This is a genomic window from Paenibacillus macquariensis, assembly GCF_900156375.1.
Classification (GTDB): Bacteria; Bacillota; Bacilli; order Paenibacillales; family Paenibacillaceae; genus Paenibacillus_AQ; species Paenibacillus_AQ macquariensis.
This window is the reverse complement of sequence record NZ_FTNK01000013.1, coordinates 115,343-159,270: the sequence shown is the minus strand read 5'-3', so window position 1 is coordinate 159,270 and position 43,928 is coordinate 115,343. Positions and strand designations below refer to the sequence as shown.

The window sequence follows — 43,928 nt, the reverse complement described above, 5'->3', positions numbered from 1 at the left end:
ACTAAGGAATGGTCGATATCCAATTCTTTACCTACACTCTTGTAGCTCATTCCCTTTTTGAGATAGAGATTGACTGCCTTTTTCTTAAATGTAACATCGTAAGTCTTCCTAATTTCGCCCATAAAAAAATCCCCTCCATAATAGACAGATTAATCGGCTTGCTTTTTTCTGTCTACTATAAGGGGAGCATATCACGGTATCCTGCTCTTTTTATTAAGCTAACGGGCAGGATAGTTTAGTTACTTCTCGAATACTTTTATAAATAAAGTATAAGGTGGTGCAGGATTGGACTTCATTCTCATAGTCTTTTCTTTAATCATTTCAACGATATTATCTATCTTTATAATGAGGAACAGAAAAAGCAAACGGCAAGGTATGTTATTAGTTTTTGTCATCAACGCGTTAATATTGGGATTAGCATATTGGTTTCTGTACAACTTAGACCAGGAATCAAGATTGTTTGGAATTGATTTTCATAGTCGTTATACATTAGTAGTGTCCATCCCAGTAATAACTTGGATTAACTTTATTATTCTCTCTTTTGATAGAAAAAGGGGAGTAAGAGCAAAAGTATAAAATGCTATTCCATTTTTGTTGTGTGCTGTGATTTATTAATCGAATTTGAACTAACTAACGTATTTGATGTACGGATACATTCATCAGTTTTGAAATTTCACTAATTGTGATATGCTCGTTCATTTGCGACACTCCAGTCGAATTGTTCATAGGTTTACAATAAACCTTAGGTCTGACCTAAGGTCAAGTGAAACATGGGATTTTATTATATTGTAGTAAATCTTATATGGTAGACGATAACCTTGTCAGCCAGATTGAAAAGCAGAATCAGTAGCCGTTGAAGTGGAATGCATGTAGGGTTGGGGCGAAAACACGAAAATGATCACATTAAACGAAGTAAAGAGAGGTTCGTACTTATGACAATGACGTTTAGGAAACTAAGTGAGCTATCGATCGAGGAAAATGTACGTATTTGGAATCTAGGATTCGAGGGCTATTTTATACAGATGATCATGACGATTGAGGCTTTTATGACTAGGAGTGTTAACGAAGGACTTTCCTTGGAGAATTCACTCGCTATTTATGTGGATGGTGAGCCTGCAGGGTTTGTAATGAATGGATTTCGTGACGTAGATGGAAAGAAACTGGCATGGAACGGTGGGACAGGTATTGCGCCTGCATTTAGAGGGCAGGGCATTGGCAGAGCGCTCATGTTAAGAAATCTAGAGTTGTACCGAGAACAAGGCGTGGAGCTTGCGATACTTGAAGCGCTCACCCAGAATGAGAGTGCGATTAAGCTATATCAGTATGTGGGGTATGAAATTACGGATCGATTAATGATTTTACAACATATGGGTACAATAGATCCCCAATTACTGGAGCGATCTGCTGTGCATCCCTTTTCTATCACCATAGGATTGCCCCGTGATGTATATGCGCTAGACTTCTATCGAGGCTTATCTGCTTGGCAGACACAATGGCCTAGCATGAAGGAGGGTGAATCTTTAATCATTAGACAAGATAGCGAGCCTGTATGCTATGCATTGTATAAGCGAACTTTTGATCAAGAGGGTAAATTGGTAACCATTACGCTCTATCAATGTGAGGCCCTTCCTGGGCGGGAAGATGCAGAGGAGATTTATAAGCTTGCTCTCGGTGAACTGTTCGCCCCGTTAGACTATGTTTGCAGACGAGCGACAGCTAACCTGCGTATATCCAATCAACCTCTGAACGACCTATTGTTAAAATTAAGTTTTACAACAAATGTTGAGCAAGTTCTCATGATGCGAAATATGGAAAGTGAATTGACCTAATCTAATTACAGCATTGTCGTCAAAATTGCCATAGCCGAGGACCTGCCTTGATATTCTAGTCTACACTGTGACATGAAACCAAATGAACCTAGGGAATGTAGAGGCTTGGTTTGGATCTTTGGGTTTACCTGGATTATTGGCTTATGGGGTGGCTACACTTGAACTCGGTGGAGGTATCATGCTGATTATTGGGCTCTTTACGAGGTATGTATCAGCTATATTTACATTCATTCTTATCGGAGCGATGGGACAACGAAACTTTCTGCAGGGTTACTCGGAAACGACCAGATGGCAGGATATGAGATGGACGTGTCTTTTATGTTAGTGACGATTTATTTGACTGCTGCTGTTAGCCATCCGATGGGAACTTATATTGATATTGGAGGTATTCACCTACAATCTGCATAAAAAGTTGATCTATTTATTTGTTAAAGATCAACTTTTTATTGTACTGAGATAAAGTGAGAAGAGACACATTGTAGGGAGATTAATGACATTAATGTGGGCACTTTATTGTCATTTGTAAGAGGACAAGAACATATACCTAATCAAATCCGCGCTTGACGCGGCTTTTGTGAATTTGAGGTGAAAAACAGCTATGAAAAATAGAAACGTAACAGGTATTGTATTGGCCGTAATTTATTGTATTGTCCTTTTTGAGATTTTAATTGATGCACCCCCTGGTGAAGCTCCAAATAATCCGCTATGGGCATACGCAATGATTCCACTTGGAGCTGTTGTAATTACCTCTCTCTTTGATTTTGTGATCAAGTTCGATTTGTTCGATTTCTTCAAAAAAAAGAAATAGTACTCGTATGACGAATGGGGTAATATTCGTTCTCAATCCGAGGGAGTCACTAATGCATTTAAGTATGCAGGAGAGATGTATGATTCAGAAACAGGTTTGTATTATCAGCGAGCCAGATATTATGATCCGAGCATTGGAAGGTTTATCAATAAAGATAGATTTGAAGGAGATATTACTAACCCGCTTACACTTAATCAATATGGGTATGTTCATAATAACCCATTAACCTTCATCGATCCTACGGGCCATTTTGTATGGTTTGCTACTGCTGCCATAGGAGCATTGGTTGGTAGGGGTATCTCTGGGGCGAGCAATGTTGTATCTCAATTAAAATCAAATGGTTGGAATGTGAAAAAGACAGTTCAAAAATTCAATAAAAAAGAACTTGCCATTAGCGTTGGATCAGGGATTGTTTCTGGAGTATTAGCTGGTTCAGGTATAGGCTTACTGGGAAGTATTGGTGCAAATGCAGTGATTTCTGCCACCTCATACGCAGCTACGCAAAAGGTGAATCATCAGAAGATAGGTTATGCAGACTTAGCGTTTAATGCAACCATTGGTGGCATAGCAGGTAAAATGGGAGGAGCAGGTGCGCTTACTAAACAAGTAAAAGCATATGCTTCTGGCGTGAAAGCTGCATTAACACAAAGTGGTCGAGCGGCCAATAAAATGATGGTTGAAAGTGCTGCTTATAAGTCACTGAAAACAAATATATCAAGAACTGGACTTACTTCTACATTTTCAACGGCTTCATCGATAGCATATTCGTATAAATCGTCTTTATCTAAATCACATAGTTCGCCAAGTAAACCAACAAGGTCAACTTCTAACAAACACAGTTACAGTTATTAAAGAAGTTAATTCAACAATGCCCACAAAAACTAAATAATACTGGTTTTTGTGGGTGGAATGGAGAAATTACAAAAAAATGGATTCCATAATAATGTTTATTTTTTCATTTTGGATTACTGGATTCTTTTTATCTACAAATAATGATGGGGCTTTTTCTATTATTGTTTCTAGATGGTTAAACTTAGTGTTGTTTTTTAGGAATAAGAGCTCTCGGGTTTTGCTTTCAGCAATTCTGTTACAACTACTTCTTTACATTACTATTATCGTATTAAGTGTATTATCCATGATTTACGAGCTTACAATTGAGAGGATTGAATTCATATCATCAAAAATTTTTAATATATTTATAATTATTTATGGGGTTATTATTTTTGGTGACTTAATCTTAGCCTTCTTGCGTAAAAGGAAATAAATCTTTTTAATTACCGAATTTGTTTCTTAATATAAGCAGGTTGAGTATATTTGCAAATGAAGAGGCTGTCCCGAAGTCATTGTTGAAATGGCTAGGGACAGCCTTTTTTTATTGAAGAAATATAAGTGGTGCGAGAGGAGGAGTCAACATCCAATCGTTTCTAACGGCGTAAGCTCGAAATAATACTATTTCACAAGCTCAATAAACTTGCTTGCTGCATTGGAAAGTGGCATGTTGCGCATAATCATGAATCCCACTTGGGAAGGGGGCATCTTGATGTCGAGTTGAATTTCAAAGAGGGAACCCTCTTCAAGTTCTTTGGAAATGAATTCTTTCGTGACGTAAGAGATTCCAAGGCCTTTGCTAGCTAACTCAATGAGAAGATCGACGCTTCCCACCTCAATTTCAGGTTTGATCTGATAACCGTAGCTTTGAAATAGTTCCGTGATCGCCATGCGTACCCGGCTATTACGCGAGAATAGAATGATAGGGTACTGAAGTAGTCGTTCCAGTGAGAGTACCTTGCCCTTAAGCTCTGCATATCGTGGCCCCGCAACAAAGCAATCCTGCAACTCAATGCCCTTCATCACTTCTATCTGGGAATCGACGATGGGCAGACGAACGACGCCTAAATCGATTTTTCCTTCTTTCAAGAATGCGATGGTTTCTGGTGTTGTCCCATGATTGAGATGCAATTTGATGCTGGGATGCTTCTGATGATAGCTTTCTAAGTAAGGAAGGATATAGTGCTTGAACAACGAATCGCTACCACCGATCCGTAGCTCGCCGCTATCTAGATTTTTAAGTGAGGCCATTTTTTCTTCTGCTAAAGAGATTAGGATCTGAGACTTCTCGATATAAGAATAGAGGGTTACGCCTTCCGGCGTTAAGGTAACACCTTTGGAATTTCGGTAAAACAAGGTGAGGCCGAAACTTTCCTCCAGTTGTTTGATGGCGTGGCTGACACTTGGCTGAGTGATGAACAATGATTTGGCGGCCATAGATAAGCTTCCTGTCTTTGCGGCCCAATAGAAAACTTTGTATAGTTCGTAATTGATCATAGACGTGGTCTATAGCTCCTGTAAAATATATTGATTACCTGTATAGGTCTTATTCGTATTATAGTGTATTAAAGAAATAGAAACCAGAGCTAACAAAGAAGCTCTGTTGGAAGGAGCAATACAAGTGGAGGCTACTACGTTTGTCTTATTTGGAGCGACAGGGGATTTAGCAAAAAGAAAAATTTACCCTGCTTTGTTTAATTTGTTCATTGATCAGAAATTACCTCAATTCTTCTCTGTCATTGGTCTTGGAAGAAGAGAGTTATCCAATAAAGCTTTTCAATCAAATGTCGAGCAATCTCTTCATATGTTCTCTAGACGGGAAGCGACAGATCCTATTATAGTAGAACAATTCTTAAGTGCATTCCGCTATAGTGTTCTCGATGTAGGACATAAGGAAGATTATCAGACACTGCTTCAATTGATTGAACAGCAGGAACAAGAGCTACAAGTTGCACCGAATCGCATGTTTTATTTGTCCGTAGGACCTGAATTTTTCGAGACGATTACTGCTAACATCCATGAAAGTGGACTTGGTTCTACGGATGGTTGGAGACGTCTGGTGATTGAGAAGCCTTTCGGCCATGATTTGCAGTCTGCTCGGGAATTGAATAAGAATCTAAGCAAAGCTTTTACAGAAGATGAGATATTTAGAATCGATCATTATCTCGGCAAGCCGATGGTACAGAAACTTGAAGTATTGCAGAAGAGCAATCCGGTTCTTAAGGCATTGTGGGACAATCGGTACATTGCTAACGTCCAAATCACAGCGAATGAAATCGTAGGTGTTGAAGAAAGAGCAGGCTATTATGATCATGTGGGTGCTGTAAGAGACATGTTCCAGAACCATATGCTGCAATTGCTCATGATGCTAACGATTCACCTTCCGAATAACAGCACTGTAGATAATGTTCGTTATAAGAAGAAGCTGGTGATGGATTCGCTAGAGGCGTTGAGGAAAGAGGATGTTGGATCGCACGTTATCCGCGGACAGTACGCGGCAGGAACGATTCAAGGAGAACCGGTGGTAGGTTATACATCGGAACCAAACATTGCTGCAACATCAAGAAACGACACATTTATCGCAGCCAAGCTGCAAATTGACGATTATTTCTGGCGGGGCGTTCCTTTTTACATCCGCACAGGCAAAAGAATGAAGGACAAATCGACACGAATCGTGATCGAGTTCAAAGAACCATTGAAGCAGTCCGGGGCAAACGATGATAATGCATTGCCTAATCTTCTCGTATTTGAAATCAGTCCTAATGAAGGCATTGTACTTCAATTGAATTCAAGAGATCCTCTACACAAAGGGGAGTTCAAGCCCTTGAATATCGATTTCCATGAGAGTCAAGGCAATGTGCCGGAAGCTTACGAAAATTTGATTTGCGACGCTTTACAAGGTGATTCTACGTTCTTCGCACATTGGGATGAAGTCGAGTTGTCTTGGCAATGGGTTCAACCTATCTTAGAGGCATACGAAGAGAACACAGTACCACTTCATCTTTATGAAGCTGGAACCTATGGTCCTTTAGAATCCGATGAGCTGTTGAAGCAGGACGGCTATCATTGGTGGTTCGACGAGAGTAAAGTGGCTGAAGTAAGAACAGAAGTCAGCGTATAGTAGGAATGTCTTTTCGAAGTTAGGTACGTGTATACAAGTAATATAAATGATAGCTATGGAAAACGGAGGTAATGACGATGAAATTTTTTATCGATACTGCAAACCTGGTAGATATCAAAAAGGCTTATAAAATCGGTGTATTATCCGGTGTTACGACAAACCCATCTTTGGTTGCTAAAGAAGGCGTGAAATTCGAAGATCGTATCGCTGAGATTTTACGTGAAGTACCAGAGGTGGAGTCAGTTTCAGCTGAAGTGACACCAGATGCAGAAACGGCTGAAGACATGATCGCGCAAGCGAATGAATTGATTAAAATCAATAACTATGACAAGAACATCACCATTAAGCTTCCGATGACGTTGGCAGGTTTAGAAGCATGCCGTTACCTAACGAAGAAGGGTGTGAAAACAAACGTAACGCTGATCTTCACCGTGAACCAAGCACTATTGGCTGCTCGCGCTGGCGCGACTTATGTTTCCCCGTTCCTTGGTCGTTTGGATGATATTTCGGAAGACGGTGTTCTGCTTGTCTCGAGAATCGCTGAATTGTTCCGTACGCATAAGTTGGATGCACAAATCATTGCAGCATCTGTCCGTCATCCCGATCATGTGACACGTGTAGCCATGGCTGGCGCGCATATCGCAACCATTCCTTTCTCAGTCATCGAACAAATCTCCAAACATCCTCTAACGGATCAAGGTATGGAGAAATTCGCTGCCGATTGGGCAAACAAATAGCGTAACTTTATATCACACTTTACTTTACTATATAGAAGCTTAAAGGAGAGTTATTCAAAATGAAGAAACAACAAATTGGCGTCGTTGGTTTGGCTGTTATGGGTAAAAACCTAGCCATGAATATTGAAAGTAAAGGGTTCTCGGTAGCCGTGTATAATCGTTCTGCTGAGAAAACAAATGAACTACTGGCAGAAGCGCAAGGGAAAGATTTCGTCGGCACATACAATATTGAGGAATTCGTTCAATCTTTAGAGATTCCACGTAAAATCCTCATCATGGTTAAAGCAGGTCAACCGACGGATGATACCATTAATCAGCTTGTACCTTTCCTAGATCAAGGGGATATTCTGATCGACGGCGGAAATGCTTATTTCCCTGATACGCAACGTAGAAATAAAGATCTTCAGGCGCAAGGATTCCGCTTCATCGGCGCGGGTGTTTCTGGTGGTGAAGAGGGGGCATTGAAGGGCCCAGCAATTATGCCAGGTGGGCAAAAAGACGCGTATGAGCTGGTAGAGCCGATTCTAACAGCCATTTCGGCTAAGGTAGATGGCGAACCTTGTTCAACGTATATTGGAGAAGACGGCGCTGGCCATTATGTCAAAATGGTTCACAACGGCATCGAATACGGCGACATGCAACTTATCGGTGAAGCTTATCACCTACTCAAAGATGTGTTGAACTTAAATACAGCTGAACTACATGATATTTTCACAGAATGGAACCAAGGTGAACTAGATAGCTATTTGATCGAGATCACAGCTGATATCTTCAAGAAGACAGATCCAGATACAGGAAAACCGATGGTCGATGTCATTCTCGATTCGGCTGGGCAAAAAGGAACTGGTAAATGGACTAGCCAAAGCGCATTAGACTTAGGCGTGCCATTGTCCATCATTACGGAGTCTGTGTTTGCAAGGTTTATCTCTGCAATGAAAGAAGAACGCGTAGCAGCAAGCAAGCTGTTGAGTGGTCCAGCGGTATCAAGCTATGACGGTGACCCGAAAGAATTCATTGAGGCTGTTCGCAAAGCGCTATATACGAGCAAAATTGCTTCTTATGCACAAGGATTTGCACAAATGAGAGCTGCATCAGATGAGTATAAATGGGATTTGAACTATGGCCGTATTGCGATGATATTCCGCGGTGGATGTATTATCCGTGCAAGATTCTTGCAAAATATTAAGGATGCTTATGATCGCAATCCAGATCTGAACAACCTGCTCTTGGACGAATATTTCAGTAAAATCGTTGATAACTATCAAGAAGCTTGGAGAAATGTCATAGCAATTGGCGTGACTAGAGGAATTCCGGTTCCTGCATTTGCTTCTGCGTTAGCTTATTATGATAGCTATCGATCAGAGAGACTTCCGGCTAATTTACTTCAAGCGCAAAGGGATTATTTCGGCGCACATACATTCCAACGTCTTGATAAAGAGGGAAGTTTCCATTTCCAATGGATGGACAATAACGAATAAGTATAAGCCTTATCGAACGATTATTTAACGATACAAATAGGCACTCCTTGTGGCTGGTCATGAAATGTATTACTTCATGATTAGCCAACATAGGAGTGCTTTTAATTTTTTTTCTTCTGAATTTAGGTAAGTTAGTGGTGTAACCGTCTACCAATTATTTTACCATTACATAGTTTAAGGTTTATGTAAGGTTTAAATTAAAAGGGTGTAAGATGGGCAAATTATAATTGCTTTAATAGGAGTTAACAGGAGGCAATTATGAAACCCATATTAAAAGCTATAAACGTGCAAAAAGTGTTTGGTGTCAAAGGTAACGTATACAAAGCATTGGAAGATATTAATTTAGAGATTCAAGAAGGTGAATTTGTTGGGATCATGGGTCCATCGGGTGCCGGCAAATCAACACTGCTCAATATATTATCAACCATTGATGTGCCATCATCAGGCGATATTATCATCGATGACCAGAACATTATCCAGATGACAGAGGAACAATTGTCTGATTTCCGTCGCAATAAGCTAGGATTTATTTTTCAAGATTACAACTTACTTGATACGTTAACGGTAAAAGAAAATATTGTACTCCCACTTGCCTTGTCTAAGGTACCTGCAAAGGAAATCGAAGAACGCGTTAATGTAGTCGCAGATACATTTGGGATTGGAGAAATTCTAGATAAATATCCCTACCATATATCTGGGGGTCAAAAACAACGGACAGCAGCTTCTCGAGCGATTGTTGCCAATCCGAGCTTAATTCTGGCTGATGAGCCAACAGGTGCACTAGATTCAAAGTCGGCTACAGATTTACTCGAAAGCTTAAGCTCATTAAATGACAAGAACAAATCAACCATTATGATGGTCACTCACGATGTGTATGCAGCTAGTTTCGCTAAGAGGGTTTTATTTATTAAAGATGGTCGGATTTTTACAGAAATTCATAAAGGACAGATGTCACGCAAGGAGTTCTTTCGCACAATACTAGATATTCTCGCTTCGCTCGGAGGTTCTGATCATGACGTTATTTAGCATTGCAAGAAAGACGATTCGGCAAAATTTCAGTAATTATTTTCTCTATTTTGCATCGATGATATTTAGCATAGTGATTTACTTTGTATTCGTGTCATTAAAGTACGATCAGACGATTCAGGCAACTTCTGACACTTCACCCAAAATCAACTCCGTATTTAGCGGGGCGGCAGTCGTCTTAATTATTTTTGTAGCTGTTTTCATTTGGTATTCTAACTCCTTCTTTACAAGGAAACGGAAAAAAGAAGTGGGTCTGTACTCGCTACTTGGTGTACGGAAGAAGCAAATAGGTCGCATGCTCTTTTATGAAAACTTCATCATGGGATGTCTGGCCCTTATTGTCGGGATTCTGTTGGGTTCGGTCTTATCGAAGTTTTTTGTGACGATTCTCATGAAGATCATGGGGTATAACGCCATTGTGAATTTCACCATTTCTCTAGAAGCGATCATTAATACGATTATTGTGTTTATGATTATTACGCTCATTACATCGTTTCATGGCTATCGATTGATTTATCGTTTTAAATTAATTGAACTATTTCAGGCAGATAAAGAAGGGGAGCAAGAACCGAGAACATCGTTTATCATAGCCTTGTTGTCCATCTTATTGATTGGAATCGGCTATTGGCTCGCGTTACAGAACATGCTAGATTCAGCGATATGGCGGAAAATAGGGTTCCTAGTTACACCGCTCATCATAATCATTACCGTGATACTAGGTACGTATCTCTTATTTAGTAGTCTAACGGTGTATTTATTAAAGGTATCAAGAAAGAACAAGAAGAAATATTGGAACGGAATTAACTTGATCGGGACATCGCAGCTTTTATTTAGAATTAAAGGTAATGCACGTACGCTCACCATTATTGCAGTGCTTAGTGCAACGACGTTAACAGCTGTTGGAGCGGCGTATAGTTTGTATTACAACAATAGAAGTAATGTGGAAATGGCTGATCCGAGTAGCATGATGTTTATTGCGGAAGACAACAACATAGCTGAACAAGTAAATGGCATGATTACAAACAGTAAAGATCATGACCTTATCTACCACGAGGCGCTTTCTACCCTTCAAGTAGATGCAGACGTAACCAACCTTAATAGTAAGTTCTATAGTGATGAAATGATCTATACCGTGGTTTCTAACCGTGATTTCAATACAATAGCTAAATTGCAAGGAAGAAATGATGTGCTATCACTACAATCAAATGAAGCTGCTGTCTTAGACGCTATGTACTCAGAACAGATGTCGCCTGTATATGTCGGTGCAACGATTTCTTTAAAGATAAATGATCGCAAAGAGAATGTGACATTTAACCATTTGAAGAAGTATAGTATTTTCAATTATCGCACTGCGGGTACTACGATTGTTGTCAGTGATGAATTATTTGCGGGGTTAGCCAAAGAAATCCAACCAGAAAATATGCTGTTATATAAAATCACAAATGAAGATAATGCAGAGCAGTTAACAAAGGATGTTCAAGCGATCATGCCGGATGAAGCAAGGTTTTCTAGTTTCTATGCGGATTATGCTGCGGGCCTAGAGTCATCAGGATTATTGATTTTCATGGGTGGATTCTTAGGGTTAGTATTCCTAACGGCAACAGGAAGTATCATCTATTTCAAACAATTAACAGAGGCGAACTCTGACAAAGAGCGCTATGAAATTTTGCATAAAATCGGTGTGAATAAAAAAGAAATTCGATTAGTTATTGCTAAACAAATGGCATTCATCTTTGGATTACCTTTGATTGCGGGAATAGCCCATTGTGCTGTGGCATTAACGGCTTTATCGCGATTGTTACAAATCAACTTAGTTATTCCAGTGATGATCTGTATGGGCGTATACACATGTATTTACATCGCTTATTACTTCTTGACGGTCAATGCTTACTACAAAACAGTAACGAAAACAAAATAAAGGTTAGTAAAGGGGAAAAATAATGAAAAAGTTAATCATATTTGTATCAGTAATCGTTGTGATGGTCGTGGGGGCTTTCTTTTTTCTACAAAATGTTAATATAAACAGACTAGGGACAGACAATTATTATGTTCAAATTATAGGTAAAGGTGAGAAGTTTGAAAGTAAAGCAAATAATGGGGAGAAATTCGTGCATTATGAATACACGTTACCTGGATTTAATGAAGATGGCGTAGAGAAAGAGTTTACTTTTACAAGTAGTAAGCAACTTCGTGAAGAAGCCTACTTAAATTTGTTCGTGAAAGACGAGGAAGTTAAATCTTATAAAGAGGTTAAACTTGGGGATATTTCAAGTGCGGCTCAGGAAAAGCTGAAATGAATCCATCCATACCTCAAAAACAAAGAATTATTTCGTTAGATATTATTCGTGGACTAGCATTATTCGGCATCATGTTTATCAATGTAAGGGGATATATGCTTATCATGGAAGGAACGCTAATACTTGATTACAGCGGTGTTAATGGCGTAATTAAAACACTTATAGCCATGTTTGTGGAAAAGAAGTTCTTTTCTATCTTTTCCTTTTTGTTTGGCGTAGGATTTTATATATTTGCTTCACGTGCTGAGAAGCGGGGCGATAGACCGAGATGGCGTTTTACAAGGCGATTGATAGCTCTCTTTGTAATAGGAATTATCCATGTGCTGTTTTTCTGGGGCTCTATCTTAGCTATTTATGCAGTGGTCGGCCTGCTGCTCCTTCCTTTTTATCGTGCTCAGGTTGCTACGATCAGTAAATGGCTTGGGGGTATAATAGGTATTTACTTGCTTTCGCTCCTTACGAAGATTACATTTGGGGGAGCAGGGGCTTTAACAGGAGTGCTGGAATTTATTATTTCAGACGTTACATTAATTTTTATTATGTTTCTAGCGGGATTTCTGGCAGCGAAGGCAGACTGGATTCGTCGTATCAGCGATTTGAGAAAGAAAATCAAGTGGATACAGATGAGTATGTTGCCTATATGTATTGGTTGTTCAATTTGGATTTGGGTAGCTTTTCAAAGTGGCGCAGAGAATCTTCCTCAGATTATTGCTTTAGGGACAATTCCGATGGTCATATTATATTTAACAACGATGTTCACGGTATTGGAGAATGAGAAAGTCCAACATTTCTTCATGCCCGTTTCGCGTGTAGGTCAGATGGCTCTAACTAATTATGTCGCACAAAGCTTTATAGGATTAGCTATCATCTCATTCATGAATCTTGAAGTGGTTTCACCTATACATGCTGTCATCATTTCTACTCTAATATTTGCGTTACAAATAGTGTATAGTGTTGTGTGGTTTAAATTCTTTAAGATGGGACCATTAGAGAGAGTATGGCGGTTCATGACATATGGGAGAAATGGAAGAGTCAGAATAAATACAGTTATCCCTACGAAAGACAACTGAGAATTTGAGGGAAGGGGTCATGACATGTCACTAAAAAGTACGAAGGTATTAATTATAGATGATGAGGAAGACATCCTAAGGATTTTGAAAACAGTGCTAACAAAAGAGGGAATAGATCATATCTATACTGCGACAACGGTGAGTGACGGATTTATGCAGTTCCAAGAAAAGAAGCCTGACATCGTGTTGCTAGATATTATGTTACCTGATGGCGAAGGGTATGACGTGTGCAAACAAATTAGAAACATCTCGAACGTCCCTATTTTGTTCTTATCTGCAAAAACAGAGGAAATTGACAGGATTCTAGGATTTGCTATTGGTGGTGACGATTATATTGTAAAGCCATTTAGCCCCAAAGAAGTGGCTTATCGTGTGAAAGCACAATTGCGTAGAGCTGAATATATCCAGACGGATAAGGAAGATATTCTATTAACAGCAGGTCCTTTTGAATTAAATGAACAGAGGGCAGAATTTAAAAAGAATGGTGAAAACATTGAACTCAGGCCAAAAGAACTTGGCTTAATAACGTATCTTCTTAAGAATGTGAATCGAATTATTAGTAAAGAAAGCCTCTACGATCATGTGTGGGGGGAGGATTTTATAGGATATGATAATACGGTCATGGTACACATTCGCAGGTTAAGGGAGAAAATAGAGGAACAGCCCTCCAACCCTCAATATCTAATTACAGTAAAAGGTTTAGGGTATAAACTTGTTGTAAGGGACGAATAATCCATGAAATGGTTGTTAACGGGAAGATATTTATTATCCATTGTGTTGGTAGTCATCGTCGTGCTTTTTATAAATATCCTGATTGTATTGGGCATGCTCGTGACCTATACTGTGTCGCCGAACCCCTCTTTTCAGAACAGAGAGATATCTGCGGAAGCATTTACGACAGGGTTCCGTGATTACATAGAGATAGCTAATAATCAGGTGACAATCAGTGAACAAGGAAAAAAAGAACTTGAAGTCAATAAGTCTTGGATACAAATATTAGACGAAAATGGCAAGGAAGTATACGGATATCGATTACCAGAAGAGGTAAAGAAGAAATACACGCCATTAGAAGCTATTCAAATGCACAAATATAAGGAAATTAATGGTGAGACTACTGTTTTTGTAAGTGGAAAAGAAATAAATCGAAAAAACTACAGTTTTTTTATTGGAATTGAAGATCGTAATATCGGTAAATACGTCTTGTCGTATGACTATCGGGACATTTTCCAAGTTATTAAAGTGGGTAGTCTTATTTTCATCATCATTGATGGATTTATTGCATTAGTGATTGGTTATTTATTCAGTAAAAGGCTTACCAAGCCATTAAACTTGTTAATTGATGGGATCAAAAGGTTGGCTAACAAAGAATACAATATAAATTATGAACCCAAAGGAATCTACAAAGATATTTTTTATAATGTTAATTATTTATCAAATGAACTAAGAGTGAACGAGATTGAACGAAAAAAGCTAGATAAAATGAAGGAAGAGTGGATTTCGAATATCTCTCATGATATCAAGACGCCGCTCGCCTCCATCTTAGGTTATGCCGAAATGATGAAAGATCCAGACTATCAATTTACATTAGAAGAAATGATGGAATATGCTGAAATCATTGAAAGTAAATCACTATATATGAATGAGGTTATTGAAGATTTAAACTTAACGACAAGATTGAAGAATAAAGAATTGAATTTAATTAAAGAGACGATCAATATGGTGACTCTTGTTCGGAATATTGTGATTGATATATTGAATGATGCCAAGTATTCGAATAGACACATTGAGTTTCAGTGTGATCAAGAGATGATACCATTAGATGTGGATGAGATCTTTATTCGGAGAGCGATAAGTAATCTGATCTATAATGCGATGGTTCATAATGATCATCAGGTAAACATTGTTGTCCGAATTGAAAAGAAGGAACAGGTACACATCATCATTCAAGATGATGGGAAAGGCATAAAGAAAGAAGAGCTCGATAAAATTTTTGATCGGTATTATCGGGGGACAAACACTGGGGAGCTTCATAAAGGCTCGGGGCTTGGCATGGCGATTGCCAATGATGTGATCCGGGTACACGGTGGAGAAATTAAGATCAATAGTGTAGTGGGTCACGGAACGACGATTGAAATCTTACTATAATAGAAGATGATGTGGAGTTCGGACAAGGAGAGCAAGAACGCAGGTTAATATCATAGCAGAGGAGCAACGGCATGTGCCGGGGCTTCTTTTTTTGTTGGAATCTTGTCCGTAAGACTTCTAATTAGAGTTCTAATACTTATATATGGTTAAATATACAATAAGGATAGATGCTTCTGATTATTTAAATGTGAGGTGGAGGAATCGTCTATGAAATTGTATGTAACCGTTAAAAGCTTGGGTAAACGTAAGAATGTACTGACCAAAATTGAAATAGAGCTTCCAGTCGTTCCGACGACTCTGAGGGAACTCATTACGGAAGTTGTTAATGTGAATGTGCAGGATTTAAAGGATAAGCAACAAGGCACGCAGATAATGCCATTCTTAACAGGGGCGGAGATTGAGGCGCGTGGGGAGAATGGAAAGGTAGGATTCGGCTCGGTGTATAACGAACAAAGTCCTGATGTTGCTAAGGCAGTAGAGAGCGCATTATTAGCTTTTGAAGATGGGTTATATAAAGTATTTATTCGTGAAGAAGAGAATAGTCTGTTGGAGGCACCACTTAAGCTGATGGAAGAAGATGAGATTGTATTTATCAAGTTTACAATGTTAGCTGGAAGCCTATGGTGAAAGGGGATAATGATTGATGGAGAAGCAGGAACGAGAGAAACGTTATTTTGCATCATTACAAGAAATAGCTGAGGGGTTAGATCTTCATTTATCTCCATTAGCTCAGTTGGTGGTAGAGTTAGGTCAGATTCAATACGTGACTCAGAATGAAGAATGTTTTACGAAATGTACAGAGATATTGCAGTCACTTGCTGGTGGCAACGATGAGAAATTATTCGAACCCCTAGTGAAAGTTGTAAGGCTACTTACGAATGAGTATACGGGAGAAGTCTTTGAATATATTGCTTCTCATGCGACGGAATACCCTTATGGTACAGGATACGAACGTAGACCTTTCCGTACATCGGAACGGAAGGCCCACATGGGCCAGGTGATTAACAAGCTGAGTTCACTGTTATCCATGGAGTGTCATGATTTCGTAATGATTGATTATTTGACGAGAGCGGACTATCCCTTACGCCAGAATTATCAAATGGCACAGACGATAAGTGATGTCATTGCTTTTGAGATAGATCGTAACAATGCAGAGGTCATTGCGGCACTTAAGGAAGTTGTTTATGGAGATAATCAAACAGCGTTACTTACCCATGGGATGATCAAAGGAATATTTATGAGTCATCAATCGGACTTGTACGTGATGATGGGAGAGCTATTAACGGCTGCACGACTACAAGAGGGGCTTCGACAATCCATTGTGGAACGAATGGACGAGGGAACGCTTGAGGCGAATCTATACATGCTGAAGGTCATCATAGATCAAGGTTATATTCGTTATAGTTCTGTCGTGAGAGCGCTTGGTGTATGGACGGGTATGGGGTTGGAATCAGCGAATCAACGTGTAGCAGGACAACTGATCGAAGGCGTCTATCTTGTCTTAAGTGATGAATCAGTTCGTACATCGTGGTTGTCGAGTGACAATGCGAATCACGTCTATTTAAGTTTATGGGCTACAGCAGTATATGAAGAACGTGATTTATTTAGTGGCATTAAGCACTTGATGGAGCATGGTGCGCTGTATCAGAAGATCATTGCACAGTACGTACTCGTGAATAGTGAGAATAGAGATGTACGTTATGAGATTGCTAGACAATACCTAGATGCTACGGACCCTGAATTACAGTATTGGATTCTATCCAACTATAGTTATGAGTACTTCCGTAATTGGGGGGAAGAGGAAGCTAGCGTTACGATTGTACATACGCCTGTCTTGGAGGATAAGAATGAGCGTCGGCGTGAATTCGAGCAGCTTAAGGGCATGTTCCTTGCCATGACTCACAAAGGGATTTCTGGACCTTCTAAAGTGTTGGATTTCGCACATGTTCATTACACGCCGGATCTCCCCGTTCGGAAGATGTTATACCTTACAGCTTATGATATGGACTGTGAATGGATCGCCACAATAATTGCTTTGAAGGATCGATTAAGTGCGGATATGCGTGGTGAGTTGTTGTTTTTATTCATGAAAGATACGGATCATTCTGCACAGCGTGAATTTATATTCTCATCCCTATCCGATAAGAGTATGCTTAATCGCGAGAAAGCACTCGACAAGGCGAAGAAATTGACGTTATCGGATGAAGAGTTGAAACTAATAGAAGGTTTGTTGAAGCTCAAGACAGGTTCCTTACGTCAAAGTGCTATTGAGTTACTGTTGCGTCAGCCAGAGGCCAATGTGAAGAGCTCACTAACGCGTCTATTACAAGGTAAGAGTGAATTACAACGACTGGCAGCACTGGAGACCATAGTCGAAATTTATGGAGACAGCGAACGAACGAAGCAGTATGAGGGCCTAAGTTCACTACCTCTTTTAATTGAGAATCCCACGCCGAAGGAGCAGCAATTGATTGGAAAGCTTAGTCAAAAGAACGAATATACCGCAACGAATGGCTTCGGTCTATTTGATCCGAATATTATCGAAACTTGGCTAACAGAAGCTCCGGAAATAGGAGGATTTGAGTGGAAGGACATCTTCAGATTATCGACAGAAGAGGTGATTCTGTTCCTTTCTGGGCTGGAGCAAGAAATTCATAATCATCGTGATTATGAATATGAGGTAGAGTATTATTCTGGTTATAAGGATACATTGCTACTCGGTACAGGATTAAGAAGGCTTCATCCACTTCAAGATGAAGAGGAAGATACAGCAGAGCTTACGAAGTATCCGTTGCATGAGGTATGGAGAGATTACTTAGAACGGAGTCATTTAGGTGCTACTGAATTCATGCAGCTCTATTTCTATTCTTTACTTGACCCTCTTGATCAGACATTGAACCAGTATTATCATTATTTCTCTGATGGTGAAATGGATTACACGGAGCTTGCGAAGCATACGTTGCTCGAGGGTTGGCGTAAGGAATTTGCGGAGCAGGTGTATCCTGTTGCTCAGATTCAAGAGATTAAAGATGCACTCAAACAATTTAAGTATAGAGATCAGATCATTACTCTTATTCATGCATACTTCATAGATAGTGATAAACGTTCAACATTTGATTTAAGCGTAGATGCTCTAAATGCTGTGATGCAAGCGATGCCTAAGGAGAAGGTGTCCACTGAATGGGGGATATTCAAGCTCTTGGTGAATCCGTGGTTCTCCATGGCCCGTAGTCGAATGTATGATGATGACAGCTTTAAGCGAGTGTTCCATACTTTCTATGCATTTAATATGATGAGCCCGAAAGAGCGTGTTGATTCCGTACTTGAACTAGAGGATTACTTGCGTGCTTTTGAAGCGGGAATGATCGGAAGAGGAGAAGTATATCGGGAATTGTTAGGGAGTCATGACAGTCGCCATCATATGCGCAGTATTACATCTAAAGGATATGATTGGATCGATGCCAAACCTGAGCTAGTTACGATTCGACAGACTGCTGTAGAGAGAATTCTAGAGATAGAGCTCGAACGTGGCGATCTGGCGACTGATGTTACACCTCTAGGCATGGCACTGAATCGGATCGAGGGTATGGAGCATTTCATTCATATATTATCTGGCTTACAGCAGGACACGTTCATTCGTGGTTATATCTATGGATATGGGGACAGTATCACGAAGAAGGAAACGTTCAGTCATTTACTGAAGATCAGTTATCCACGCGAGGGTGAAGATGACACATGCTTGAGGGAAATGCTTGTAGGTCATAATATTACGGAGAAAAGGTTACTAGAAGCAGCCATGTATGCTCCTCAGTGGTTAGATATTGTAGCTAAATATCTAGATTGGGAGGGTCTGCGTAGTGCAGCTTGGTATTTCCATGCACACATTAATGAAGGCTTCTCTGCTGAGAAAGAGACTGTTGTCGCGCACTATTCACCGATTTCAGCGCAAGACTTTAATGATGGTGCCTTTGATATTAGTTGGTTTAAAGAGGCTTATAATAGGTTGGGGAAGAAACGGTTCGATTTATTGTACGATTGTGCTAAATATATATCAGCCGGAGCTAACCACCGAAGATCACAGCTGTTCGCGGATGCGACACTGGGTAAGCTGGATATTATGGAAATACAGAAGTCGGTAGAAGAAAAGCGGAATAAGGATCACTTACTCTGTTATAGCCTTATTTCATTAGGTGATGATCGTGAGCAGGATATTCGTGATCGGTATGAGTTCATTCAGCAGTTTCTTGTGCAGAGTAAGAAATTTGGTGCTCAGCGTCGGGCAAGTGAAGGCATGATCTCTCAGATAGCCCTTGGCAATTTGGCGAGAAATGCAGGGTATGGTGATGTCATTCGGCTGATGTGGGATATGGAAGCGCGAAAGTTGGACGATATGCAATCCTTCTTCGAGCCCCATATCCTAGATGATGAGACGACAGTACAGCTTCTTATTGATGACGAAGGAAAGTCAGAGATTGGCAGTATGCGTAAAGGTAAGGCGTTAAAATCCGTTCCTGAAAAGTACAAGAAAGATGAATATATTGCTGCTTTGAAAGAAATGAAGGTTGAACTAACAGAGCAATACCGGAGAGCACGTAAGGAGCTTGAACGCTCGATGGAGTCAGGGAACACATTTACACTGCAAGAGTTGAAGGGGTTATCAGGAAATCCAGTTATCACACCGCTATTGCGGACGTTGGTGTTTAAATCAGGTGAGACTTTGGGATACTTCGATGCAGATACAGGTGGACTTCTCGATCCAGCAGGTAAATTAGTTCTTATCGGGGATAACGAAGAACTCCTGATTGCACATCCCCTTCATTTATATAAAAGTGGTCAATGGAGTCAGTATCAGAAGGATTTGTTCGATCGTCAACTCCGTCAGCCATTCAAGCAGATATTCCGTGAGTTATACCTTCCTAATGCGGATGAGCAGGCTAATGAAACCGTTTCTCGCAGATATGCTGGGCATCAAATTCAGCCGAGAAAGACAGTCTCCCTACTCAAAGGTAGGCAGTGGACAGTTAGTTATGAAGAGGGATTACAGAAGGTATACTATGCGGAGAATCTAATCGCGAATCTTTACGCGATGGCAGATTGGTTCTCTCCCTCGGAGACTGAAGCGCCTACGCTTGAGACGGTTCAATTCTTGGATCGCAATACCTATAAGAGCGTGGCCTTGGATAAGGTTCCTCCGATACTGTTCTCAGAAGTGATGCGAGACGTAGATTTAGTCGTGAGCGTCGCGCATGTCGGAGGCGTAGATCCGGAAGCTAGTCTGACTACGATTGAGATGCGAAGCGTCATCGTCAGTGAGTCACTTCGTCTCTTGAAGATCGAGAATGTTCGTATAGAAGGTAATTATGCTCGAATTGAAGGTTCCCTGGGTGAGTATGGGGTACATTTAGGTAGCGGTATGGTTTACAGACAAGCTACGGGCGCTATGCATATCATTCCTGTACATTCACAGCATAGAGGCCGTATATTCCTACCTTTCTTGGATGAAGATCCGAAGACAGCAGAAATTTTGTCTAAGATCGTGCTGCTGGCTGAGGATAAGAAGATTAAGGATCCACAGATTCTAATGCAATTGCAATCATAAATGTATTTCAGAGGTACCTATTGTTAAATGAGAGCTAATCGGAATTTTCCGATTAGCTCTTTTTGGAATATTTATAGTTAAAAAAGGGTTGTATTTCTAAAAATAGAAATACAATTAAGATGCTAGCTATATTTCTTTATTATTGGGGTATCAAATATCAGGAAGAAAAAGGAGGGAATTCGAAAATGACGAATTCAACAATAAAAATGTACGACTACCACGTATGGGCAAACGGAGTGATAATGAATCGTTTAAAAGAACTTCCGCAGGAGATTTATCATAAGGAAGTTCTGAATGGTTTTTCTTCCATCTCCAAGGTGATGACCCACATTTACCTCGTAGATTCTGGATGGTTTGATATTATCTCAGGGAAAAGCATGAAAGAAGCATTTGCATCTGCGAATGCAGTAAGAGAAGAGTTGGAAGCAAACAATATTGAGGAAATGGAAACCCTCTTTTTCAATTTATCCGAGAGGTACAAAGTGTTTATTAACCTTCAAGAAGATTTGGAGAGGGCAATTGTAGTTGATAATCCATATGCAGGGTTGCTTGAAACATCTCCTTCTGAATCGATTCTACACGTTGTAACGCATGGATCATATCACCGTGGCAATGTAGCGACCATGTTGCGGCAATTGGGACATACTTCTGTGATGCAAGATTATGGACTTTATCTATATTCACATTAACAGAGTGTTTTTTTTAATCAAATCTCCCTTTTGTGCAATAATAATTGTGGATATTTTTTACTATTACGTTATACTCAATGTAGCAATTATATCGTCACGGGAGCTTGGTGGGACCAGGCTGAGAGGATAGTTATAACTATCGACCGTCAAACCTGATCTGGATAATGCCAGCGGAGGAAATGGAGTTTTATTTCTATTTGTCTACTCTAAGGGCCGCATCTTAATCAGATGTGGTCTTTTTTATATTTCTCGTAGAAACAGAAAACCGTTCTTATAAGGACGGCGAAGCCGGCTCTACTTGATGGAGTAGACTTTACTCCGCTTGATCAAATCACCTTTACTTAGGAGGAAATGAGATGACAAGCGAAATGAAGAAGGAACCAATCAATTTATCGGCTTTTCCAGCAAGTCAAAAAGTTTATGTAGAGGGCTCACGCCCAGATATTCAGGTGCCGATGAGGGAGATCACACTTGGTCCAACTTCGAGTATGTATGGAGAAGAGGAGAATACGCCGATTCATGTCTATGATACAAGTGGCGCTTACACGGATGCTGGCATTCATACCGATATCCGGCAAGGTTTAGCGCCTAATCGGTTGGGGTGGATCGAAGAACGTGGGGATGCAGAAACGTACGAAGGAAGAACTGTGAAACCTGAGGATAACGGCATTTCAAACGGCAATGCAAATGGAAAAGCAGCGGCGGAAGTATTTCCAGCGCTTCAAAGAAAACCTTTACGAGCGAAGAGAGAACATAATGTCACTCAAATGCACTATGCACGTAAGGGCATTATCACAGGGGAAATGGAATACGTTGCTATTCGTGAGAACGTGGCACCGGAATTTGTAAGAGATGAGGTAGCTCGTGGTCGTGCTATCATCCCAGCGAACATCAATCACCCTGAGAGTGAACCTATGATTATTGGACGGAATTTCTTGGTGAAAATCAATGCCAATATTGGGAACTCCGCGGTATCTTCATCTATCGAGGAAGAAGTAGAGAAGATGAGATGGGCGACACGTTGGGGCGCAGACAACATTATGGACCTATCCACGGGTAAAAATATTCACACGACGCGCGAGTGGATCATTCGCAATTCTCCTGTTCCTATTGGTACAGTGCCAATTTATCAAGCTCTGGAGAAAGTGAATGGCAAAGCGGAAGATCTAACGTGGGAAGTGTACCGCGATACACTCATCGAGCAAGCTGAACAAGGGGTCGACTATTTCACCATTCATGCCGGCGTTCTACTTCGCTACATTCCTTTAACCGCCCAGCGAATGACAGGCATCGTTTCAAGAGGTGGTTCGATTATGGCGGCGTGGTGTCTTGCGCATCATCAAGAGAACTTTCTCTATACTCATTTTGAAGACATATGTGAGATCATGAAGACGTACGATGTTTCCTTCTCCCTTGGGGATGGCTTACGCCCTGGATCGATTGCAGATGCTAATGATGCAGCGCAATTCGCGGAACTAGAGACGTTGGGTGAATTAACAGCTATCGCTTGGCGTCATGATGTACAGGTAATGGTCGAAGGACCGGGACATGTGCCGATGCATCTGATAAAGGAGAACATGGATAAGCAACTTGAAATTTGTAATGAGGCTCCCTTTTATACATTAGGTCCACTTACGACAGACATTGCACCGGGTTATGATCATATTACCTCTGCCATTGGTGCGGCGATGATCGGTTGGTTCGGTACAGCTATGTTATGTTACGTTACGCCGAAGGAGCATCTAGGTCTACCGAACAAGGAGGATGTACGTGAAGGGGTTATTACTTATAAAATAGCAGCACATGCTGCTGATTTGGCAAAAGGACATAAAGGAGCGCAAGATCGCGATAACGCGCTTTCCAAAGCTCGGTTCGAGTTCCGTTGGCGTGATCAATTTCATTTATCGCTAGATCCTGAGCGAGCACTCGAATATCATGATGAGACACTCCCTGCGGAAGGGGCTAAGACGGCTCATTTCTGTTCCATGTGCGGACCGAAATTTTGTAGCATGAGGATTTCTCACGATATACGGGATTCTACGAGAGCCTTACAACTGGAGGAAAAGGAAACAATAGAGGCAGGAATGTTAGAGAAAGCGCAAGAATTTAAAAGAGGCGGTAACGTCATTTATAAATAAATATAGCTAAAATGAACTAAAGATACTCACAAATCCCTAGCCCAGTTGCCCCAACTGGGTTATTGTACATGCATGGAGTTTTGGAATCAGAAATAATCAATAAATCTAAAGAAAGCTGATTATTCATATTGAACCAAAAAAATTTAGATTTTGAAATTGTATGAACTACTCTAAACTCAAGATAAGAAAGAAAAAGAAATAAATACAAATAAACAAGGGGGTCTCACCATGAAGAAGGTTAATATGTTACTTCTCACTGCAGTAACCGCACTTTCGTTGACACTTGCAGGTTGTTCTGGAGCGAAGAACGAACCAGCAGCTGCTGATCAAGGCGACAAGAAAGACAAAGTGAAAGTTAGAATCGCATACTGGAACAAAGAGGAAAGCGTTAAGACGCTCCTAGATCTAGTGAAAGAAAAATTACCGAACATTGAAGTCGAGTATCAATTTATTGATAACAAACAATATCAGAACATTATCGAAACGCAGCTAACAGCAGGAGCAGGACCGGATATTATTTCCACTAATCCATATACGGCTTCTAGATATGCGAAGCTAGGATACATTAAGGATATTTCTTCTTTGGCAGATCGCTATAATGACGGCGGGAAAAATGTATACTCGGTTGACGGCAAATTGTATGCGCTTCCAGGTATTAGCTGGTTTGAAGGAATGTTCTATAACAAAGAAATTTTCGACAAATTGAATCTAAAGCCACCAACAACGTTTGAAGAAGAACTAGCGCTTCATGAAACTTTGAAGAAGAACGGGATTAAGCCGCAGGCCATGGGCGCTAAGTCTTGGGAGCCGATGATGAAATCTTCGATGGCTTTCGTAATGAACGATTTCTTAGCTAAACCTGAGAATAAAGATTTCGATGTTCAATATGCTGAAGGTAAAACAAAGCTTGATGGGAACTGGAATACAGCGATAGAAAAGTGGTCTGAATTAATCAAGAAGGAATACTTAACGGAAGATATGTTGGGTATTGATTATGATCAAGCGCTTGATGAGTTTGCAACGGGTAAAGCTGCAATGTGGCAATCTGGCCCATGGGCAGTTGAGACGATTCAGAAGAAAAATGCAAATTTGAAATTTGATATGTTCCCGTTCTATGGAACTGAGCCAGGAGCAGGATGGTTGATTGGTGGACCAGGCGTAGGCTTTGCAGCGAATAGTAATTCCAAGCATCAGGAAGAAGTTATGCAGGTCTTGGACTTGATTTCGACTCCTGAAGGTCAACAAGCGTTCTGGAACGATAACAAGGGTGGAAGCAGTTATTTGAAAGGCGTTGAATTTGAAATGCCTGAACAATTTGCGAGTGTAAGTGAAACATTGAAAGCTGGAAATGTATATGCACCTTGGAACAACTGGGGTAACGCTTCTAATGTAATTGAAGATTACGGTAAGTATTTCCAATATGTATTAAGCGGTAAAATGACGGTTACTGAAGCACTACAAGCCATTGATAAAAAGACAGCAGAATTAATTAAAGCTAAAGCAGAGTAATGAACCCTAATATTTGTGGCAGTGCTACAGGGCTGCCGCAAATGTTTTACAGAGAGGTTGAATGACATATGAATACGAAAATGAGGTTGTTAAAGAGGGAATTTGATTATCAAATATTGATTTTACCAGTACTGATTTTTTACTTACTGTTCTGTGTATATCCCTTTTTATCGACGTTCTATTATAGCTTTACCGACTATTCCAATATGAAATTAACGAATTTGAAATTTGTAGGTCTTGAGAATTTCATAGGTATATTTGATAGCGACCTGTTGATGATCTCCATTAAGAACTCTATTATTTACGCATTATTAATGACAGTATTTCAGACGACTTTAGGCTTGATACTGGCTGTATTCTTAGATCGTAAATTAAAAACAAAAAATATTCTACGCTCGATGTTTTTCTTACCGGCAGTCTTCAGTCCATTAATCATCGGTTATTTATGGAGTTATCTCATGTCTACTTCAGATTTCGGTCTGATCAACAGTGCGATCACTGCACTTGGATTTGAGAAGATCAACTTTCTTGGTAATCCAGACTTAGCTTTATATTCAGTCGTGGTTACGCAATTATGGCAATGGACAGGATGGGCAATGGTTATCTTCCTTGCCAACCTACAGTCTATTCCCAAAGATTTATATGAGGCAGCGGAAATTGATGGTGCAAATAGCTGGCGTAAATTCTGGAAAGTCACTTTGCCACTTATGCAGCCTTCCGTTAACGTAGTTGCGGTCACAGCCATGATCGGTGGATTAAAAGTGTTCGATATTATCTTTGCACTCACGGAGGGTGGGCCAGGTAATTCGACGGAAACGATTATGACGGCTTATATCAAGACCGTATTTAACGAAGGGTTTTATGCAAAAGGCGCTGCCTTCGGCGTCGTGTTCTTTATCGCTGTCATGATTATCACGATGGTGATGATGAGCTTCTTAAGAAAATGGGGTGAAAATACAAGATGAGTTCAAAATTCGTGCGTAAATGGGGTAACCCCTTGTTTGAACTTTGTATGATTGTTGCTGCGGTGATTACATTTATACCGATCTATTATTTGATTGTTACGACATTTAAAACACCTGAAGATGCTACGCTCTTTCCATTGGCGTTACCGTCATCTTTGAACTTTGCCAACTATTTGGAAGCATGGGAGACGATGCAATATCCGCGTGTATTTATGAATACGTTAATTGTAACGGTCACATCAGTTTTGGGGATTGTCTTGTTCTCCTCTATGGCTGCTTATTCTTTGGCAAGAAGAAACCATGCGTTTAACCGCTTTTTATTCATGTTCTTCTTGGCGGGTATGATGGTTCCTTTCCAAATGGGACTCGTTAATTTGTATAAATTGATCAATGCGCTTGGTCTAATGGACCATCTTGCAGCGGTTACCGTTGTGAATATCGGTACGGGTAGCATCATCGCTATTTTCTTATTTCATAGTTTCTTTCTCAGTTCGGTCCCGATTGAACTTGAAGAAGCTGCTTTTATAGACGGATGTTCTGTTTTTAAAACATTTTGGCTAATCGCGTTCCCATTATTGAAACCGGTTATTGCTACCGTGGTGATCTTAAGTACATTGAACGTGTGGAACGACTTTATGAATCCGCTTCTGTTCCTTCAATCCAGAGAAAATAACGTTATTCTATTGGAAGTCTTCCGTAATGTGGGTCAATTCTCAGTTGACTGGACGAGTCTGTTCCCGATGTTGCTGATGGGTGTTGCGCCACTTATGATTTTCTATCTTGCTATGCAGAAGTACATTATTAAAGGTGTCGCAGCAGGAGCGCTAAAAGGATAAAGGGAAGGTGCATTCTATGATACTTCATGTGGTAGATAAGATGGATGTATTAAGTATGATCGAAAGAGTGATTGGGCAAGAAAAGGCTTCGCAATTTCGATTGGAAACGATAGACCAGGAGAAGGGTCAGGATGTATTTGAGTTAGAAAGTGAAGGCGGGGTCGTCGTTCTCAAAGGCTCCTCAGGAACAGCTCTTGCATCAGGCTTTCACTGGTACTTAAAACATACTTGCAAGGCGCATCTATCATGGTGTGGAAATAATCTTGAATTACCTGACGAATTACTAAAGCTTGATGAGCCAATTCGTCTAGCTACTCCTTATATGTATCGATACTATTTGAATTATTGTACCTTCTCATATTCGATGCCTTTTTGGGAATGGGATCGTTGGGAAACAGAAATTGATCGGATGGCGATGAACGGTATCAATTTGGCGCTTAGTATTGTTGGGCAAGAAGAAGTATGGAGAAGAACACTTCTTCGTGTAGGATATCAAGAACATGAAGTATCTGAATTTGTATGCGGTCCCGCATTCTTCGCGTGGCAGTGGATGCAGAATATGACTTCTTGGGGCGGACCGCTACCCGAATGGTGGTTCGAAGATAGAGCTCAATTAGCACAAGCGATTCACCAACGAATGAAAGATCTAGGCATTTCGCCTGTACTTCCTGGATATAGTGGTATGGTTCCACGGGACTTCGGTGAGAAATTCCCAAGTTCACAACCTATCGATCAAGGGAAATGGTGCAATTTCGATAGACCATCACTCTTGCTTACGGATGATCCGATGTATGCAACCGTGGCTACCGCATTTTATGAGGAACAACAAAAGCTGTTCGGAACAGACATTCATTTCTATAGTGTAGATCCGTTCCATGAAGGTGGGAAAACCGATGGCATTGACTTAGGCGCCTATGCGGTTGGTGTTCAGTCAGAGATGATTCGTCATGATCCACAAGCTGTGTGGGTGTTTCAGGCTTGGGAGGGTAATCCGAAAAAAGAAATATTACAGCATGTGATACCAGAGCAAGCCTTGGTTCTTGATCTGTGGTGCGAATCACACCCAACATGGGAGAGTAATGAAGCTTTTCAAGGGATTCCCTGGGTATGGTGTATGATTCAGAATTACGGTGGTAAAAACGGGATGTTCGGTAACTTAGAGACGATTGCACATGATCCTATTGCTACGATACATAATCCTACTGCAGGACGGATGAGTGGAATAGGAATGGCAATGGAAGGGATAGAGACGAATCCCGTCATGTACGATCTATTGGCAGACTCCGTATGGCGCTCGGATGCGACAGATGTTGGGGAATGGCTAAATGGTTACATTGAACGACGTTATGGCAAGGTAAAGCCACAAGCACGGATAGCTTGGAATTGGCTACATCACAGCGTATATAACTGTAATACGGTACAGCAGGGTGGTATGGAATCATTCATATGTGCGCGTCCATCTCTGGAAATCTCAAGTGTGTCCAACTGGGGACCAAAGAAAGAGTATTATGAACTTGAGGCTGTACGTCAAGCATGCAAATCTCTCTTTGCATGTTATGAAGAATATCAAGATTCGCAGACGTATCGATATGACCTCACAGATGTGACACGACAGGCTTTAGGGGATTTGTCCCGCGTGTATTATGGACGTTTCTCGGAGGCTTATCGGATAGGAGATTATGCAACGTTCGATAAGGAGTCTGAACAGTTCTTGCAACTTGTTCGGATGCAGGAGCAACTATTATCTACCAACAAGGCATTTATGCTTGGACCATGGCTTGAAGATGCTAAGCGTATGGGACGAAGCCAAGAAGAAATAGAATTGTTCGAGTTCAACGCAAGGACGCTCGTAACGCTCTGGGGTCCGAAGGAATCTTCGGAGTCACTGCATGATTATTCTCATAGAGAATGGTCGGGCTTAATCAGAAGTTTCTACTTGCCACGTTGGGAAATGTTTATCCAGAGTCTCAAGGATGCGATATCCAAACAATCGACACCAGTGCCAATTGATTGGTATGCATGGGAATATGAATGGACACAAGGACATGAATTATATGCCATTGAACCTCAAGGGTCACTTTATGAAGCCGTGAGTAGGATCTTGAATACTTACGCTGAATTCGGAACAGAAGAATAACATAGAATTCTTGCAGAAAGCAGCTTTCAGCCAAAATTATGGCGATGAAAGCTGTTTTTCCCGCATTTCACTTGATTTACATGAATATGTTGAGCATTTAATACTATTGATCATTCAAAGATGAAGTTGGTAAAATAGACCATGGAGGGGATATCACCATGTACAGAATGCTTATTGCCGACGACAATAAAAATGAGAGAGATGGTATGAAATACTTGATCTCTAAATATCAACTGCCTATCGAAATTAGCGAGGCGAGAAACGGTAAAGAAGCACTACAGATTGTTCAACAACAGAAATTTGATATTCTTCTAACGGACATTAAGATGCCATTCATGGATGGTTTGGAGCTAGTTAAGCATGTTAGGGTGATCTATCCAAATATGAAAGTTATGTTACTCAGTGGTCATGGAGAGTTTGAATATGCAAGGTTGGCTATTCCATTGAGGGTACTCCATTATTTGCTGAAGCCCGTTGAAGCACAAGAATTGCGTAGGGTACTTTCTGAGGTTATTGAAGAATGTAAGCAGGAAGAAGCAGAACGACATAAGTTACAACCTAATTTGAAACCGCATACAAAGTTGGGTGCAGATTCAATTTTATAATCCATGGGAAATCGTACACCAGAAACGGAGTATGGCATAAGAGCCATAGATGATTTGATCCGTATCATCGAGAGTAACTATGATCAGGATTTGAGTCTGGATTATTTGGCGGGGAAAGTTCATTTGTCCGGCAGTTATCTCAGTCATCTTTTTAAAAAAAGAACAGGGACGAGTGTCGTGAAATATATCAATCAATATCGTATGGAGAAAGCGAAAGAATTCTTAGACCAAAGTAATTACAAAATAAATGATGTGTATAAGATGGTAGGGTATTCAGATTTCTCATACTTCGGTGTGTCCTTCAAACAGCATTTCGGGCTTACGCCCACGCAATATCGAGAAAAGGCTCGATCATTATGAGAACATTATTGACGTTCTTCCGGGATATGAAGCTCAAGAACAAGCTGGTTGCATCCTATCTGGTCGTGATCATTATCCCAATCTTGGTACTGGGCGTCTATTCTTACCGAATGGCTGAATTTTACTTGAAGCAGCAACTCATGATGGGCATGGAGAATACCGTGAAGCAGATTTCGCTTAACTTAGAACAGAATTTTGAGAAACAGAGCAACTTTATCGATTTCATGGCATTCAATCCAATTATCAAGAAAATTATGGGGTACGAATTAGGGGATATATTCAGCTATACGAAAGAACTAAATGAGAATATTGAGCCAACGCTTTGGTACTACACGAACATCAATATGGAGCTGAAAGAAGTCAGTTTTTACTCGGAATTTACAGGTAGGCAGATCGGGAACTTTATCTATTCAAGTGAGAACGTTCGGAATTTGGATTGGTATCAAGTAGCCAAACAGCGCAATCAGACAACATGGACCTATGACCAAGGTGTCTTATTTGCAACACATAATATTATGAAGAGTAATAATAGTACCTTCGCTGGTGTTCTGCATGTGAAGTTGGATAAAGATAGAATCTTCGAGAAATTAGACGAGATCAATAATAGTAGTGACTATGGCACGATTATTACGGATAGTAATCAACAAGTGATTTATTCAAGTGCGAGTGGTGGGGAAGAAGATGCTGTAGCGAGTCAAATCATAAGTGCTAGTACCGGACAATTAGATATTGGCGACAAGGAATATTCACTGGTCAAAAGTAATATTGAGCGTCCTGGGTGGACTCTTTATTATTATACCCCTGTACGTTCGATGATCATGGATACTAGCAATATTCTAAAAGCGATGGTATCTATCATATTAGTGTGTATCTCTATCTTATTGTTCATTATATGGATCTTTACAAAGACGATAGTACTGCCTATCTATACGCTCAAAAAGAAAATCAGAATCGTGGAGGAAGGTAACTTCAATGTCCCTATCCACTCACACTCCAAAGATGAAATTGGCGAACTTACGAACAGCTTCGCAAGTATGGTTCGAAAGATAAGGGAATTGATTGACCAAGTATATCAATCTGGCATTATGGAGAAGGAAGCCGAACTGAAAGCTCTTCAAGCCCAGATTAGCCCTCATTTTCTATATAACACGCTGTCGATTATTAACTGGCGCGCTGTTCAAATGGAAGCGGAAGACATCAGCCTTGTGGTGAATGCTCTTTCGAAATTCTACCGTACAAGTCTGAATCAAGGAAAGCAATTAACAAGTGTCAGAGATGAGATTATTAATATCCAAGCGTATATTGATATTCAATTGGCTATGCATGATGATCGTCCGTTCGATGTCGTGTATGAGATTGAAGAAGGTTTGAACTATTATCAGACGGTAAATTTCATACTGCAGCCGATTGTTGAGAATGCGATCAAACATGGTATTGATGAAAAAGATGAGGGAAAAGGAATCCTTACGATTCAAGCCTATACATACGATGATCATATCCGATTTGTCGTGAGTGACAATGGGAAAGGGATGAATCAAGAGCTAATCAATCGTCTCTTATATGCTAGCGGAACGGGATATGGCCTGAAAAATGTCCATGAACGTATTAAATTATACTATGGAGAACCCTACGGAATTACAATTGAAAGCGAAGTGAATGTAGGGACGATGATATGTATTGATATTTCTAAACAGATGTAGGTAAAGATCCACATGACATTAACAATTCAGTTAATGTCATGTGGATTTTTTTGTTGGTCCTGAGTCTGTGATATAGGCAAAGGGTCCTATTTTATAGATAAATCTACCATATTGAGGTAAAATGAGAGTTGATAGTTTCTGATCTACTATATTTAAATTATTCATAGAATAGGAGACCTACAATGAAAAGATTCGCTCAAATTTTATTATGCTCTATCATCACCATAAGTGGCACAACGGCTATAAGTACCAGTACAAGTCAAGCGGCGTCGGGTCAGGTTAGTATCATGTTGGACGATTATTCGCTACCCTTTCCGGTACAGCCTACGGTTATGAATGAGACAACGATGGTGCCGTTTCGGGCGATATCTGAAGCGCTTGGTGTTAAGGTTGTGTGGAATCAAGCGAAACAGGAGATTACAGCATCGAAGACAGGTACAGCAGGGACCAAACAAGTTGTACTCACGATGGGTAGTAAGAATGCTGTAGTCGACGGTCAGGTGGTTAAGTTAATCGCTTCTCCGCAAACAGTTCAAGGTAGTACGCTGATACCATTGAGCTTTTTTAGCTCTCAATTTGGAGCAACTGTCGCGTGGAATCAAGCAACGAAGACAGTATCCATTACATCGCCTAAAGAAGATATATACACGATGGGGTTTTATGCTTTGTCTTCTTTTGACGAACGGTCCATGGTCTCGTCATTTGATTCTGTTGCCTTCGGCTGGAGTCGGATCGATAAGGATGGTCAGTTTACAACGCAGGGCAAGGAGTATAGATGGCCGCAAGCAGCTGGAACCGTCACTCCGGAATCTATTATTCAGGAAACGGATCAGCAGGGAACGACACCTTATCTGATGGTTTACTCGGTTGACGGAGGCCTCGAACTTACCAAAAACTTAGAAGACATGACACTACAGAATCAGACGATTACTGCTATCGTGGACACCGCTTCTCAAAAAGGTTTTAAAGGGGTTGTACTCGATTTAGAGGGCTTAGGATGGAGCGGAGATAAAGCTAAAGCACGTTCAGACTATAACGCATTTATTAAGAATCTATCCTCGAAGACAGATCAAGCAGGTCTTAAGCTTAGCATCGTCCTTCATCCATTAAATAGTTCTTATACGGGATATGATTATAGAACGCTTGCGAGCCTCGCTGATGATTTGATTATTATGGGATATGCTTTTGAAGATGAGAAAAGTCCGGAGCCACTCGTGAAGGTAGACGAAGCTATTACATTGGCCTTGAAGGAAGTGGGTAAAGATAAACTCATTCTAGGTATATCTCTAGGTAGTGAGAACGAGCAATCGGTGAATGCCAAGATTGGACTTGCTAAACGTTACGGTCTGAAAGGGATTGCGATCTGGCGTATTGGGATTATAGGACAATCAGCGTGGACCGAAATGAATAAGTCAGTCTTCAAGTAAAGAGACATTCATTTATAGCATAGACCTAAGTGATTTCCATGTTCTTAGGGAAATTTACTTAGGTCTTATTTATATAGCGCTTCCATTGAGAGATTGTAATTTGTTCGGAATTTTCTAAGATAACGACATAGAATTGTAGCTACATTTCCTACCAATTTATTCCGATAAGAAGATAGACATATATTGTTTATACCCTAATTATAAGGAGTAGAAGCTATGTTCAAACGTGTGGAGAGTAAATTTGAGTTAGATCGATTTAATCATATTTGGACAACCGTCTGGCTGGAGAAAGGATATGATCTTGATTTTACTGAAGAGGTTCTGGAACGGTTTGTGATCGTTACAGAAGAGGGTGAGCATATAGGTACATCCGAAATTACACCTTACAGTATTCACGAGAGTGAGATCAATCAGATTGCTCCCTTTGCAGATCATCCGAAACTCATTCAGGCAGAAGGAGCAGTAGCAATAATTGATAAGATGGCGGTACTTAAGCATTATCGAGGGCATTTTATTGCAGACCTACTATCAGCAGCCGTTCTTTTTGGTGAGGAGAATAAATTAAAATATTATGTAGCATTAATGGAACCTGTGTTTCAGCGAGCTCTCCGGATTACGTTTCATGTACCTATAGAGAAGGTTGGAGGTAAAGTATATTATAAGGGTGATTACGTTGTTCCAGTGATTATCGATGTAGAGGAGGTTTACAATAATAAAGAGCAGTATCCTTGGATTATCTATCTACAAGAAACAAGTCATATACAGCAGACAGCCCAATAAGTTAATCAAAATTACAGAAAAGAAAGAGATGAGATACTCATGGATATAGTGGCGTTATCGGAACTAGATAAAAGAAATCGGTTATTTATTAAAATTTTGTGGGGAATGCTTACACTTGGTATCGTTACGGATTTCGCCATTGGGTTAAATATTCAAATGATACTTATGCTTGCAGGGTTGGGTTCCGTTGCTTGTGGAGTGGCAACTTTTATGACCTATCGTCAAATTGGGGTTCAATACATAAAATATTATGTAGTGTGTATATTTACTTTAATCGTACTTTTTCTAATTGTGTCAGATCCAAATCCTATCATTAGTACATATTTTCTAGTCTATGTTAATTTAGCGATGATGACATTATATCAAGATCATAAACCAATCATATTTACTGGAATTCTAGGTGCAGCAGTAAGTACATATCTATTCATGGTTCCTTCTTTGAGAGAGCAGTTGTTTCCTCATGAATCCTTAGTCTATATCTACTTGTATCTGGCATTTGCTACTGCCGCTCTTGCATTCTCAGCTAAATTCAGTAAAAAATTGCAGCAACAGGTGGTAAAAGAGCAAGAGGAGACGCTTGTGGCTAAGCATAAGGCGGAAGCGCTTCTGGATAAATTGAAAGCTTCCATTCTGATGTTGAATGAATTCAGTGAGAGACAGCAAGAGACAGCAAGAGAACGTTCGTATTACTGGAAGCATTTCTAAGGAAGTAACTAAGACCTTCTCAGAAATGGCGGTTGCTATTGAGAGACAGACCGGCAATGTAATGAATGTAAGCGAGACGACTCATATTATCAAAGATGATGTGAAGGAGTTGCTGGACGGAACGACGCAGTTGCATCAATATTCCGTGGATAATGCGGCTTTGACCGAGCAGAGCAGTACCCAGATGGAAGTCTTATCATCAGGAGTAGAAAGTGTGCGACAGATTATTGTTCATACCGTGGAGATCATGGAACTTCTGAATAAGGAGAATGAACGCGTGAGTTCTATTGTTGGAACCATAAGTGACATTTCTGAACAGACGAATCTACTTGCGCTTAATGCAGCCATTGAGGCTGCACGTGCCGGAGAGCATGGTCAAGGGTTTGCAGTCGTATCGAATGAAGTTCGGAAGCTTGCGTCCAGATCTCGCAATGCTGCTAATGAAATTGATGGGATCTTGTCTGGTATACGCAAGCAAATCAACGCAGTTGATACTCAGGTACAGCGTGGACAGTCGGTAGTAACAGCGAGCAGTGGGGTGTCGATAGACGTCCAACAACTGATTCAGCGTATTAATGAGAATGCGGATCGAGTGAAGGTTCATTCTAACATCGTAGGTAGTTCTGCGAACCGCCTTCATGGACGGCAGATAGGCATATCTGATGATATAACCAACATCGCCGCTACGACACAGCAGAACATGGCAGCGGTGGAGGAAGTGTATGGAAGTATGGAGACGCAGGATCATAAAATAGGTACAATCGTCAAAGATTACGAAAAGTTGGATCAATTGATATCAGACCTGAAGCAACTGGTCTCCAAGCATTAACTTATTCTAAGAACATGAAAGAGCCCTACTAGACCGTGTATTTGTCTAATAGGGCTCTTTGTTATGCTATTAATATTTTATAACATGAATATCAATATGAAGGCACTTAATAGGAAACAATACCACGAGAAGTACTTCAATTGACCGCGCTCCATGATGCCCATGAACCACTTCATAGAGAAGTAGGAAGTAACAAGTGAGCATAGGAAGGCTAGCGTATAGGGAAGAGCTAATGTCCCTATTAGAGGGTCATGTATAAGGTTCGATCCCTCAAGAATCATACTGCCAACACTTACAGGGATGTACAGAAAGAATGAGAATTTAAGCGCAGTTGATTGCTTGAGTCCGAGTCCCATTCCGGCAACAATCGTAGCTCCTGACCGACTGATTCCTGGTATTAAAGCAACGGTCTGAGCAAGTCCGATGATGATAGCATCTTTCAGCTTGAGTCCTGCTTCATTCTTTCGACCGCGTAGATTACGGATCAACCATAGCGCAATTCCTGTAACTAGGAGGGAGATGGCAATGGTGAGCATGCCCTTAAAGACATCTGAGATGAGATCATTGAACAGAAATCCGATCAACCCCGCAGGGATGGTTGCAATAATAAGATATAGGATAAAGTGAAAATCCTTTTTATATTGTTCTTCTTTTGTTTTGAGGTATAGATATCCGTGTTTAATTAACTGTATTAAATCATTCTTGTATATAAGCAGAATGGCTAACAGTGAAGCGAAATTGACAAGTACCTCAAAGCCCAACCCTTCAATTTCTAATCCAAATAGCTTTTGTACAATGATAACATGAGCACTTGATGACACAGGAATAGGTTCGGTAATGCCTTGTACTAAGCCCAAGAAGGCATATTTCAGTAATTCTAAGAAATCATTCATAGTTGTAGAACACCTCGTTAGTGAAGATTGTGTAGAAAGACCATACCATGGACATAGCGACGAGAGAGAGACTGGAAGCAGGATGTATGGACTGAAGTTAAGGCTACATGAATGGCGCTCTGTAACGTTTCCCTTTGTTCATCAGAGAGATCTGGTTTATGGGCAACATAATCTTTCGCTGCCTCATTAATCATCTGATCCCATTTATACACGAAATCTGATCGTTCACCCATGTAATTGCGGTAACATTCATCAAGTTCCTCGAACAACGTAGCATAGGAGGAATAGAAATCAAGGGGTTGAATCAGTGGAAATATAATTTGAAAAAACTTACGGATGGAGTCGTAATCTAAGGTCGATCGTAGATCCTCTATGATAAAGAATAGTGCAACTTGTTGCAACGAATACTTCTTTCCTTCTTCAGCATGTCCAATGAATTCTTTGAAATCCCGCTTCACCCAATTTTGAACAGAGGTTATGGAGAAATGGGTGTATTCGATTTGCGCTCCTAAGGACACAATATCATGAAGAGAAAAAGAAGGATGAGTATCTGACTTAATCATTTTCTCTATTATAGATGGAAATGCGGTCGATATTAATGCTGACATGGATCTACCCTGTGCCAATTCAAGCTCATGATTTTCTCTCCAAATGTCTTGTATGACGCTTCGTGGTGAAGTTGTCGCCCCTATTTGTAGTGAGAGTAATAAGGAAGACATCGCTTTACGGGTAAATGTTAGAGTTTCCATAATAACACCTTTCTATATTGACTAGTTCATCTGAACTCATCATAAAATGATTCTGCGGTCGTGTCAAAACGATATATTAAAAGATAATGTCTTATCAGCCTTTGCTAACGAGACTAAATCGTCTAATTTCACCTCGTATTCACTTATCAGCGGTTTGATACGGAGAGAAGGAAATAATATAATAAGTTCATAAGAACTGTTTATAAGAACAGTTCGATAATCAATTAGAAGGAGCTTGATATGTTACTGAATTTATTTTTGATTGCTATACTGATTATTCTTACCGCTTTTTTCGTGGCTACAGAGTTTGCGATCATTAAACTCCGTCCTAGCAGAGTGAATCAAATGGTTATGGAAGGCAAGAAGAACGCACTTGCTGTTCAGAAGGTCACAAGTAATTTAGACGGATATTTATCTGCCTGTCAGCTTGGTATTACAATAACTGCTCTAGGACTTGGTTGGTTAGGTGAGCCGACAGTAGAGAAGATATTATTTCCATTATTTGAACAACTTGGGGTCGGTGAAAATACAGGACATATTCTCGCATTTATTATCGCCTTCGTGTCCATAACATTCCTACATGTTGTATTGGGTGAACTTGCACCAAAGACGCTTGCGATTCAAAAGGCAGAACAAATTGCAGTACTAACGGCACCTATTATTATTGTCTTCAATAAGATCATGTATCCTTTCATATGGGTATTAAATGGATCAGCGAATACTTTCGTAAGAATGTTTGGTATCATGCCTGCTAGTGAGCATGAGGAAGCGCACTCTGAGGAAGAGATTCAAATTATTTTGTCTGAAAGTTATGAAAGTGGAAAAATTAACAAAACAGAATATGGCTACGTCAGTCGGATCTTTGCATTTGATGATTTACTAGCTAGGGAGATTATGGTACCCCGTACAGATATGGTGTGTTTGGATGTGAATCATACACTTGAAGAGAATATAGCTATTGTGAAATCAGAACAATATACGCGCTTTCTAATTACTAAGGGGAGTAAAGATAATATTATTGGTTTCGTAAATACCAAAAAGCTCTTCCTTAAATACGATAATAGTCAGCCTGATTTTGATTTTAACGCGTTGATTCAACCTGTCATGACGGTACCCGAAAGTTTACCTGTTAAATCACTCCTGTTGAAGATGCAGGATCAGCATGTACACATTGCTCTATTGTTAGATGAGTATGGTGGGACATCCGGATTAGTTACCATCGAAGATATATTGGAGGAAATCGTCGGAGAGATTCGCGATGAGTTCGATGCAGATGAGAAGAAGCCCATCGAAAAAATAGAGGATCATCGTTACCTCGTTGAAGGGAACACTTCTATTGATGATATTAATTTGCAGCTCGGCGTGAATATTGAACATGAACAAGTTGATTCCATTGGAGGTTGGTTGTACAGTCAGCATCCGGAACTTCCCAAAGGTATTGCTTGGCAATATAACGAACTAACGTTCATTATTCGAGAAAAAGATAAAAATCGTATTCGTAAAATTGAGATTATTCGTGAGAATGTCGAAAAAGAAGAGAGCGAACAATAAGGAAATAAGCAGGGGCCTATCGATCAGTGAGTTGATCTGTAGGCCTCTTTTTTTTGGATATAACGTTATGAGTATTCAAATGGGCTCTGAATTGGTATTATAAGGTTTAATATTGAAAGCGTTATCAAAAATAGTGATTGGATTAAATATGAAGTAAGCATCATAGAGATGCCTATACAGGGGTGGGGATATGTTTGAATGATCTGTGTAAAGTGCTGATTGTAGATGATGAATATCTGGTAAGACAGGGAATCAAACATCTTCTGAATTGGGAAACAGAAGGTTTTCAAATGGTTGGAGAAGCTGGAAATGGTAAGGAAGCACTAGAAATGGTGTCCTTAGTAAGACCTCATATTGTGATTACCGATATTATTATGCCTGTGATGGATGGAGAAGAATTCACTCGTATATTGAAGGCAACGTTTCCAGAAATTGAAATTATTGTCCTTAGTAGTTTCAGTGAGTTTGAATATGTGAAGTCAACTTTTCAGAGCGGTGTTGCTGACTATATATTGAAGCCAACGCTAGAGACAGAAGGTCTCCTTACTGTACTTAGAGCAACAGCAGATAAAATACCGTCATTGAATGGTAGAAATCTTGCCTTCAGCAGCTTCAGTCCTTCTGTAGATAGCATTATGGATAAGCTTATTTCTGGGTATGAAACGGATGTTGATACAAGTATTATTCATGATACATTTCCATGGGATAGCTTCTTTTTACTAGGTTGTTCTATGAAATATATGATCAATAAGGATCAGAAAGAGCTTGCTTCATATAAGACTAGCTTGGTAACGGAGGTAGCTCGCCATGTATCTCAAGACCATGCGAAGGCGAAGGTTCATCTGATTGAAACGGAACCTGCGACGTTTATGGTGCTGTTGAATTTTGGACATAAGGAATTGGGAAACATCACGGAGGTAGTGAGAACGATAGCAACAGAGATAAGTAAGCAAGAGCCGGAATGCTGTTGGGTTATGGGGGATGTTTTTCATCATTTGAATCAATTAGGGGACGTGTATCAGGAATCCTTCTTGAAGATGATGGATTATTCATTCTTCTTGCCAGATCGGACGCTTATCATCGGAAGTGAGTTACCTATTGTTCCTAAGATAGATATAAAGTTCAATATGAATCATTTCACCGATGAGTTGAAGCGTAAGCAATCGGATACAGCTTTTGAATATTTGCAGGAGCATGTTGAGGTACTTGCGGGTCAGTATAAGAATGATGTGTTCGAGTTCAAGTCATTTCTGAGTAACATTATTTTTGTGATTATCACGTTACTAGATAATACGAAGATAGATACGGCGCTCATGGAAGAAGAAAAATATAGTTATTTCAAAAAAATGGATGAATCTAGGTATGCAAGAGATGCGGTTAGATTGTTACAGTCGTTTCTAGACAAGGTGAAGCTAATGACCACAGCTGCGGATCATAAAGAGAGCAATCGTCTACAGAAACTTCTTGATTACATGCACGAACACTATGCAGACCAGCTTACCTTGGCAGAGTTATCGAAGTATTTCCATTTCAACACATCGTATTTATCCAGCTATTTCTCAGCTCATATGAACGAAGGCTTCAGTGAATACTTGAATAGAATTAGAATTGAGAAGGCTATGGAACTATTGAATGACGATAGTATCACCATTTCAGAAATCAGTGGTAGAGTGGGGTATTCTGACCACAGTTACTTTTGCAAAGTGTTCAAGAAATTCACAGGAGATTCTCCAAGCTCCTATCGTCGCAAAAAATATAAGAAGCAAGAGAAGTGAATGTGATGAGGACTATATTCGATAGATTTAAAAATTTGAAGCTGTTTACCAAAATGTTCATGGTTATGGTTGTCAGTATTATTACAGTATCTGTAGCCATATCATGGACCAGCATTCATATGTCGACGGATTTGTTTATGCAAACATTCAGTATTACGAATACGAAAGTACTTAATCAGATTGAAAACGGTTTTGAATCATACAATGATTCTATCGTAACGGTTGTAAGCAATGCCAATCAAAGCGGGGCGATGAGGAGCTTCTTGACGCAAGGGGATGTTGATTCCCTAAGCATCGTGAAGTCGTATTTCAACATGAAGGAGCAGGTAAAGAAACTCCAATCAAATTTAGATGCATACGAGGTGGGAATCACGATTGCGGGAGTGAATGGTCGGGTATACTCGACCGATCGCTTTTATTTGGCGATGGATGATAGGAAGCTGAATGAGCACCCGCTTACTCTGAATAGTCATAAAGAGCCGAAGAGACTGATCTATCAAGATTATAAAGAGATTACGGGGACTAATGGTATGGGTGAGCAGATGATTGTTGCAACCAAGGCATTATTAGATCGCTCAACAGGTTATATTTACGGAACGATATATATCAGCATGAAGGAGCGTGACTTCGGTCATGTCTTCGATAGTTACACAAGCCTTGGTAACGATGTGTTCATTCTTAATAAAAATGGGATGATCGTCTCGAGTAATCGAAAGGATCGAATTGGCTATATGAGCCAAGAACTGCTAGATTATGCAGAACAATTGGATACGGAAGCGTCAGATTATTTAAATGTAAGCGTGCAAGGTAAGGATAGTATTGTGATATCAGATAGTCTCCCTACGTATGATTTCTATATTGTGAATACCATCGATAAAGAAATAGCCCTTGGACAAATGATTGATGCGAAGACATTGACGCTCATTGGTATCGTTATCGTAGGCATCGCATTATTGATCGTATTTCTCATTACTAGACAAATAAGTAAATCACTAACGAAGCTTGTTCTTCAAATGTCCAATGTGACACACAATGAATTCGGCAATCATATCACCGTGACCGGAAGTTATGAAATAAGAGAACTCGGTCAGGCGTTTAATTATATGCTTGATGAGCTCCACGATTATGTGGACAAGCTTGTAGAGACACAAAAAGGACAGCGGAATGCAGAGCTTGCAGCATTGCAACGACAGATTAACCCGCATTTCTTGTACAATACATTGGCATCCGTCAAAACATTAGTACAACAAGGCAGTAAGGAGAAGGCGACGGAAACGATTCATTCATTAATATCGGTTCTGCAAAACACGATCAGTAATGTCAGCGAGACGATTATGGTGGAGCAAGAGCTCGGAATATTGAAACACTACGTGTTTATTAACCATGCTCGTTACGGTGACCGTATTAAGGTTGGTTATTTCGTTGCACCCGAGTGCATGGACTACCATGTTCCGAAGCTGATCATTCAGCCTTTTATTGAGAATGCCTTTTTTCATGGTTTTAACGTAAAAAGTAGCGGCTACATTCATGTACTAGTGTCAACAGACGGACAGGCTCTTTATTGTGAGGTAGTGGATAGTGGTGATGGAATCGAAGGACTACCTTCAGAGAATGCTTTCCTTAATACGAAGAAGAGTCGGCAAATGTTCAGTGGGATAGGGATTAAGAATGTACATGATCGTATCAGATTGTTGTATGGAGAAGAATTTGGAGTCAGCATTGTGAGCGAACTTGGAAATGGAACAAGGGTGAAGATAAAGTTGCCGTTGATCAAAACATAAAAATAGTATTAGAAACCAAAGAAAGTACAAATCGTTTAAGTAAGCGATTACAATATAGCGAAAAATTGACAAATGATCGTAAAGATATTCCTAACGATCGATTCTAGAGAAAAGGTAAGATTAATCCCATAGAAAGCAAACGCTTTCAGTAGAAGTTATCAAAATAATACTCAACGGGGGTTGATGAAAATGAAGAAGTTATGTGCTGTTCTTCTAACAAGTGTATTAGTATTAAGTGCCTGCTCATCGAAATCAGATGAATCCAACACGAGCAGTGTTGAGACTGCAGGGAAAAGTACTGTAGAGAAAAGTAAAGAAATAACAGTCTGGGCATGGGATCCAGCATTCAACATCGCAGCACTAGAAGCCGCTAAAGAAGTATATAGTGCAACTAACCCTGATGTGAAAGTGAATATCATAGAGTACGCACAAGCAGATATTATTCAGAAATTAAATACTGGACTCAACTCGGGTACTACAAGTGGTCTTCCGAATATCGTACTGATTGAAGACTATCGTGCTCAGAGCTTTCTAAGTGCTTACCCAGATGCCTTTCATGAGTTGTCGGGGAGTATCAAGCCAGAGGATTTCGCAGATTACAAACTTGGTCCTACAAGTCTGAATGGTAAGCAATATGGTGTGCCTTTTGACTCAGGTGCAACAGGGTTGTACTACAGAACAGACTACTTAGAGCAAGCAGGATATAAGGCTAAAGATATGGAGAATCTGAATTGGGATCAATACATTGAGATTGGTAAAGTTGTAAAGGAAAAAACAGGTAAAAAAATAATCACGTTGGATCCCAATGATCTAGGGATTATCCGTTCGATGATTCAGTCGGCAGGTTCATGGTATCTAGCTGAAGATGGAAAAACACCGGATATTGTAACGAATGCTGCGCTGAAGGAATCCTTCATGATTTACAAAAAAATGATGGATGCTGATATCGTCAATATCCACTCGGATTGGAGTCAATTTATTGCAGCTATAAATAAAGGCACAATAGCTACGGTTCCTATAGGGAACTGGATTACACCTTCCATTAAGCAAGAAGCTTCACAATCAGGCAAATGGGCAGTAGCTTCGTTCCCGAAACTTCCGGGTAATGCTAAGTCTGTGAATGCCTCTAGCCTTGGAGGAAGCTCATGGTATGTGATGAATGTTCCAGGAGCAGAGACAGCAACTGATTTCTTAGCTTCAACATTCGGTAGTAACGTTGAATTGTATCAAAAACTACTAAAAGATATTGGTGTAGTAAGTACCTTTAAAGCGGCTTCTACAGGAGATGCTTATTCGCAAGAGGATCCGTTCTTCTCAGGACAAAAAATATATGCTGATTTTGCATCATGGACAGAGAAAATTCCAAATGTGAATTATGGTATGCACACCTATGCGATTGAAGATATCTTAGCCGTTGAAATGCAGAACTATTTGAACGGTAAGGAAATTGATAGTGTCCTGAAGGATGCTCAGAGCCAAGCGGAAACACAAGTTAGATAATCATCATTTCCTGATAAACCACCTAGAGCCTTGAGGTTTGATCGGCTCCCTCGCCACAATA

Annotated in this window: 34 protein-coding genes, 1 pseudogene and 1 riboswitch; of the genes and pseudogenes, 32 read left to right on the top strand and 3 right to left on the bottom strand. The window is 40.2% G+C overall.

What is annotated here, in order from left to right:
- The first annotated feature begins 932 nt into the window (after window positions 1-932).
- The 4 genes and pseudogenes from BW961_RS20800 to BW961_RS20785 form a co-directional block, all read left to right on the top strand.
- Window positions 933-1,829, top strand: coding sequence for a GNAT family N-acetyltransferase (locus BW961_RS20800; protein WP_169810352.1), 897 nt, complete (start codon window positions 933-935; stop codon window positions 1,827-1,829).
- A gap of 82 nt (window positions 1,830-1,911) precedes the next feature.
- Window positions 1,912-2,154 carry a DoxX family protein gene (locus BW961_RS20795; protein ID WP_068591357.1) on the top strand — a complete coding sequence of 81 codons (243 nt, stop codon included), beginning with the start codon at window positions 1,912-1,914 and terminating at the stop codon, window positions 2,152-2,154.
- A gap of 273 nt (window positions 2,155-2,427) precedes the next feature.
- Complete coding sequence (locus BW961_RS20790; RefSeq protein ID WP_068591359.1) at window positions 2,428-2,637, top strand: hypothetical protein; 210 nt, start codon at window positions 2,428-2,430, stop codon at window positions 2,635-2,637.
- Between the two features lie 18 nt (window positions 2,638-2,655).
- A pseudogene (locus tag BW961_RS20785) lies at window positions 2,656-3,489 on the top strand (RHS repeat-associated core domain-containing protein); the annotation flags it as partial.
- Between the two features lie 597 nt (window positions 3,490-4,086).
- Here the strand turns inward: BW961_RS20785 and BW961_RS20775 are convergent.
- A complete protein-coding gene (locus BW961_RS20775; RefSeq protein WP_068591365.1) occupies window positions 4,087-4,962 on the bottom strand; it encodes a LysR family transcriptional regulator in 876 nt (291 codons plus the stop codon).
- Window positions 4,963-5,086: 124 nt separating this feature from the next.
- Between BW961_RS20775 and zwf the strand changes: the two genes are divergently transcribed.
- The 24 genes from zwf to BW961_RS29575 all read left to right on the top strand — a co-directional run bounded on the left by zwf (window position 5,087) and on the right by BW961_RS29575 (window position 35,618).
- A complete protein-coding gene (zwf, locus tag BW961_RS20770; protein WP_068591367.1) occupies window positions 5,087-6,586 on the top strand; it encodes a glucose-6-phosphate dehydrogenase in 1,500 nt (499 codons plus the stop codon).
- Between the two features lie 77 nt (window positions 6,587-6,663).
- Window positions 6,664-7,323, top strand: a complete 660-nt coding sequence (gene fsa, locus BW961_RS20765; RefSeq protein ID WP_068591369.1) for a fructose-6-phosphate aldolase — start codon at window positions 6,664-6,666, stop codon at window positions 7,321-7,323.
- Window positions 7,324-7,382: 59 nt separating this feature from the next.
- On the top strand, window positions 7,383-8,801 hold the full coding sequence (gene gndA / locus BW961_RS20760; protein WP_068591371.1) for an NADP-dependent phosphogluconate dehydrogenase: 1,419 nt from the start codon (window positions 7,383-7,385) through the stop codon (window positions 8,799-8,801).
- 258 nt (window positions 8,802-9,059) lie between these two features.
- The gene (locus tag BW961_RS20755) at window positions 9,060-9,827 is read left to right on the top strand and encodes an ABC transporter ATP-binding protein (protein WP_068591373.1); all 768 of its coding nucleotides are present in this window, start codon (window positions 9,060-9,062) and stop codon (window positions 9,825-9,827) included.
- Window positions 9,814-11,745 carry an ABC transporter permease gene (locus BW961_RS20750; RefSeq protein ID WP_068591375.1) on the top strand — a complete coding sequence of 644 codons (1,932 nt, stop codon included), beginning with the start codon at window positions 9,814-9,816 and terminating at the stop codon, window positions 11,743-11,745. Before BW961_RS20755 ends, BW961_RS20750 begins: the two co-directional genes overlap by 14 nt.
- 22 nt (window positions 11,746-11,767) lie before the next feature.
- Window positions 11,768-12,124, top strand: a complete 357-nt coding sequence (locus tag BW961_RS20745; RefSeq protein ID WP_068591377.1) for a YxeA family protein — start codon at window positions 11,768-11,770, stop codon at window positions 12,122-12,124.
- The gene (locus BW961_RS20740; protein WP_068591379.1) at window positions 12,121-13,194 is read left to right on the top strand and encodes a DUF418 domain-containing protein; all 1,074 of its coding nucleotides are present in this window, start codon (window positions 12,121-12,123) and stop codon (window positions 13,192-13,194) included. Before BW961_RS20745 ends, BW961_RS20740 begins: the two co-directional genes overlap by 4 nt.
- 24 nt (window positions 13,195-13,218) lie before the next feature.
- Complete coding sequence (locus tag BW961_RS20735; protein WP_068591381.1) at window positions 13,219-13,926, top strand: response regulator transcription factor; 708 nt, start codon at window positions 13,219-13,221, stop codon at window positions 13,924-13,926.
- A 3-nt stretch (window positions 13,927-13,929) separates the two neighbouring features.
- Window positions 13,930-15,339, top strand: coding sequence for a sensor histidine kinase (locus BW961_RS20730; protein ID WP_068591383.1), 1,410 nt, complete (start codon window positions 13,930-13,932; stop codon window positions 15,337-15,339).
- Window positions 15,340-15,546: 207 nt separating this feature from the next.
- Window positions 15,547-15,966, top strand: coding sequence for a hypothetical protein (locus tag BW961_RS20725; RefSeq protein WP_068591385.1), 420 nt, complete (start codon window positions 15,547-15,549; stop codon window positions 15,964-15,966).
- A 16-nt stretch (window positions 15,967-15,982) separates the two neighbouring features.
- Window positions 15,983-20,938, top strand: a complete 4,956-nt coding sequence (locus tag BW961_RS20720) for a DUF4132 domain-containing protein (protein ID WP_068591387.1) — start codon at window positions 15,983-15,985, stop codon at window positions 20,936-20,938.
- Window positions 20,939-21,123: 185 nt separating this feature from the next.
- Complete coding sequence (locus BW961_RS20715; protein ID WP_068591389.1) at window positions 21,124-21,627, top strand: DinB family protein; 504 nt, start codon at window positions 21,124-21,126, stop codon at window positions 21,625-21,627.
- 86 nt (window positions 21,628-21,713) lie between these two features.
- Window positions 21,714-21,823: riboswitch (TPP riboswitch) on the top strand.
- Window positions 21,824-21,983: 160 nt separating this feature from the next.
- The gene (gene thiC, locus BW961_RS20710) at window positions 21,984-23,765 is read left to right on the top strand and encodes a phosphomethylpyrimidine synthase ThiC (protein ID WP_068591391.1); all 1,782 of its coding nucleotides are present in this window, start codon (window positions 21,984-21,986) and stop codon (window positions 23,763-23,765) included.
- Between the two features lie 228 nt (window positions 23,766-23,993).
- The gene (locus tag BW961_RS20705; RefSeq protein ID WP_068591393.1) at window positions 23,994-25,274 is read left to right on the top strand and encodes an ABC transporter substrate-binding protein; all 1,281 of its coding nucleotides are present in this window, start codon (window positions 23,994-23,996) and stop codon (window positions 25,272-25,274) included.
- 68 nt (window positions 25,275-25,342) lie between these two features.
- The gene (locus tag BW961_RS20700; protein WP_139331704.1) at window positions 25,343-26,239 is read left to right on the top strand and encodes a carbohydrate ABC transporter permease; all 897 of its coding nucleotides are present in this window, start codon (window positions 25,343-25,345) and stop codon (window positions 26,237-26,239) included.
- Window positions 26,236-27,075: a carbohydrate ABC transporter permease gene (locus BW961_RS20695; protein ID WP_068591395.1), complete on the top strand. Its 840-nt coding sequence runs from the start codon at window positions 26,236-26,238 to the stop codon at window positions 27,073-27,075. The genes BW961_RS20700 and BW961_RS20695 overlap by 4 nt, the downstream gene beginning before the upstream one ends.
- Window positions 27,076-27,091: 16 nt before the next feature.
- Entirely contained in the window at window positions 27,092-29,212 is a 2,121-nt protein-coding gene (locus BW961_RS20690) for an alpha-N-acetylglucosaminidase (RefSeq protein ID WP_068591397.1), read from the top strand.
- A 158-nt stretch (window positions 29,213-29,370) separates the two neighbouring features.
- The gene (locus BW961_RS20685; protein ID WP_068591399.1) at window positions 29,371-29,817 is read left to right on the top strand and encodes a response regulator; all 447 of its coding nucleotides are present in this window, start codon (window positions 29,371-29,373) and stop codon (window positions 29,815-29,817) included.
- Window positions 29,818-29,820: 3 nt separating this feature from the next.
- Window positions 29,821-30,177: a helix-turn-helix domain-containing protein gene (locus tag BW961_RS20680; protein WP_068591402.1), complete on the top strand. Its 357-nt coding sequence runs from the start codon at window positions 29,821-29,823 to the stop codon at window positions 30,175-30,177.
- The gene (locus BW961_RS20675) at window positions 30,174-31,877 is read left to right on the top strand and encodes a sensor histidine kinase (protein WP_068591404.1); all 1,704 of its coding nucleotides are present in this window, start codon (window positions 30,174-30,176) and stop codon (window positions 31,875-31,877) included. The genes BW961_RS20680 and BW961_RS20675 overlap by 4 nt, the downstream gene beginning before the upstream one ends.
- Before the next feature lie 182 nt (window positions 31,878-32,059).
- Window positions 32,060-33,304 (top strand): stalk domain-containing protein, encoded by a 1,245-nt coding sequence (locus BW961_RS20670; protein ID WP_068591406.1) that lies wholly within the window; start codon window positions 32,060-32,062, stop codon window positions 33,302-33,304.
- 216 nt (window positions 33,305-33,520) lie between these two features.
- On the top strand, window positions 33,521-34,084 hold the full coding sequence (locus BW961_RS20665) for a hypothetical protein (protein ID WP_068591408.1): 564 nt from the start codon (window positions 33,521-33,523) through the stop codon (window positions 34,082-34,084).
- A gap of 39 nt (window positions 34,085-34,123) precedes the next feature.
- Window positions 34,124-34,789: a DUF4077 domain-containing protein gene (locus BW961_RS29580; RefSeq protein WP_082867673.1), complete on the top strand. Its 666-nt coding sequence runs from the start codon at window positions 34,124-34,126 to the stop codon at window positions 34,787-34,789.
- Window positions 34,725-35,618 carry a methyl-accepting chemotaxis protein gene (locus tag BW961_RS29575; protein ID WP_082867674.1) on the top strand — a complete coding sequence of 298 codons (894 nt, stop codon included), beginning with the start codon at window positions 34,725-34,727 and terminating at the stop codon, window positions 35,616-35,618. Before BW961_RS29580 ends, BW961_RS29575 begins: the two co-directional genes overlap by 65 nt.
- Window positions 35,619-35,695: 77 nt before the next feature.
- On the opposite strand, the gene BW961_RS20655 is transcribed toward BW961_RS29575, so the two are convergent.
- Together BW961_RS20655 and BW961_RS20650 are read right to left on the bottom strand one after the other, a co-directional pair.
- Entirely contained in the window at window positions 35,696-36,511 is an 816-nt protein-coding gene (locus BW961_RS20655; RefSeq protein WP_068591410.1) for an undecaprenyl-diphosphate phosphatase, read from the bottom strand.
- 17 nt (window positions 36,512-36,528) lie between these two features.
- Window positions 36,529-37,260: a DUF1836 domain-containing protein gene (locus tag BW961_RS20650; RefSeq protein ID WP_068591412.1), complete on the bottom strand. Its 732-nt coding sequence runs from the start codon at window positions 37,258-37,260 to the stop codon at window positions 36,529-36,531.
- A 240-nt stretch (window positions 37,261-37,500) separates the two neighbouring features.
- Here BW961_RS20650 and BW961_RS20645 point away from each other — a divergent pair, with 240 nt between their 5' ends.
- The 4 genes from BW961_RS20645 (at window position 37,501) to BW961_RS20630 (ending at window position 43,867) form a co-directional block, all read left to right on the top strand.
- Entirely contained in the window at window positions 37,501-38,811 is a 1,311-nt protein-coding gene (locus BW961_RS20645; protein ID WP_068591414.1) for a hemolysin family protein, read from the top strand.
- 194 nt (window positions 38,812-39,005) lie between these two features.
- Window positions 39,006-40,586: a response regulator transcription factor gene (locus BW961_RS20640; RefSeq protein ID WP_068591416.1), complete on the top strand. Its 1,581-nt coding sequence runs from the start codon at window positions 39,006-39,008 to the stop codon at window positions 40,584-40,586.
- Between the two features lie 5 nt (window positions 40,587-40,591).
- The gene (locus BW961_RS20635; RefSeq protein WP_068591595.1) at window positions 40,592-42,367 is read left to right on the top strand and encodes a cache domain-containing sensor histidine kinase; all 1,776 of its coding nucleotides are present in this window, start codon (window positions 40,592-40,594) and stop codon (window positions 42,365-42,367) included.
- A 189-nt stretch (window positions 42,368-42,556) separates the two neighbouring features.
- Window positions 42,557-43,867: an ABC transporter substrate-binding protein gene (locus BW961_RS20630; protein ID WP_068591417.1), complete on the top strand. Its 1,311-nt coding sequence runs from the start codon at window positions 42,557-42,559 to the stop codon at window positions 43,865-43,867.
- Window positions 43,868-43,928: the final 61 nt, after the last annotated feature.

Bases quoted from the DNA above. Each gene is read 5' to 3' on its own strand.
- BW961_RS20715 (WP_068591389.1), top strand. From the start codon at position 21,124: ATGACGAATTCAACAATAAAAATGTACGACTACCACGTATGGGCAAAC.
- BW961_RS20755 (WP_068591373.1), top strand. From the start codon at position 9,060: ATGAAACCCATATTAAAAGCTATAAACGTGCAAAAAGTGTTTGGTGTC.
- BW961_RS20775 (WP_068591365.1), bottom strand. From the start codon at position 4,962: ATGATCAATTACGAACTATACAAAGTTTTCTATTGGGCCGCAAAGACA.
- BW961_RS20790 (WP_068591359.1), top strand. From the start codon at position 2,428: ATGAAAAATAGAAACGTAACAGGTATTGTATTGGCCGTAATTTATTGT.
- thiC (WP_068591391.1), top strand. From the start codon at position 21,984: ATGACAAGCGAAATGAAGAAGGAACCAATCAATTTATCGGCTTTTCCA.
- gndA (WP_068591371.1), top strand. From the start codon at position 7,383: ATGAAGAAACAACAAATTGGCGTCGTTGGTTTGGCTGTTATGGGTAAA.
- fsa (WP_068591369.1), top strand. From the start codon at position 6,664: ATGAAATTTTTTATCGATACTGCAAACCTGGTAGATATCAAAAAGGCT.
- BW961_RS20680 (WP_068591402.1), top strand. From the start codon at position 29,821: ATGGGAAATCGTACACCAGAAACGGAGTATGGCATAAGAGCCATAGAT.
- BW961_RS20700 (WP_139331704.1), top strand. From the start codon at position 25,343: ATGAATACGAAAATGAGGTTGTTAAAGAGGGAATTTGATTATCAAATA.
- BW961_RS20800 (WP_169810352.1), top strand. From the start codon at position 933: ATGACAATGACGTTTAGGAAACTAAGTGAGCTATCGATCGAGGAAAAT.
- BW961_RS20650 (WP_068591412.1), bottom strand. From the start codon at position 37,260: ATGGAAACTCTAACATTTACCCGTAAAGCGATGTCTTCCTTATTACTC.
- BW961_RS29580 (WP_082867673.1), top strand. From the start codon at position 34,124: ATGGATATAGTGGCGTTATCGGAACTAGATAAAAGAAATCGGTTATTT.
- BW961_RS20795 (WP_068591357.1), top strand. From the start codon at position 1,912: ATGAACCTAGGGAATGTAGAGGCTTGGTTTGGATCTTTGGGTTTACCT.
- BW961_RS20645 (WP_068591414.1), top strand. From the start codon at position 37,501: ATGTTACTGAATTTATTTTTGATTGCTATACTGATTATTCTTACCGCT.
- BW961_RS29575 (WP_082867674.1), top strand. From the start codon at position 34,725: ATGAATTCAGTGAGAGACAGCAAGAGACAGCAAGAGAACGTTCGTATT.
- BW961_RS20740 (WP_068591379.1), top strand. From the start codon at position 12,121: ATGAATCCATCCATACCTCAAAAACAAAGAATTATTTCGTTAGATATT.
- BW961_RS20745 (WP_068591377.1), top strand. From the start codon at position 11,768: ATGAAAAAGTTAATCATATTTGTATCAGTAATCGTTGTGATGGTCGTG.
- BW961_RS20655 (WP_068591410.1), bottom strand. From the start codon at position 36,511: ATGAATGATTTCTTAGAATTACTGAAATATGCCTTCTTGGGCTTAGTA.
- BW961_RS20685 (WP_068591399.1), top strand. From the start codon at position 29,371: ATGTACAGAATGCTTATTGCCGACGACAATAAAAATGAGAGAGATGGT.
- BW961_RS20720 (WP_068591387.1), top strand. From the start codon at position 15,983: ATGGAGAAGCAGGAACGAGAGAAACGTTATTTTGCATCATTACAAGAA.
- BW961_RS20695 (WP_068591395.1), top strand. From the start codon at position 26,236: ATGAGTTCAAAATTCGTGCGTAAATGGGGTAACCCCTTGTTTGAACTT.
- BW961_RS20705 (WP_068591393.1), top strand. From the start codon at position 23,994: ATGAAGAAGGTTAATATGTTACTTCTCACTGCAGTAACCGCACTTTCG.
- BW961_RS20725 (WP_068591385.1), top strand. From the start codon at position 15,547: ATGAAATTGTATGTAACCGTTAAAAGCTTGGGTAAACGTAAGAATGTA.
- BW961_RS20690 (WP_068591397.1), top strand. From the start codon at position 27,092: ATGATACTTCATGTGGTAGATAAGATGGATGTATTAAGTATGATCGAA.
- BW961_RS20635 (WP_068591595.1), top strand. From the start codon at position 40,592: ATGAGGACTATATTCGATAGATTTAAAAATTTGAAGCTGTTTACCAAA.
- BW961_RS20750 (WP_068591375.1), top strand. From the start codon at position 9,814: ATGACGTTATTTAGCATTGCAAGAAAGACGATTCGGCAAAATTTCAGT.
- BW961_RS20665 (WP_068591408.1), top strand. From the start codon at position 33,521: ATGTTCAAACGTGTGGAGAGTAAATTTGAGTTAGATCGATTTAATCAT.
- BW961_RS20630 (WP_068591417.1), top strand. From the start codon at position 42,557: ATGAAGAAGTTATGTGCTGTTCTTCTAACAAGTGTATTAGTATTAAGT.
- BW961_RS20675 (WP_068591404.1), top strand. From the start codon at position 30,174: ATGAGAACATTATTGACGTTCTTCCGGGATATGAAGCTCAAGAACAAG.
- BW961_RS20730 (WP_068591383.1), top strand. From the start codon at position 13,930: ATGAAATGGTTGTTAACGGGAAGATATTTATTATCCATTGTGTTGGTA.
- BW961_RS20670 (WP_068591406.1), top strand. From the start codon at position 32,060: ATGAAAAGATTCGCTCAAATTTTATTATGCTCTATCATCACCATAAGT.
- BW961_RS20735 (WP_068591381.1), top strand. From the start codon at position 13,219: ATGTCACTAAAAAGTACGAAGGTATTAATTATAGATGATGAGGAAGAC.